The sequence below is a fragment of the Streptomyces triculaminicus genome (assembly GCF_017349075.1).
Taxonomy (GTDB): domain Bacteria; phylum Actinomycetota; class Actinomycetes; order Streptomycetales; family Streptomycetaceae; genus Streptomyces; species Streptomyces triculaminicus.
In genome coordinates, this window is sequence record NZ_JAFMOF010000004.1 from 1,146,424 (window position 1) to 1,187,411 (window position 40,988).

Annotated in this window: 36 protein-coding genes and 2 pseudogenes (1 of these 38 running past the window's edge); 12 read left to right on the forward strand and 26 right to left on the reverse strand. The window is 71.6% G+C overall.

The annotated features are described in order from the left end of the window. From J1792_RS28110 to pssA, 6 genes are all read left to right on the forward strand, one after another. Nucleotides 1-1,966: the 3' portion of an ethylmalonyl-CoA mutase gene (locus J1792_RS28110; RefSeq protein WP_086574312.1), read on the forward strand. 47 nt of this gene lie to the left of the window's left edge; 1,966 of the gene's 2,013 nt are visible here — the last part of the coding sequence; its start codon lies off the left edge, out of view; the stop codon is at nucleotides 1,964-1,966. Then, a complete protein-coding gene (locus J1792_RS28115; protein WP_242646634.1) occupies nucleotides 1,963-2,988 on the forward strand; it encodes an HpcH/HpaI aldolase/citrate lyase family protein in 1,026 nt (341 codons plus the stop codon). The genes J1792_RS28110 and J1792_RS28115 overlap by 4 nt, the downstream gene beginning before the upstream one ends. Before the next feature lie 5 nt (nucleotides 2,989-2,993). Continuing rightward, nucleotides 2,994-3,506, forward strand: a complete 513-nt coding sequence (locus tag J1792_RS28120) for a MaoC family dehydratase (RefSeq protein ID WP_086570642.1) — start codon at nucleotides 2,994-2,996, stop codon at nucleotides 3,504-3,506. 2 nt (nucleotides 3,507-3,508) lie between these two features. After that, entirely contained in the window at nucleotides 3,509-4,714 is a 1,206-nt protein-coding gene (locus tag J1792_RS28125) for an acyl-CoA dehydrogenase family protein (RefSeq protein WP_086570644.1), read from the forward strand. A 179-nt stretch (nucleotides 4,715-4,893) separates the two neighbouring features. Continuing rightward, nucleotides 4,894-5,550 carry a phosphatidylserine decarboxylase gene (locus J1792_RS28130; protein ID WP_086570646.1) on the forward strand — a complete coding sequence of 219 codons (657 nt, stop codon included), beginning with the start codon at nucleotides 4,894-4,896 and terminating at the stop codon, nucleotides 5,548-5,550. Next, nucleotides 5,537-6,388, forward strand: coding sequence for a CDP-diacylglycerol--serine O-phosphatidyltransferase (pssA, locus tag J1792_RS28135; protein WP_086570648.1), 852 nt, complete (start codon nucleotides 5,537-5,539; stop codon nucleotides 6,386-6,388). The genes J1792_RS28130 and pssA overlap by 14 nt, the downstream gene beginning before the upstream one ends. Nucleotides 6,389-6,432: 44 nt before the next feature. Here pssA and J1792_RS28140 read toward each other — a convergent pair whose 3' ends face one another. Next, on the reverse strand, nucleotides 6,433-7,638 hold the full coding sequence (locus tag J1792_RS28140) for a glycerate kinase (protein WP_207248440.1): 1,206 nt from the start codon (nucleotides 7,636-7,638) through the stop codon (nucleotides 6,433-6,435). A 60-nt stretch (nucleotides 7,639-7,698) separates the two neighbouring features. Between J1792_RS28140 and J1792_RS28145 the strand changes: the two are divergent. Then, a pseudogene (locus J1792_RS28145) lies at nucleotides 7,699-9,379 on the forward strand (BCCT family transporter). 21 nt (nucleotides 9,380-9,400) lie between these two features. Here the strand turns inward: J1792_RS28145 and J1792_RS28150 are convergent. The 3 genes from J1792_RS28150 to J1792_RS28160 form a co-directional block, all read right to left on the reverse strand. Further along, a complete protein-coding gene (locus tag J1792_RS28150; protein ID WP_086570654.1) occupies nucleotides 9,401-9,919 on the reverse strand; it encodes a methylated-DNA--[protein]-cysteine S-methyltransferase in 519 nt (172 codons plus the stop codon). 100 nt (nucleotides 9,920-10,019) lie between these two features. Further along, nucleotides 10,020-11,429, reverse strand: a complete 1,410-nt coding sequence (locus J1792_RS28155; protein WP_207248495.1) for a phytoene desaturase family protein — start codon at nucleotides 11,427-11,429, stop codon at nucleotides 10,020-10,022. A gap of 57 nt (nucleotides 11,430-11,486) precedes the next feature. Then, nucleotides 11,487-12,332: an inositol monophosphatase family protein gene (locus tag J1792_RS28160; RefSeq protein ID WP_372446189.1), complete on the reverse strand. Its 846-nt coding sequence runs from the start codon at nucleotides 12,330-12,332 to the stop codon at nucleotides 11,487-11,489. A 185-nt stretch (nucleotides 12,333-12,517) separates the two neighbouring features. On the opposite strand from J1792_RS28160, the gene lplAB reads away from it, so the two are divergent. Beyond that, a complete protein-coding gene (gene lplAB, locus J1792_RS28165; RefSeq protein ID WP_086570656.1) occupies nucleotides 12,518-13,573 on the forward strand; it encodes a lipoate-protein ligase LplAB in 1,056 nt (351 codons plus the stop codon). Between the two features lie 27 nt (nucleotides 13,574-13,600). Here the strand turns inward: lplAB and J1792_RS28170 are convergent, their stop codons facing one another. The 7 genes and pseudogenes from J1792_RS28170 to J1792_RS28200 all read right to left on the reverse strand — a co-directional run bounded on the left by J1792_RS28170 (nucleotide 13,601) and on the right by J1792_RS28200 (nucleotide 22,359). Further along, nucleotides 13,601-14,602: a TIGR03842 family LLM class F420-dependent oxidoreductase gene (locus J1792_RS28170; RefSeq protein WP_086570658.1), complete on the reverse strand. Its 1,002-nt coding sequence runs from the start codon at nucleotides 14,600-14,602 to the stop codon at nucleotides 13,601-13,603. A gap of 26 nt (nucleotides 14,603-14,628) precedes the next feature. Continuing rightward, nucleotides 14,629-16,029: a dihydropyrimidinase gene (gene hydA / locus J1792_RS28175; protein ID WP_086570660.1), complete on the reverse strand. Its 1,401-nt coding sequence runs from the start codon at nucleotides 16,027-16,029 to the stop codon at nucleotides 14,629-14,631. Next, complete coding sequence (locus J1792_RS28180; protein WP_086570662.1) at nucleotides 16,026-17,345, reverse strand: aspartate aminotransferase family protein; 1,320 nt, start codon at nucleotides 17,343-17,345, stop codon at nucleotides 16,026-16,028. Before J1792_RS28180 ends, hydA begins: the two co-directional genes overlap by 4 nt. Next, on the reverse strand, nucleotides 17,342-18,184 hold the full coding sequence (locus tag J1792_RS28185; protein ID WP_086570664.1) for a nitrilase-related carbon-nitrogen hydrolase: 843 nt from the start codon (nucleotides 18,182-18,184) through the stop codon (nucleotides 17,342-17,344). Before J1792_RS28185 ends, J1792_RS28180 begins: the two co-directional genes overlap by 4 nt. 193 nt (nucleotides 18,185-18,377) lie before the next feature. After that, nucleotides 18,378-19,367 (reverse strand): ligand-gated ion channel, encoded by a 990-nt coding sequence (locus J1792_RS28190; protein ID WP_086570666.1) that lies wholly within the window; start codon nucleotides 19,365-19,367, stop codon nucleotides 18,378-18,380. Between the two features lie 191 nt (nucleotides 19,368-19,558). After that, nucleotides 19,559-21,378 (reverse strand): annotated as a pseudogene (ggt, locus tag J1792_RS28195) (gamma-glutamyltransferase). Nucleotides 21,379-21,462: 84 nt separating this feature from the next. Beyond that, nucleotides 21,463-22,359 (reverse strand): SGNH/GDSL hydrolase family protein, encoded by an 897-nt coding sequence (locus tag J1792_RS28200; protein WP_179198884.1) that lies wholly within the window; start codon nucleotides 22,357-22,359, stop codon nucleotides 21,463-21,465. Nucleotides 22,360-22,550: 191 nt separating this feature from the next. On the opposite strand from J1792_RS28200, the gene J1792_RS28205 reads away from it, so the two are divergent. Continuing rightward, the gene (locus tag J1792_RS28205; protein WP_086569863.1) at nucleotides 22,551-23,000 is read left to right on the forward strand and encodes an RrF2 family transcriptional regulator; all 450 of its coding nucleotides are present in this window, start codon (nucleotides 22,551-22,553) and stop codon (nucleotides 22,998-23,000) included. An 88-nt stretch (nucleotides 23,001-23,088) separates the two neighbouring features. Further along, nucleotides 23,089-24,279: a globin domain-containing protein gene (locus J1792_RS28210; protein ID WP_086569861.1), complete on the forward strand. Its 1,191-nt coding sequence runs from the start codon at nucleotides 23,089-23,091 to the stop codon at nucleotides 24,277-24,279. A gap of 36 nt (nucleotides 24,280-24,315) precedes the next feature. On the opposite strand, the gene J1792_RS28215 is transcribed toward J1792_RS28210, so the two are convergent. From J1792_RS28215 to J1792_RS28230, 4 genes are read right to left on the reverse strand one after another with little or no spacing between them, the layout of a single operon-like run. Continuing rightward, nucleotides 24,316-25,182, reverse strand: coding sequence for an amino acid ABC transporter permease (locus tag J1792_RS28215; protein ID WP_086569859.1), 867 nt, complete (start codon nucleotides 25,180-25,182; stop codon nucleotides 24,316-24,318). Then, nucleotides 25,179-25,823, reverse strand: a complete 645-nt coding sequence (locus J1792_RS28220; RefSeq protein ID WP_086569857.1) for an amino acid ABC transporter permease — start codon at nucleotides 25,821-25,823, stop codon at nucleotides 25,179-25,181. Before J1792_RS28220 ends, J1792_RS28215 begins: the two co-directional genes overlap by 4 nt. Nucleotides 25,824-25,835: 12 nt before the next feature. Next, nucleotides 25,836-26,741 (reverse strand): glutamate ABC transporter substrate-binding protein, encoded by a 906-nt coding sequence (locus J1792_RS28225; protein ID WP_207248441.1) that lies wholly within the window; start codon nucleotides 26,739-26,741, stop codon nucleotides 25,836-25,838. A 17-nt stretch (nucleotides 26,742-26,758) separates the two neighbouring features. Then, nucleotides 26,759-27,502 carry an amino acid ABC transporter ATP-binding protein gene (locus J1792_RS28230; RefSeq protein ID WP_086569853.1) on the reverse strand — a complete coding sequence of 248 codons (744 nt, stop codon included), beginning with the start codon at nucleotides 27,500-27,502 and terminating at the stop codon, nucleotides 26,759-26,761. Nucleotides 27,503-27,708: 206 nt separating this feature from the next. On the opposite strand from J1792_RS28230, the gene J1792_RS28235 reads away from it, so the two are divergent. Beyond that, nucleotides 27,709-28,500: a GntR family transcriptional regulator gene (locus J1792_RS28235; RefSeq protein ID WP_207248442.1), complete on the forward strand. Its 792-nt coding sequence runs from the start codon at nucleotides 27,709-27,711 to the stop codon at nucleotides 28,498-28,500. Nucleotides 28,501-28,563: 63 nt separating this feature from the next. Here J1792_RS28235 and J1792_RS28240 read toward each other — a convergent pair whose 3' ends face one another. Next, nucleotides 28,564-29,004: a DUF6278 family protein gene (locus tag J1792_RS28240; protein ID WP_086569850.1), complete on the reverse strand. Its 441-nt coding sequence runs from the start codon at nucleotides 29,002-29,004 to the stop codon at nucleotides 28,564-28,566. 148 nt (nucleotides 29,005-29,152) lie between these two features. Here J1792_RS28240 and J1792_RS28245 point away from each other — a divergent pair, with 148 nt between their 5' ends. Continuing rightward, nucleotides 29,153-30,997, forward strand: a complete 1,845-nt coding sequence (locus J1792_RS28245; RefSeq protein ID WP_207248496.1) for an SGNH/GDSL hydrolase family protein — start codon at nucleotides 29,153-29,155, stop codon at nucleotides 30,995-30,997. Nucleotides 30,998-31,075: 78 nt separating this feature from the next. On the opposite strand, the gene J1792_RS28250 is transcribed toward J1792_RS28245, so the two are convergent. The 10 genes from J1792_RS28250 to J1792_RS28300 form a co-directional block, all read right to left on the reverse strand. After that, on the reverse strand, nucleotides 31,076-31,855 hold the full coding sequence (locus J1792_RS28250; RefSeq protein WP_086569846.1) for an exodeoxyribonuclease III: 780 nt from the start codon (nucleotides 31,853-31,855) through the stop codon (nucleotides 31,076-31,078). 37 nt (nucleotides 31,856-31,892) lie between these two features. After that, nucleotides 31,893-32,537 carry an MBL fold metallo-hydrolase gene (locus J1792_RS28255; RefSeq protein ID WP_086569845.1) on the reverse strand — a complete coding sequence of 215 codons (645 nt, stop codon included), beginning with the start codon at nucleotides 32,535-32,537 and terminating at the stop codon, nucleotides 31,893-31,895. 66 nt (nucleotides 32,538-32,603) lie between these two features. Further along, nucleotides 32,604-34,130 carry an alpha/beta fold hydrolase gene (locus J1792_RS34650; RefSeq protein ID WP_307843115.1) on the reverse strand — a complete coding sequence of 509 codons (1,527 nt, stop codon included), beginning with the start codon at nucleotides 34,128-34,130 and terminating at the stop codon, nucleotides 32,604-32,606. 212 nt (nucleotides 34,131-34,342) lie between these two features. Further along, nucleotides 34,343-34,699, reverse strand: coding sequence for a MerR family transcriptional regulator (locus tag J1792_RS28270; RefSeq protein WP_086569843.1), 357 nt, complete (start codon nucleotides 34,697-34,699; stop codon nucleotides 34,343-34,345). Between the two features lie 565 nt (nucleotides 34,700-35,264). Then, nucleotides 35,265-35,591, reverse strand: coding sequence for an SCO5918 family protein (locus J1792_RS28275; protein ID WP_086569841.1), 327 nt, complete (start codon nucleotides 35,589-35,591; stop codon nucleotides 35,265-35,267). An 86-nt stretch (nucleotides 35,592-35,677) separates the two neighbouring features. Next, nucleotides 35,678-37,174, reverse strand: coding sequence for a DEAD/DEAH box helicase (locus J1792_RS28280; RefSeq protein WP_207248443.1), 1,497 nt, complete (start codon nucleotides 37,172-37,174; stop codon nucleotides 35,678-35,680). A gap of 322 nt (nucleotides 37,175-37,496) precedes the next feature. Next, nucleotides 37,497-37,700: a cold-shock protein gene (locus tag J1792_RS28285; protein ID WP_207248444.1), complete on the reverse strand. Its 204-nt coding sequence runs from the start codon at nucleotides 37,698-37,700 to the stop codon at nucleotides 37,497-37,499. Nucleotides 37,701-38,141: 441 nt separating this feature from the next. Beyond that, entirely contained in the window at nucleotides 38,142-38,735 is a 594-nt protein-coding gene (locus J1792_RS28290) for a hypothetical protein (RefSeq protein ID WP_242646637.1), read from the reverse strand. 5 nt (nucleotides 38,736-38,740) lie between these two features. Beyond that, on the reverse strand, nucleotides 38,741-39,862 hold the full coding sequence (locus J1792_RS28295) for an ROK family glucokinase (RefSeq protein WP_207248445.1): 1,122 nt from the start codon (nucleotides 39,860-39,862) through the stop codon (nucleotides 38,741-38,743). Nucleotides 39,863-40,184: 322 nt separating this feature from the next. Next, nucleotides 40,185-40,946: a TetR/AcrR family transcriptional regulator gene (locus tag J1792_RS28300; protein WP_207248446.1), complete on the reverse strand. Its 762-nt coding sequence runs from the start codon at nucleotides 40,944-40,946 to the stop codon at nucleotides 40,185-40,187. Nucleotides 40,947-40,988 lie beyond the last annotated feature (42 nt).

The window sequence follows — 40,988 nt, forward strand, 5'->3', positions numbered from 1 at the left end:
CGGGCACTCCACGGCCGAGGCGTCCAACGAGCTCTACCGGCGCAACCTCGCCAAGGGGCAGACCGGCCTGTCGGTCGCGTTCGACCTCCCGACGCAGACCGGATACGACCCCGACCACGTCCTCGCCCGCGGCGAGGTCGGGCGGGTCGGGGTCCCGGTCTCCCATCTCGGTGACATGCGGCGGCTGTTCCAGGACATCCCGCTGGAGCAGATGAACACCTCCATGACCATCAACGCCACCGCCATGTGGCTGCTGGCCATGTACCAGGTGGTCGCGGAGGAGCAGGGCGCCGACGTCACCAAGCTGCAGGGGACGACGCAGAACGACATCGTCAAGGAGTACCTCTCGCGCGGGACGCACGTCTTCCCGCCGGGCCCCAGCCTGCGGCTGACCACGGACATGATCACCTACACGGTGAACCACATCCCCAAGTGGAACCCCATCAACATCTGCAGCTACCACCTGCAGGAGGCGGGGGCCACCCCGGTCCAGGAGATCTCCTACGCGATGTCCACCGCGATCGCCGTGCTCGACGCGGTGTTCGCCTCCGGACAGGTGCCCGAGGAGCGCCGCGGCGACGTCGTCGCCCGCATCTCGTTCTTCGTCAACGCCGGCGTCCGGTTCATCGAGGAGATGTGCAAGATGCGCGCCTTCGGCCGCATCTGGGAGCACATCACCCGGGAGCGCTACGGCATCGAGAACCCCAAGCAGCGCCGCTTCCGCTACGGCGTCCAGGTCAACTCCCTGGGCCTGACCGAGGCCCAGCCGGAGAACAACGTCCAGCGCATCGTCCTGGAGATGCTGGCCGTCACCCTCTCCAAGGACGCCCGCGCCCGCGCCGTGCAGCTGCCCGCCTGGAACGAGGCGCTGGGCCTGCCCCGCCCCTGGGACCAGCAGTGGTCGCTGCGCATCCAGCAGGTCCTCGCGCACGAGAGCGACCTCCTGGAGTACGAGGACATCTTCGAGGGCTCGCACGTGATCGAGGCCAAGGTCGCCGCCCTGGTCGAGGAGTGCCTGGCCGAGATCGCCCGGATCCAGGAGATGGGCGGGGCGATGGCGGCCGTGGAATCCGGCTACCTCAAGTCGCAGCTGGTCTCCTCGCACGCCGAGCGGCGGGCCCGGATCGAGGCCGGCGAGGAGCGGATCGTCGGCGTCAACTGCTACGAGTCCACCGAGCCCAACCCGCTCACCACCGATCTCGACACCGCCATCATGACCGTCGACCCGGCGGGCGAGGCCCGGGTCGTCGCCGCCCTGCACTCCTGGCGCGACGACCGCGACGAGGGCCGCGCCCAGGAGGCGCTGTCGGACCTGAAGAAGGCCGCGGCGGGCTCGGACAACCTGATGGCCGCCACCCTGGAGTGCGTACGCGCCGGCGTGACGACCGGCGAGTGGTCCTGGGCCCTGCGGGACGTCTTCGGCGAGTTCCGCGCCCCCACGGGCGTCAGCGGCGCCCCGCTGGCCGTGACCGCCGAGGCGGGCACGCCGCTGGCGGCCGTACGCGCCAAGGTCGCCCGCACCGCCGAGGAGCTGGGCACCGGAAGGCTGCGCCTGCTGGTGGGCAAGCCCGGCCTGGACGGGCACTCCAACGGCGCCGAGCAGATCGCCGTACGGGCCCGCGACGCCGGGTTCGAGGTGGTCTACCAGGGCATCCGGCTCACCCCCGAGCAGATCGTCTCGGCGGCCGTCGCCGAGGACGTGCACTGCGTGGGCCTGTCCATCCTCTCCGGCTCGCACGCCGAGCTCGTCCCCGATGTGCTGGCCCGGCTGCGTGCGGCGGGGGCGCGCGACATGCCCGTCATCGTCGGTGGCATCATCCCGTCGGCCGACGCGACCGCCCTGCGGGCGGCCGGAGTGGCCGCGGTCTTCACCCCTAAGGACTTCGGTATCACGGAGATCATCGGCCGTATCGTCGACGAGATCCGCACAGCGAACCAGCTCGACCCCCTGGAGGTCTCCGCATGAGCACGCCCTCTCCCGCCCACCCGTCGCCCGCCACCACCCCGGCCGGAAGTCGCTTCGCTCCTGCACCCGTCAATAGGCTGCGCCCGCGCCGCTCCTGCCTTGCCGTCCCCGGCAGCAACCCCCGCTTCCTGGAGAAGGCCCAGGGGCTCCCCGCCGACCAGGTCTTCCTGGACCTCGAGGACGCGTGTGCGCCGCTGGCCAAGGAGGGCGCCCGGCACACGATCGTCGACGCGCTCAACAACGGCGACTGGACGGGCAAGACCACGGTCGTCCGGGTCAACGACTGGACGACGCACTGGACCTACCGCGACGTGATCACGGTCGTCGAGGGCGCCGGCCCCAACCTCGACTGCATCATGCTGCCCAAGGTGCAGGACGCCCAGCAGGTGATCGCGCTGGACCTGCTGCTGACGCAGATCGAGAAGACCATGGGCTTCGAGGTCGGCCGCATCGGCATCGAGGCGCAGATCGAGAACGCCAAGGGCCTGGTGAACGTCGACGAGATCGCCGCCGCCTCGCCGCGCCTGGAGACGATCATCTTCGGCCCGGCCGACTTCATGGCCTCGATCAACATGAAGTCCCTGGTCGTCGGCGAGCAGCCGCCCGGCTACCCGGCGGACGCCTACCACTACATCCTGATGCGGATCCTGATGGCCGCCCGCGCCCACGACCTGCAGGCCATCGACGGCCCGTACCTGCAGATCAAGAACGTGGACGGCTACAAGGAGGTCGCGGGCCGGGCGGCGGCGCTGGGCTTCGACGGCAAGTGGGTGCTGCACCCGGGCCAGGTGGAGGCCGCCAACGAGGTCTTCTCGCCCTCCCAGGACGACTACGACCACGCCGAGCTGATCCTGGACGCGTACGACTGGTGCACCTCCGAGGCGGGCGGCAAGAAGGGTTCGGCCATGCTCGGCGACGAGATGATCGACGAGGCGAGCCGCAAGATGGCGCTGGTCATCGCCGGCAAGGGGCGGGCGGCCGGGATGACCCGTACGTCCAAGTTCGAGATCCCGGAGGCGTGAGCGCGATGCGATTCGGCCGCACCTTCGAAGAGTTCGCCGTGGGCGACGTCTACAAGCACTGGCCCGGCAAGACGGTCACGGAATACGACGACCACCTCTTCTGCCTGCTGACGATGAACCACCACCCGCTGCACATGGACAGCAATTACGCCGAGAAGACGACGGATTTCGGCCGGAACGTGGTGGTGGGCAACTACATCTACTCCCTGCTGCTGGGCATGTCCGTGCCCGACGTCTCGGGCAAGGCGATCGCCAATCTCGAGGTCGAGTCGCTGAAGCACATCGCGCCGACCTTCCACGGCGACACGATCTACGGCGAGACGAAGGTGCTCGACAAGACGCCCTCGCGGTCGAAGAGCGACCGCGGGATCGTCCACGTCGAGACCATCGGCTACAAGCAGGACGGCACCGTCGTCTGCGTCTTCCGGCGCAAGGTGATGGTCCCCACCGCCACATACGTCAAGGAGCGCGGCGGGGAACAGCCCGGCCGCCCCGAGCCGATCATCCGGGAGAAGTGAGCATGGGCCGCCTGGCGCAGACCGAAGGACTGACGGACGTCCAGCGGGAAATCCTCGCGACCGTCCGTGAATTCGTCGACAAAGAGATCATTCCGGTCGCCACCGAGCTGGAGCACCGCGACGAATACCCCACCCGGATAGTCGAGGGGCTGAAGGAACTCGGCCTGTTCGGCCTGATGATCCCCGAGGAGTACGGCGGGCTGGGTGAGTCTCTTCTCACATACGCGCTGTGCGTCGAGGAGATCGCCCGGGGCTGGATGAGTGTGTCGGGAATCATCAATACGCACTTCATCGTGGCCTACATGCTCAAGCAGCACGGCACCCGGGAACAGAAGGATCATTTCCTGCCGCGGATGGCGGCGGGCGAGGTCCGGGGCGCGTTCTCGATGTCGGAGCCGGGGCTGGGCTCGGATGTGTCGGCCATCACATCCAAGGGTGTGCGGGACGGCGACGACTTCCTGCTGACCGGCCAGAAGATGTGGCTGACCAACGGCGGCTCCTCGACCCTGGTGGCGGTGCTGTGCCGCACGGACGAGGGACACCCCGAGGGGACCGCGCCGCATAAGTCGATGACCACCTTCCTGATCGAGAAGGAGCCCGGATTCGGGCAGGTCAAGCCGGGTCTGACCATCCCCGGCAAGATCGAGAAGATGGGCTACAAGGGCGTCGACACCACCGAACTGATCATGGACGGCCTGCGCGTTCCGGCCGACCGGGTCCTCGGCGGGGCCACCGGCCGCGGCTTCTACCAGATGATGGACGGCGTCGAGGTGGGGCGGGTGAACGTCGCGGCGCGTGGCTGCGGCGTCGCACAGCGTGCCTTCGAACTGGGCGTTTCCTACGCCCAGCAGCGTCACACCTTCGGAAAGGCCATCGCCCAGCATCAGGCCATTCAGTTCAAATTGGCAGAAATGGCTACGAAGGTCGAAGCCGCCCATGCGATGATGGTGAACGCGGCGCGCAAGAAGGACTCGGGTCAGCGCAACGACCTCGAGGCCGGAATGGCCAAATACCTGGCCTCCGAGTACTGCAAGGAGGTCGTCGAGGACGCCTTCCGCATCCACGGCGGCTACGGCTTCTCGAAGGAGTACGAGATCGAGCGTCTCTACCGGGAGGCGCCGATGCTTCTGATCGGTGAAGGTACGGCCGAGATCCAGAAAATGATCATCGGGCGCCGACTGCTCGAGGACTACCGAATCCACGGGTAATTGTCTGATTTAGGGAGATTTGGCGGCTTTACAACAGAGAAGAAGATCACACACTGTCATCACTGTTCGGCCATCGACTGGCCCTGGCGCTTAGCCAGTTGCCACCCGCAACCGATAGCATCCCGGGAAAGCCGCCGTCCCCCGATCGTTCGCGGCACCCTCCGCTACGAAGGTCACCCATGCCCCACAGCTCTTCCTCTGCACCTCGCGTCAGCCTCCGCGGCGTACGCCTCGCGCGCGGAGCATCGCCGTGGCTCCTGCCGACCGTCGCCACCGCCGCGGTCAGCCTCTCCCAGGCCCGCCGTTCCGGCCGCTGGGCGGCGCTGGCCGTGCCCACCACCGCACTCGCGGCGGGCATGCTGTGGTTCTTCCGCGACCCCGATCGCGAGATCGCCCAGGGCCGGGTCATCAGCCCGGCCGACGGCGTGGTGCAGAGCATCATGCCCTGGAAGGACGGACGAACCCGCGTCGCGATCTTCATGAGCCCGCTCAACGTCCACGTCAACCGCGCGCCGATGTCCGGCACGGTGACGTCGGTCGAGCACATCCCCGGCGGGTTCGTTCCGGCTTTCAACAAGGAGAGCGAGAACAACGAGCGCGTCGTCTGGCACTTCGACACCGAGCTCGGTGACATCGAGATGGTCCAGATCGCCGGCGCCGTCGCCCGCCGCATCGTGCCGTACATCGACGCGGACACCAAGGTGGAGCAGGGCGACCGTATCGGCCTGATCCGGTTCGGCTCGCGCGTCGACATCTACCTCCCCGAGGGCGTCGAGGTCGCGGTCGAGGTCGGCCAGGCCACCACGGCAGGGGTGACCCGCATTGACCGCGATTGAGCCGGACACCCAGGCCGCCTGGGTTCCCGAGGCGGACGCCGACGACACGGACGACATGCCGCTGTCCACTCGGCTGTCGATAGCGGACACCCTCACCCTGGGCAACGCGATCTGCGGGTTCATGGCGGTGTACTTCACCACCACCGGCGTCCTCATCCCCCACCTCACGGGGAACGAGGACGGCGGCATGGCCCGCCACAGCGCGGCCACCGCCGTGATACTGATGCTGCTCGCGTCGGTCTTCGACCTCTTCGACGGGCTCGTGGCGCGCAAGCTGCGCAGCTCGGCGATGGGCGCGGAGCTGGACAACCTCTCGGACCTGATCAGCTTCGGCCTGGCCCCCGCGTACTTCGTGGTCGTCTGGGGCATGGTCGCCGACGACGCCCACCAGCGGGTGTCGGCGGTCGCCGCGATCGTGGTCCTGCTGGCCGTGGTGCTGCGGCTCGCCCGCTTCTCCTGCGTCCAGCTGCGGGACGGGATCTTCCAGGGCATGCCGAGCCCCTTCGGCGCGCTGACGGTCGTCTCGATCGTGCTGCTGGAGCTGCCCTTCGTGCCGACGCTGCTCGCGATCATGGGCGTGGCGTGGCTGATGGTCAGCCGGGTCGAGTACCCCAAGCCGCGCGGGCCGCTGGCCGTGGCCATGCTCAGCTGGATCGTGCTCAGCATGGGCCTGCTGGCCGCCTGGGCCTTCGACGCGCCGGGCGGTGAGCTCCTGCTCCAGACGGGCTGCGCCCTGCAGGTCGTCCTCGGTGCGGTGATCCCCCTGTTCGCCACGGCGCGCCGGGTGAACACCTTCCGCGACAACCGTCGCGAGGCACGGGCCGCGCAGCTTCCGTAGCGCTGCGCGCGGCTTCGAACGAACGGCGTGTGGGAGCTCTGAGCTCAGCCGAGGTAGTCGCGCGCGATGGCCTCGGCGGTCAGTTCCAGGAGCGGCCCGGCGTCGGCCATGCACCGCCGAGCGTCCGGCTCGAGATCCGTGAGCGCGTACGCGCGCTCGATGCCCGCACCCGCGAGGGCGGCGGGGCCGAGGGCCAGCCGGCCGCAGACGGCCACCACCGGTGTACCGGACGAGGCCCGGGCCACCCCCACCGGCGCCTTGCCGTGCAGCGTCTGCTCGTCCAGCGAGCCCTCCCCGGTGACGACGAGGTCCGCCTCCGCCAGCGCCTCGCGGAACCCCAGCACCTCGAGCATCACCTCGATGCCCGGCCGGAAGGCCGCTCCCAGCCCGGCCAGGGCGCCGTAGCCCAGGCCGCCCGCCGCCCCGGCTCCGGGCGCCCCGGCGAGCTCTCCGCCGTCCAGCACGCGCGCGTAGTGCGCGAGCGCGGCGTCCAGCACCGCCACGTCCTCGGGCGAGGCGCCCTTCTGCGGCCCGTAGACCGCCGCGGCCCCGCGCGGGCCCGTGAGCGGATTGTCGACGTCGCCGGCGAGCACGAGGGAGGTCCGGGCGAGCCGTGCCTCGAGCGCGGACAGGTCGGCGTGGTGCAGCGCCGCGAGGGCCGCACCGCCCGGCGCCAGGGTTCTCCCCCGCGCGTCGGTCAGCCGCGCCCCGAGCGCGGTGAGCATGCCCGCTCCGCCGTCGGTGGTGGCGCTGCCGCCGACCCCCAGCACGATGGTGCGCGCCCCGGCGTCCAGCGCGGCCAGCAGCAGTTCCCCGGTGCCCCGCGTGGTGGCCGTGAGCGGCGCGAAGGCGCCGTCCGGCAGGAGCCGCAGCCCCGAGGCCTCGGCCATCTCCACGACGGCGGTGCCGTCGGCGCCGCGCAGCGCGTACGCCGCGTCCACCGGTTCCCCCAGCGGGCCGGTCACCCGCGCCGCGCGCCGATCGAACCCGGCGGCCAGCGCGGCCGCGACCGTGCCGTCCCCGCCGTCCGCGACGGGCAGCGCGGTCACGGCCGTGCCCGGCGCGGCGCGCCGCAGTCCGGCGCCCATGTGCCGGGCGACCTCGAGTGCCGTCAAGGACCCCTTGAACTTGTCCGGGGCCACCAGTACGCGTCGCCGGCGTGTCGTATCCGCCACCGTGCCTCCCCTCACCTCTGCCACCTCTGCGTCGAGCCGCCGTGACCCTACCCGGGGGACTGTCGTCGCGCCCATGCCCCGGAGGCGGCGTGCCACCCCGGCCGAACCGGTCGTTCCCGGCCATAGTGGGGCGTCATGAGCACCGAGAGCACTGATGTGCGCACGCCGAAGGACGAGCCGCCGGACATGCCGCTGGTCGTCATCGGCGGGGCCGCGGTCCTGGCGGTGGTCGCATGGGCGGCGCTGGGCAAGCATTCGTTCGACCGTGTGTCGACGACGGCCCTGAGCTGGGTGCTGTCCAATTTCGCCTGGCTCTTCGTGATCGCGGCGGACGCCTTCCTGGTGCTGTGCGTGGTGATCGCCGTCAGCCGTTTCGGGCGGATCAGGCTCGGTGCGGACGACTCCGCTCCGGAGTTCGGCAATCTCGCGTGGATCGCGATGATGTTCAGCGCCGGCATGGGCATCGGCCTGATGTTCTACGGGGTCGGGGAGCCGCTGCAGCACTTCGTCGTCCCGCCCCCGGGCAGCGGCGTGCCCCGGCAGCCCCGCCGCCGCCCGTACGGCCCTGGAGTACTCCTTCTTCCACTGGACCCTGCACCCCTGGGCGATCTACGGCATGGCGGGCCTCGCGCTGGCCTACGCGGGCTTCCGCAAGGGCCGTGGCAACCGCCTCAGCTCCGTGTTCGTCCCGCTGCTCGGCGAGGAGCGGGCGGCCGGCTGGCCCGGCCGGGCCATCGACCTGCTGGCCGTCTTCGCCACGGTCTTCGGCACCGCGACCAGCCTGGGCCTGGGCGCCCTGCAGGTCTCCAAGGGCCTGAACATCACCACCGGCGTCCAGGACTCCACCGCCCTGGAGCTGATCATCATCGTCTCGCTGTCGGCGGCGTTCGTGCTCTCGGCCTTCTCGGGGCTGCACAAGGGCGTGAAATGGCTGAGCACCCTCAACATCGCGCTGGCCGCCTGCCTGATGCTCTTCGTCTTCCTCCTCGGCCCGACGGTCTTCGTCCTCAACACCATCCCGGCGGCCACCGGCGGCTACCTCCACGACCTCATGGTCATGGCCACCCGCACCGGGGCGTTCACCGACTCCGCGTGGCTGGGCGCGTGGACGGTCTTCTACTGGGCGTGGTGGCTGTCCTGGGCCCCGTTCGTCGGCACGTTCATCGCCCGTATCTCCCACGGCCGGACGATCCGCGAGTTCCTCATCGGCGTCCTGCTGGTGCCCAGCGGGGCGACGGTGGTGTGGTTCTGCGTGATGGGCGGCAGCGCGCTGCGGCTGGACATGACCGGGACCGCCGACATGGCGGGGACCGTCCGGGAGGGCGCGGAGGCGTCGCTGTTCGCGCTGCTGGACACCCTGCCGCTGGCCACGCTCACCTCGTGGATCGCGATGGCGCTGGTGATGACGTACTTCATCACCAGCGCCGACTCCGCGTCGCTGGTGATGGGATCCCTCTCCAGCCGGGGCGCGCTGCACCCGCGCACCTGGCTGGTGGTGGTGTGGGGCGTGCTGATGGCGGCGGTGGCGGCCGTGCTGCTGGTGGCGGGCGGCCTGAAGTCGCTGCAGTCGGCGACGATCCTGGTAGCCCTGCCGTTCGTGCTGGTGATGCTCGCCCTGTGCTGGTCGCTGCTGACGGAGCTGCGGACCGACCCGGGGGCGGGCCCGGCCCGGCACCACGCCCTGCACGGGCTGGGGGACGCGCTGCGCACGATGGTCGGCGACGCGCTGACCGAACACGGCCCCGTCCGCCACCCCCGGCTGCGCCGGGTCGCGGAGAGCGCGCGGGAGCGGGGCGAGGACACCGGCGAGGGCTAGGGCCCGTGCCGAACCATCGGACTAGAACAGGCGCCCGGCGTCGGCCGGCTCGCCGCCGCCCTCGAAGGCCAGCAGCTGCCGCTTGCGGTCCAGGCCGCCGCCGTAGCCGGTGAGGCTGCCGTTGGCGCCGATGACGCGGTGGCAGGGGACGATGATGCTGATGGGGTTCTTGCCGTTCGCCAGGCCGACCGCTCGGGAGGCGCTCGGGGAGCCGATGCGGGCGGCGAGCTCGCCGTAGCTGATCGTCTCGCCGTAGGGGATCCGTCGCAGCTCGTCCCAGACCCGCTGCTGGAACGGCGTGCCCTCCAGGCGGAGCGGGAGGTCGAAGTCGGTCGCCTCGCCCGCGAAGTAGGCGGTGAGCTGCCGGACCGCCTCCGGGAACGGCCCGCCGTCGTCCCGCGCCCCGAAGGTCTCCTCGGGCGGCTGGTGGCGATGGCCGAGCATGTACAGGCCGCACAGCACGCCGTCGGCGGCGACGAGGGTCAGCGGCCCGTAGGGGCTGTCGACGACGGTGTGGACACGGGTGGAGTCGGTGCGCATGGTTCCAGGATGATGCCTGGGGGCGGCATGCGGCTGGCGGATTTCGGACATCGTCCCTGCCGTCACTTCGCCGCCGTCCCGCCCCGGTACTTCACGACCGTCACGCCTCCCGCAGCCGTCGCCAGACCGCCTTCGCCGCGTGGTGCCCGGACATCCCGTGCACCCCCGGCCCGGGCGGCGTGGCGGACGAGCACAGGAACACGGCGGGATGCGCCGTGGCGTACGGCACGCGCGCCAGCTTGGGCCGGATCAGCAGCCGCAGCCCCGCGACGGAGCCGGTGGCGATGTCCCCGCCGATGTAGTTGGGGTTGCGCGCGGCGAGCTCCGGCGGCCCGGCCGTGGCCCGCGCCAGGACGCGGTCGCGGAAGCCCGGCGCGAAGCGCTCGATCTGCCGCTCGATGACCTCGGTGGCGTCGCCCTCCCAGGCGCTCGGCACATGTCCGTAGACCCAGAAGGTGTGCTTGCCCTCCGGGGCCCGGGTGGGGTCCACGACGCCGGGCTGGGAGGTGATGAGGAAGGGCACGGACGGGTCGTGGCCGGCGGTGGCGGCGTCCAGGGCGGCGCCGATCTCCTCGTAGGTGGGGCCGATGTGGATCGTGCCGGCCCGGCGCGCGGGTTCGGCGGTCCAGGGCACCGGGCCGTCCAGCGCGTAGTCGATCTTGAATACGCCGGGGCCGTAGCGGAAGTGCTCGTAGGCGTTGCCCAGGCCGGCGATGCGGGCGAGCGCGGTCGGCGAGGTGTCGAAGACGAAGGCGCGGGCGGGCGGCAGGTCGTCGAGGTGCTTGACCTCGAAGCCGGTGTGGATCGTGCCGCCGAGCTCGCGCAGGTACGAGGCGAGGGCGTCGGCGATGGCCTGCGAGCCGCCGCGCGGGACGGGCCAGCCGCACTCGTGGGCGGCGAGGGCGAACATCATCGCCATGCCGCCGAGCCCGAAGCCGCCGAGCGGCGCGATGCCGTGGGCGGCCAGCCCCGCGAACAGGGCCCGGGCCTTGGCGTCCCGGAAGCGCGTCCTCGTCAGCAGGGCGGCCGACTGGGCGGCCACCAGGCCGAAGCGCGCGTACGTGACGGGGTCGGCCGGCAGCCCGTCCCACTGGGTGCGCAGGAAGTCCGCGGCGAGGGTGTCCCACTTGCCGTGGAAGGGCGCCACGAGCCGGCGGTAGGCGCCCGCGTCGCGCGGGCCGAGCGAGGCGGCCGTCTCGCCGACGCGCCGCGAGAGAACCGCGGCCGTGCCGTCGGGGAAGGGGTGGGCCATCGGCAGGCCGGGGTGGAGCCACCGCAGGCCGTGCCGGTCCAGCGGCATGGCGGCGAACGCGGGCGAGCGCACGGCGAGGGGATGCACGGCGGAGCACGGGTCGTGGCGGAAGCCGGGGAGGGTCAGCTCCTCGGTGCGGGCGCCGCCGCCGATGGCGTCGGCGGCCTCGAACACCTCGACCGTCAGGCCGCGGCGGGCCAGTTCCACCGCGGCGGTCAGCCCGTTGGGCCCCGCTCCCACGACGACCGCGTCGAGCATGGTGGCCACCGGACGGCTCCCCTCGTCGCCTCACGACCCGCCGGACGCCCCGTCAGGTCAGCCGGCGGATGCCAGCAGGCCCAGGATATGCCGCAGCGTCGGCTCGTCCCGCGCCGCGCTGAACGGCAGGGTGTTGCCGCCCGCGATACGGAAGGGCTCGCCGGCGAGCGTCCCGCTCGCGCCGCCCGCCTCGGCGACCAGCAGCAGCCCGGCGGCGTGATCCCAAGGGTTCTCCCAGGAAAAAGCCAGCCCGTCCAGCCGACCCTGGGCCACGTGCAGGTATTCCAGGCCCGCCGAGCCGCAGGGGCGCGGAGCGATGCCCTCCGTCAGCAGCGCCGCCAGGACGCGCTTCTCCTCGTCGGTGGTGAAGTCGTAGTGCGATATGGCCACTTCCAGATCGCGGCCCGGCTCGGGCGAGCCGCAGCGCAGCGGCTCACCGTTGAGCGTCGCCCCGCCGCCGCGGCGGGCGATCGCCATCTGGTCCATGGCGGGGGCGTACGTCCAGGAGGCGAGCAGCTCGCCTCGGTGCGCGAGGCAGACCAGGGTGGCGAAGCCGGCGTCGCCGTTCACGAACTGCCGGGTGCCGTCGACCGGGTCGACGATCCACACCGGGTCCTCGCCGCGCAGCGCGCGCAGCACGCCCGGGTCCGCGTAGACGGCCTCCTCGCCGACGACGGCCGAGCCGGGCAGCAGGGCGGTGAGCGCGGCCGTCAAGTGCTCCTCGGCGCGCCGGTCGGCGACGGTCACCAGGTCGTAGGGGCCGTTCTTCTCGACGATCTCGTCCGTCGCGAGCTGCCGGAAGCGCGGCATGATCTCGGCGGCGGCCGCCTTGCGGACCGTCTCCTCGACCTCGTCCAGCCGCCCCGCGAGGAACGCGTCGACCGTGGGAACCATGTGAGCCATATGGACATCGAACCACGTCACACCGACATTCGGTGGTGCCCCGGTGGCCTCGCGACGACATCGCGGTGAACGCCTGTGCGCACCTCGCGCCGCCGCGGCCCCGTGATGATCGGGGACGGAGTTACGGTGGGTTTTCGCCGTCGGCCGGATGGGCCGGCGGGAGAAACGAAGCTGGAGGGTGCGCCGTGCACGGTGAATACAAGGTGCCGGGCGGCAAGCTCGTCGTCGTCGACGTGGAGGTCCGGGACGGGGCGCTGCGCGATGTGCGGGTCGCCGGGGACTTCTTCCTGGAGCCGGACGAGGCGCTGCTCGACATCGACCGGGCACTGGAGGGCGCCGACGCGGACCTGACCGCCCCCGAGCTGGCCGCGCGTATCGAGGCCGCCCTGCCGGAGGGCACGGTCATGTTCGGCTTCTCGTCGGAGGCCGTGGGCATCGCCGTGCGCCGCGCCCTGGCCCAGGCCACCGACTGGCACCACTACGACTGGCAGCTCATCCACGACGGCCCCCAGCCCCCCGCCCTGCACATGGCGCTGGACGAGGTGCTGACCGCCGAGGTCGCCTCCGGGCGGCGGCCGCCGACGCTGCGCGTGTGGGAATGGGAATCCCCGGCCGTGGTCATCGGCAGCTTCCAGTCCCTGCGCAACGAGGTGGACATGCCGTCCGCCGAGCGCCATGGCATGACGGTGGTGCGGCGCATCAGCGGTGGCGGCGCCATGTTCGTGGAGCCCCAAAGCACGATCACCTACTCGCTCTACGTACCGGACTCCCTCGTCCAAGGACTGTCGTTCGCGGACAGCTACGCCTATCTCGACGACTGGGTGCTGGCCGCCCTCGGGGACATGGGCGTCAAGGCCTGGTACCAGCCGCTGAACGACATCGCCACCGAGGCCGGGAAGATCGCCGGAGCCGCGCAGAAGCGGATGGTCGGCGAGAACGGTGCGGTGCTGCACCACGTGACCATGGCCTACGACATGGACGCCGACAAGATGCTCGAGGTGCTGCGCATCGGCAAGGAGAAACTGTCCGACAAGGGCACGAAGAGCGCCAAGAAGAGGGTGGATCCGCTGCGCCGCCAGACCGGGCTCCCGCGGCCGGCCGTCATCGAGAGGATGATCGAGTCGTTCCGCGGGCGGTACGGGCTGCGGGAGGGCTCCGTCACGGCGGAGGAGCGGGCGCGGGCCGAGGAGCTCGCCGCCGTGAAGTTCTCCTCGCCGGAGTGGACGGCGCGCGTTCCGTAGGGCCCCCGGCCGGCGCCGTCGTCCGGGTCAACCGGCCAGCGCCGGAATGATGTGCTCCCCGTAGGCCCGGATCGTCTCCTCCTTCGCGTCGTGCATGGCGTAGACGGCGAACTGGTCCACCCCCAGCTCCCGCAGCCGCTCCAGCCGTTCGCGGTGCGCCGCCACCGGTCCCAGCAGGCAGAAGCGGTCGATGATCTCGTCCGGCACGAAGTCCGTGGAGGGGTTGCCGGCGCGGCCGTGGTGGCTGTAGTCGTAGCCCTGGCGCCGCGTGACGTAGTCGGTAAGCGCCTCGGGGACCAGGCCGGAGTGCTCGCCGTAGCGGGTGACGAGGTCGGCGACGTGGTTGCCGACCATGCCGCCGAACCAGCGGCACTGGTCGCGGGCGTGGCCGAGGTCGTCGCCGACGTAGGCGGGCGCGGCCACGCAGATGGTGACGGAGGCGGGGTCGCGGCCGGCCTCGGCGGCCGCGTCGCGGACGGACTTGATCATCCATTCCGTCAGATGGGGGTCGGCGAGCTGGAGGATGAAGCCGTCGGCCTCCCGGCCGGCGAGGGCCAGGGCCTTGGGGCCGTAGGCCGCTATCCACACGGGCAGCCGGCCGTCCCGCACCCAGGGCAGTCGCAGCGCCGTACCGTCTATGACCGTCTCCCGGCCCTCCGCCAGGTCGCGGATGACCCGCATCGCCTCGCTGAGCCTGGCCAGGGTGTTGGGCTTGCGGCCCGCCACCCGCATCGCGGAGTCGCCCCGGCCGATGCCGCACACCGTGCGGTTGCCGTACATGTCGTTGAGGGTGGCGAAGGTGGAGGCGGTGACCTCCGGGCTGCGGGTGGAGGGGTTGGTGACCATGGGGCCGACGACGAGGCGTTCGGTGTGTTCCAGGATGCGGCTGTAGATGACGAAGGGCTCCTGCCACAGCACGGCGGAGTCGAAGGTCCAGCCGTAGCGGAAGCCGGACCGCTCGGCGGTGCGCATCAGCTCGACGACGGCGGAGGCGGGCGGGTCGGTCTGGAGGACGAGGCCGAAGTCCACGGTGCGGGGTTCTCCTTACGTACGGGCTAGGTGAGGTACTGGCAGGTGGCGCGCGGCACGTAGCGCCCGTGTCCCGCCCGGCCGGTGAAGCGTCCGCGGTCGATGACGACCTCGCCGCGCGAGAGGACGGTCTCGACCTGTCCGGTGACGCGCTTGCCCTCGTAGGCCGAGTAGTCGACGTTCATGTGGTGGGTCTCGGCGGACAGCGTCTGCGTGACGTGCGGGTCGTAGACGACGATGTCGGCGTCGCCGCCGGGGGTGATGCTGCCCTTGTGCGGGGCGAGGCCGAACATGCGGGCGGGCGCGGCGCAGGCGATCTCGATCCAGCGGCGGCGGGAGATGTGGCCGTCCACGACGGCCTGGTGGAGCAGGTCCATCCTGTTCTCCACGCCCGGCAGGCCGTTGGGGATCTTCGAGAAGTCGCCGCGGCCCAGCTCCTTCTGGCCGGAGAAGCAGAAGGGGCAGTGGTCGGTGGAGACCACCTGCAGGTCGTCGGTGCGCAGCCCGCGCCAGAGCGCGGCCTGGTGCTCGCGCGGGCGCAGCGGCGTGGAGCAGACGTACTTGGCGCCCTCGAAGTCCGGCTCGGCGAGGTTGTCGGTGGACAGGAAGAGGTACTGCGGGCAGGTCTCGCCGAAGACCGGCAGGCCCTTGTCGCGCGCCTGGACCAGCTCGGCGACGGCCTCCTCGGCGGAGACGTGGACGACGTAGAGCGGGCTGCCGGCGACGCGGGCGAGCTGGATCGCGCGGTGGGTGGCCTCGGCCTCCAGCAGGGCCTTGCGGACCTCGCCGTGGTAGCGGGGGTCGGTCCTGCCGGCGGCGAGGGCCTGCTCGACCAGGACGTCGATGGCGATGCCGTTCTCGGCGTGCATCATGATCAGCCCGCCGTTGCCGGCGGATCTCTGCATGGCCCGCAGGATCTGCCCGTCGTCGCTGTAGAACACCCCGGGGTAGGCCATGAACAGCTTGAACGACGTCACTCCCTCCTCGACCAGGAGGTCCAGCTCCTTCAGGGAGCCGTCGTTCACATCGGAGAGGATCATGTGGAAGGCGTAGTCGATGGCGCACTTGCCCTCGGCCTTGGCGTGCCAGGCGTCCAGGCCCTCGCGCAGCGCCCGCCCGCGCGACTGGACCGCGAAGTCGACGACGGTGGTCGTGCCGCCCCAGGCGGCGGCGCGCGTGCCCGTCTCGAAGGTGTCCGAGGAGGACGTGCCGCCGAAGGGGAGCTCGAAGTGGGTGTGGGCGTCGACGCCGCCGGGGATGACGTACTTCCCCGTGGCGTCGATGGTGCGGTCGGCGCTCCAGCCGCGGGCGCAGGCGCTGCCGGGCGAGGCCAGCGCGGCGACCTTGCCGTCCTCGACGAGGACGTCGGCGCGGGTCTCGTCGGCGGCGGTGATGACCAGGCCGCCGCTGATGATCGTTGTGGTCATGGTCGTTCCTCCTCGGCGATGGTGTGTCCCGTCCGGCGCAGCGCCTCCTCCAGTGCCGCGGCGCCCTCCTCCGCCTCGGCCACGGTCAGCGTCAGGGGCGGGGCGAGGCGCAGGACGTTGCCCTCGCGGCCGCCCTTGCCGATCAGCAGACCGGCCTCGCGGGCGTGTTCGAGGGCGAGGGAGGCGGCGCGCGGCGAGGGCGAGCCGTCGGGTCCGACGAGCTCGATGCCGATCATCAGCCCGCGGCCCCGGACCTCGCGGACGACCGGCAGCCCGGCGGCGATGGCGCGCAGCCGCTCGATGAGCAGGCCGCCGACGCGGCGGGCGTTGCCCTGCAGGTCGTGCTCGAGGAGGTAGGTGAGGTTGGCGAGCCCCGCGGCCATGGTGACGGGGCTGCCGCCGAAGGTGGAGATGGAGTTGGCCCCGAGGCAGTTCATGACCTCCGCGCGGGCGACGACCCCGCCGATCGACATGCCGTTGCCGATGCCCTTGGCGAAGGTCAGCAGGTCCGGCGGGCCGGCCGCGGCGTGTGCCTGCCAGCCCCAGAAGTGGTCGCCGGTGCGGCCCCAGCCGGTCTGCACCTCGTCACTGATCCACAGGATGCCGCGGGGGGCGAGGACCTCGCGGAAGGCGGCGTAGAGCCCGTCGGGCGGGGCGGTGAAGCCGCCGACGCCCTGCACCGGTTCGGCGATCAGCGCGGCGACGGTGCCGTGCGTCTGGCCGAGGACGTCCTCGAGGTCCGCGACGCAGGCCTCGATGAACTCGCCGTCGGACAGGTGGGCGTAGGGGCCGCGGGTGCGGACCGCGCCGTGGACGTAGAGGGTCTGCAGCGGCGAGAGGCTGGTGGGCGACCAGGCGGAGTTGCCGGTGACGGCGACGGCGGAGAAGGAGCGGCCGTGGTAGCTGTTGCGCATGGCCAGGACCTGGTTGGAGCGCCGGTGGGCGGTGGCCAGCAGCAGGGCCGTGTCGGTGGCCTCGGTGCCCGAGGCGGTGAAGTAGACCCGGGCGTCGGGGATGCCGGACAGGGCCGCGACGCGCTCGGCGAGCTCCACCATGTGCCGGTCGAGGTAGAGGGTGGAGGTGTGCAGGATGCGCACGGCCTGCTCGCTGACGGCCTTGGCGACCTCGGGCAGGGCGTGGGCGGTCATGGTGGTGAGGATGCCGCCGAAGAAGTCGAGGTAGCGCCGGCCGCCGGCGTCCCAGACGTACCGGCCCTCGCCGTGGGTGAGCTCGAGCGGCTCGCGGTAGTACAGGGCGAGCCACTCGGGCATGACGGCCCGGTGCCGGGCGTGCAGGGAGGGCTGCAGCGGGCTCATGGCCGCACCAGCCCGTCATAGGCGTCGGGCCTGCGGTCCCGGTAGAACGCCCACTGCCGGCGGACCTCCTCGATGAGGTCGAAGTCCAGGTCACGGACGAGGAGTTCCTCCTTGGTGTCGCTGGCGACGTCGCCCACGAACTGCCCGCGCGGGTCGACGAAGTAGGAGGTGCCGTAGAAGTCGTTGTCGCCGTACTGCTCCTGGCCGACGCGGTTGATCGCGGCGATGAAGTACTCGTTGGCGACGGCGGCCGCCGGCTGCTCGAGCCGCCACAGGTACCCGGACAGGCCGCGGGAGGTCGCGGAGGGGTTGTAGACGAGCTGGGCGCCCTCGAGGCCGAGCGAGCGCCAGCCCTCGGGGAAGTGGCGGTCGTAGCAGATGTAGACCCCGACCTTGCCGACGGCGGTGTCGAAGACGGGCCAGCCGAGGTTGCCGGGCTTGAAGTAGAACTTCTCCCAGAAGCCTCTGACCTGCGGGATGTGGTGCTTGCGGTACTTGCCCAGGTAGCTGCCGTCGGCGTCGATGACGGCGGCGGTGTTGTAGTAGAAGCCGGACGACTCGACCTCGAAGACCGGGACGACGATCACCATGCCGGTCTCCCGGGCGAGGTCGCGCATCCGGCGGACGGTCGGGCCGTCGGGGACGGGCTCGGCCCAGCGGAAGTGTTCGTCGTCCTGTACCTGGCAGAAGTAGGGGGCGTTGAACACCTCCTGAAAGCCGATCACCTTGGCGCCCTGCGCGGCGGCCGCGCGGGCGTGCTCCTCATGCTTGGCGATCATGGACTCGGTATCACCGGTCCAGGTCGCCTGGACCAGGGCGGCACGGACAACGTTGGCCATGAGCTGCTCCTCTGCCGGGGCGTGCTTCTACCAGGCTGACACGCGAAGATCCGCGTGTGCATGCGACCGTAGGTCTCGTCACTCCCCGTGGCAAGACCATCGCGGTTCCTGTGGAAAACCCGCCCGCGCGGCCATACGGGCGGCCGATGCCTCCCCCGTCATGACCATGACGGGGGAGGCATCGGCGCCTCCGTCACCCCACCGCGGCCGCGCACCCCACCATCGCCCCGGCGACCAGCGCGTACCCCACCAGCCCGAACAGGGCGCCGCGGTGGTGGAGCCGCTCCACCTTGGCGGGGTCCCCGCCGTGCACCGTCCAGCGCCAGGACAGCACCGTGGCGAGCACCGCCAGCAGCACGTAGACCAGCGTGAGCAGATGCAGCCCGTCGATGAGCGTGAGCCCCGCGCTGCTGGTGACGACCTCGTTGACCTGCTGCATGTTGAGCATCACCACGAAGAGCCCGCCGCCCAGCAGGGCCAGCCGGCTCTGCAGGGTGTCCAGCCGCTCGGCCATGGTCAGCTCGTCGCTGTGCGAGGGGAGCAGGAAGGTGGCGGTGCCGACGAGCAGCATCAGGTACAGCGGGCCGGTCAGCTTCCAGAAGACCGTCGGGTCGTCGCGCGCGAGGTCGATCCGGACGACGAGGCGGCTGTGGGTGCTGCCTGCGCCCCGGGGACGGGTGGCGTCGCCGAAGGTGGTGGGATAGCGCCGCTCGGCGGTCATCACCCGGAAGCCGGTCATCCGCCAACCGGGCGGCGCGATGTCGTCGTTGGCGGCGGAGTTGGCGCTGTCCGCGGCGAAGCGGAACTGGTCGGTACTGGGCACGGAGGTCACCAGGATCTCGATCCGGTGCCGGTCGAAGGGGAAGGCCCGCACGTCCCAGTCCTGCCGGAAGACGCTCTGCAGCGGCAGCACGTCCCTGAACCGGCCCTTCTCCGTCGTCAGGGCCGGCTCGCCCTTCTGCGGGTCGTTGGCGTTGGTGAAGGACGCCGTGGGCAGCGGGTCATCGTCCTTGCTGTCGCAGACGGACCACAGGGACAGCCGGGCCGAGAAGGTGTGCTTCGCCGGATCGAGGTCGTACAGGTCACTGAGGTAGGCGCCCACGTCGCACCGCGGGACGGCCTTCCCGTCGGCGGTCGCGATCACGGCGGGGCCGGTCAGCAGCCACGCCGCGATCAGACCCACGAGCACGAGCCGGCCCGGGCCCGGGATGCCCCGGAAGGGCCTGGGCCGGCGGGTGCGCCCGAGTCGACGGGTATGCCTGAGCCGGATGATGCGATTCCCCCACGTCGCAGCCACATGACTCAATCTGGCCGGGGTACGACCGGTCGAATCGGGTCACCGCGGGATACACCCATGTGGGGGACGACGGTGGGTCATCGCGCCGGTCGTACCACCATCGCCGAGCCGCCCCCGCGCCGCGTCTTCTCGGCGGCTGCCAGCCATCGCCCGTCGGGCAGCCGCTGGACGCCCGTCGCCGCGCCGATCTCGGGGTTCTGCTTGAAGACATGGCCCTTGGCCTCGAGCCGCTCGCGCACCGGGTCGTCCCACAGCCCCGGCTCCAGCTCCGTCGCCGCCGCGTTGCGCTGGCTGGCGCGCGGCGCGGCGATGGCCTCGACGAGCGGCATCTTCCGGTCGACGTGGTTGAGCAGGGTCTGCAGCACGGTGGTGATGATCGTCGCGCCGCCGGGCGAGCCGAGCGCGAAGGCGGGCCTGCCGTGGTCGAGGACGATCGTCGGCGACACCGAGGAACGCGGGCGCTTGCCCGGCCCGGGGAGGTTGGGGTCGTGGACGCCGGGGCTGACGGGCGTGAAGGAGAAGTCGGTCAGCTCGTTGTTGAGCAGGAATCCGCGGCCGGGCACGGTGATGCCGCTGCCGCCGGTCTGCTCGATGGTGAGCGTGTACGCGACGACGTTGCCCCACTTGTCGGCGACCGTCAGATGCGTGGTGTGCTCGCCCTCGTACGGCGTGGGGGCGGCCGCGCCCCGCATCGCGCAGGGCTCCTGCCCGGACGGGTCGCCGGGCGGCAGCGGGCTGGTGAGGACCGCGTCGTCCCTGATGAGGCAGGCGCGCGCGTCGGCGAAGCGCTGCGAGGTGAGCCCGGCGACGGGCACCTTCTCGAACGCCGGGTCGCCCACCCAGCGGTTGCGGTCCGCGAAGGCGATCCGGCTGGCCTCGATGTAGCGGTGCAGGTAGCTGGTGCGGTCCAGGCGGCTCAGCCGGGAGTTCTCCAGGATGTTCAGCGCCTCGCCCACGGTCGTCCCGCCGGACGAGGAGGGGGCGATGCCGTAGACGTCCAGGCCGCGGTAGGAGACGCGGGTGGGGGCCTGGGTGCGTACCGCGTAGGAGCGCAGGTCCTTCTCCGTCAGGTCGCCGGGGCGGGCGACGCGCCGGGAGGCGGGGTCGACGGGGGCTTGCGGACGGTGCGGACGATGTCGCGCCCGACCGCGCCGCGGTAGACGGCGTCCACGCCCTGACGGGCCAGCAGGTCGTAGGTGCGGGCGAGGTCGGGGTTCTTCAGCGTCGAGCCCACCGCGGGCGGCTTGCCGCCGGGCAGGAACAGCTTGGCGGTGGCGGGGAAGTCCTTGAAGCGCGCCTGGTTGTCGGCCGTCTGATGGCGGAAGGTCTCGTCGACGGTGAAGCCGTCGCGGGCGATCCGCTGCGCCGGCCGCAGGACCTCGCCCAGCGGGCGGCTGCCCCAGGTGCGCAGGGCGGTGTCCCAGGTGGCGGGGGTGCCGGGGGTGCCGACGCTGAGGCCGCTGGTGACGGCGTCGGCGAAGGGCAGGGGCCGGCCCTTCTCGACGAAGAGGTCCTTGGTGGCGCTGAGCGGGGCCTTCTCGCGGCCGTCGAGGGTGGAGACCTCGCCCGACTTCGCGTCGTAGTGGACGAAGTAGCCGCCTCCGCCGATGCCGGCCGAGTAGGGCTCGGTGACGCCGAGGGCGGCGGCGGTGGCCACCGCCGCGTCCACGGCGTTGCCGCCCTTGCGGAGCACCTCGATGCCGGCCGCCGAGGCGTCGGCGTCGACGCTGGCCACCGCCCCGCCGTAGCCGACCGCGACGGGTGACTTCCCGGGCGGGCGGGCCGCCGCGGGGCCGGGCCCCGCGGCGGCCGGCGACGACAGCGCCCCGGCGAGGAGCGCGGCCGTCGCCGCCAGAACGGGCAGGCTCCGGCGGGTGTTCGGTCTGGCGAGGGCCATGGATGCCTCCGTGTCGGACGAACGGGCCCCGGAGCCTACTCGCGGAGCCCGCCCGCCGACAGGGCACTCGCCCTAGCACTCGCCCTAGGAGCGCACGCGGGCGATGACCGCCCCCGCCATGGCCTGCTCACCCTTGGCGTTCGGGTGGAAGGGGGCGGCCGGGCTCTCGGGGCTCACGCCCTCGACCCAGCGGTCCGCGGCGGGCACGCACACGTCGTGGCCGGTGGTCGGGCCGTAGGTGTCGGCGAAGCGGACGTGCGCTCGCGCGGCCTGCTCCTGGAGCATCGCGTTCAGGCGCTTCTCGGTGTCCCGCAGGTAGGCGGCGTCGCCGGCGGCGATCGGCACGGCCGGGAAGCAGCTCGCGCCGCTGTCCGGCATGATCGTCGGGTAGCCGACGAGCACGACCTTGGCGTAGGGGGCGCGCTCGTGCACGGCCTTCAGCACCCGGGCGATCTTGGGGGCCGCCTCGTTGACGCGCGTGGTGAGCTGGTCGGTGCCGTCGGGCGCCGTGTACTGCTTCTTGCACGGGGCGCCGGCCGGGTCGGTGACCGAGAGCTGGGCGCAGGTGCCGATGATGGAGCCGAAGCCGATGTCGTTGCCGCCGATGCCGACGGTGACCAGCTTGGTGCGCTTGCCGAGGGCGTCCAGCTGCGGCTGGTTCTCGCCCTGCGCGCGCCACATGTCGTCGGTGGTGGCGCCGCTGCAGCTGACGTCCGTGAAGGACGTCTGCCCCAGGGCCTTCGCGGTCAGCGCGGGGTAGTTGACGCTGGACCGGGCGCAGTCGCCGCCGGTCTGCTCGGGGATGCCGGGACCGGAGGTGTACGAGTCGCCCAGGGCGACGTAGCGGGCGCCGCCGGTCTGTCCGGCCGCCGGGGTGGCCGCCCCGGCGGCGCCCGTCGCTCCCGCCGTCAGGACCGAGGCCGCGCCGAGCGCCGCCAGCGCCTTTCCGTATCGCGTACCGCGTTCGCGCAGTCGTGCCACAAGTGCTCCAAAAAGTCCGGAAACAGTCTTCACAAAGCCGGTTGTTACTGATGGGTCAACCAGCGAGGGCCCAGACTTCCGGTGCGATCATGTCCTGTCAATCCGGTGCCGCACCCCGGTGCAGTGCCGGACCGCGCCGGACCGCGCCCCGTTAATTGGTATCCGAGAATCCAATTAGCTACGGTGGGATCGTGCGACTGACCAAGAGCACCGACATCGCCCTGCGCATCGCCATGCGCCTCGCGGTGACGGACGGGACCGAGAATGCCGCGCCGACCACCCGCGAGGTGGCCGACGCCGTCGGCGTGCCCTACACCCACGCCGCCAAGGTCGTCAGCCGGCTGCAGCACCTGGGGGTCGTCGAGGCCCGCCGGGGCCGGGGCGGCGGACTGACCCTCACCCCCGCCGGACGCACGGGCTCGGTCGGCCGGCTCGTGCGCGAACTCGAGGGCGCGGGCGACGTCGTGGGCTGCGAGGACGAACCGCCGTGCCCGCTGCGCGGCGCCTGCCGGCTGCGCGGGGCGCTGCGCGCCGCGCAGGAGGCGTTCTTCGCCGCGCTCGACCCGATCACGGTCGAGGAGCTGACCGGACCGCCGACGGGCCCGGTGCTGCTGAGCCTCGGGGCGCGCCCCGGAAGCTGACGATCCCCCGCCACCAGGCCTTTCGTGCATCCAAAAATACGCATCTCAGATACCAATTAACAGTCACACGCACATGCGAGGAGCGCCGATGCTGTCCCCCAGGTCGACCGAGATCGTCCGCGCCACCCTGCCCGCCGTCGGCGGAGCCATCGGCGAGATCACCCCGCTGTTCTACGACAAGCTCTTCGCCGCCCACCCCGAGCTGCTGCGCGACCTGTTCAACCGCGGCAACCAGGCCGACGGCAGCCAGCAGCAGGCCCTCGCCGGCGCCGTCGCCGCCTTCGCCACCGCGCTGGTCGAGCACCCGGACGTCCGCCCCGACGCGATGCTCTCGCGCATCGCCCACAAGCACGCCTCCCTGGGCGTCAGCCGCGAGCAGTACGCCGTCGTCCGGCGGCACCTCTTCGCCGCCATCGCCGAGGTGCTGGGCGACGCGGTCACCCCCGAGGTCGCGGCCGCCTGGGACGAGGTCTACTGGCTCATGGCCCACGCGCTCATCGCCATCGAGGCCCGGCTCTACGAGCAGGCCGGCGTCCTGCTCGGCGCCACCTGGCGGCCCTACCGCGTCGTCGCCCGCCACCAGGAGACGTCCGAGGTCACCACCTTCCTCGTCCGCCCGCAGGACGGCCGCCCGCTGCCCGCCGCCCGCCCCGGCCAGTACGTCTCCGTCCAGGTCGCCCTCCCCGACGGCGCCCGCCAGATCCGCCAGTACAGCCTTTCCGGCCACCCCGAGGACGCCCTGCAGTTCTCCGTCAAGCGCGTGGCCGGCACCCCGGCCGGCGAGGTCTCGAACCACCTCCACGACCACGTCGCCGTCGGCGACCCGGTGACTTTGAGCCACCCCTTCGGCGACGTCACCCTCGACGACGGCGACGCGCCGCTCCTGCTGGCCTCCGCCGGCATCGGCTGCACCCCGATGATCGGCATGCTCTCCCACCTCGCCGCCACCGGCGCCACCCGCCGCGTCATCGCCGTGCACGCCGACCGCGGCGAGAGCACCCACGCCTTCCGCACCGACCTCGAGCAGCTCACCGCCAAGCTCCCCGACGCCACCGCCCACGTCTGGTACGAGCACCCCGAGGCCCCCCGCCCGGCCGACCGCACGGGCCTGGCCGACCTGTCCCTCCTCGACATCCCGGCCGGCACCACCGCCTACCTCTGCGGCCCCCTCCCGTTCCTGAAGGCCGCCCGCGCCCAGCTCCTGGCGGCGGGCGTGGCGCCCGCGCGCATCCACTACGAGGTCTTCGGCCCGGACCTGTGGCAGGGCGGCGACGCCTGAAGACCGGACGGCTGAAGATCATCGGACGGCTGAGGATCAGGGGTGCGTTCCCGCCCCCGGCATCAGCGTGCCGGGTTCCGGCGGGGCCACCTCCACGGCCTCGGTCTTCGGGCTGCGGCGCTGCCGCTTGGCGACCCAGTTGGCGAACCAGGACAGCAGCATGCACATCCCGATGTAGACCGGGGAGATGATCATGACGACGGGGATGAAGGGCAGGTCGTAGTCGAGGTTGCCGGCGATCAGCTTGCCCGCGTGGAGGAACTCCTCGTAGGTGATCAGGAAGCCGAGCGAGGTGTCCTTCAGGGCGACGACCAGCTGGCTGATGATGGTGGGCAGCATCGCCCGCAGCGCCTGCGGGACCAGGACGTAGGTCATCACCTGGGTCTTGTGCATGCCCAGCGAGTACGCCGCCTCGCGCTGGCCGCGCTCCACGGAGTTCACGCCGGTGCGGAAGACCTCGGCCAGCACCGAGCCGTTGTAGAGGGTCAGGCCGGTGACCAGGGCGGGCAGCGGCTGGACCTTGAGGGCGACGAAGACGAAGAAGATCATCACCAGCACCGGCATGGCGCGGAAGAACTCCACCACGACCGTGGCGGCCCAGCGCAACGGCCGGTGGACCGACAGCCGTCCGCAGGCCAGGACCCCGCCGAGGGCGAGGGAGAGCACGGCGGCGTAGGCGAAGGCCTTGAGGGTGTTGCCCAGCCCCCGCAGCAGCATCTCCTGGATGCCCTCGTACGCGAACGGACTCCACTTGGCGGCCGTGAACTGCCCGGTGTCGAAGAGGAGGTAGAGCGCCCAGGCGACGATGCCGAGGATCACCACCGTGGCGAGGACGCCGTAGAGGCGGTGGCGGCGCCGGGCGAGCGGGCCGGGGATGTCGTAGAGGGCGGTGCCGGTGGTCATCGGGCCACTCCCCAGCGCTTCTCCAGCAGATTGAAGATCGCGCTGATGGTCAGCGTCACGATCAGGTAGCCGACGGCGATCCACACGAAGGACCAGATGATGCTGTAGCCCAGCTCGTTGAGCGTCTTGTACGTGCCCAGCAGCTCGGTGACGCTGAACGCCCCGGCGATCGCCGAGTTCTTGGCGAGCGCGATCAGGGTCGAGCCGACCGGCGGGATGACCGAGCGGAAGGCCTGCGGCAGGACGACGCCGCCGAGGGTCTGGACGAAGGTCATGCCCAGGCTGCGGGCGGCCTCGCCCTGGCCGGTGGGCACGGTGTTGATGCCCGCGCGCAGCGCCTCGCAGATGAACGCGGAGGTGTAGCAGCCGAGGGCGAGGACCGCGAAGAGCTCGAAGGGCAGCACGATCCCGAAGCGCGGCAGCCCCAGCATCACCGCGAAGAACAGCAGGGTGAGCGGGGTGTTGCGGAGCACCGTCACCCACACGGTGCCGAAGACGCGCAACGAGCCGACGGGCGCCACCCGGAAGGAGGCCATGACGAAGCCGAGGACGAGCGCGAGCAGCGAGCCGTAGACGGTGAGCTCGATGGTACCGAGCAGGCCCTCGGCGTAGAGGGAGAGGTTGTCCAGGAGAACGTTCATCCGGGTCCTTGGTCAGCTCGCCGGGTAGCGGTCGACGGGGGGCGGCTGCGGGGCGGGCACGCCGGACAGGCCGAGGGTGGCGTCGTAGGCCTTCTTCCAGTCGCCGTTCTTCTCATGGGCCGTGAGGGCGTCGTCGAGGGCGAGGCGCAGGGCCGTGTCCCCGCGCGGCACGCCGATGCCGTACGGCTCCTTGGAGAAGGGCCGGCCCACCACCTTCAGCTCGTCGGGAGCCTTGGCGGCGTACCCCATGAGGATGGTGTCGTCGGTGGTGACGGCGTCCACCTGGAGGCTGATGAGGTTGTCCACGCAGATGGAGTACGTGTCGTAGGCCACCGGGATCGCCTTGGGGTAGTCGCGCTGGATGCGCTGCAGCGGGGTGGAACCGGCGGCCGAGCAGACACGTTTTCCGGCCAGGTCCTCGGGGCCGTCGATGTCCTTCTCGTCGGCCCGTACGAGCAGCGACTGCCCGGCGATGTAGTACGGGCCGGCGAAGCCGACCTGCTTCTTGCGCAGGTCGTTGATGGTGTAGGTGCCGACGTAGTAGTCGATCTGGCCGTTCTGCAGGGCGGTCTCGCGGTTGGCCGAGGCGATGGTGCGGAATTCGATGGTCTTGGGGTCGAAGCCGAGGGAGGCCGACATCATCTTGGCGATCTCGATGTCGAAGCCGGAGTAGGTGCCGGTGGCCGGGTCCTTCTCGCCCAGGTAGGGCTGGTCCTCCTTGACGCCGACGACGAGGTGGCCGCGGCGCCTGGCGGCGCTCCAGGTGGGCGAGTCCGGCAGCTGGAAGCCGGTGGCGACCTGGTAGGCGGGCAGTTGCTCGGGCTTGGGGCCCTTGACCGGGGGGCTGCCCTCCTTCCCGCAGGCGGCGGCGAGCAGGGCGACGGCGATGAGGGCGAGGGCGGCGGCGAGACGTCTCATGGTGCGGTCAGCCCCGCTCAGTGCTTGAGGATCTTGGAGAGGAAGTCCCTGGCCCGCTCGCTCTCGGGCGCGGTGAAGAACCCCTCGGGCGTGCGGTCCTCGACGATGCGGCCGTCCGCCATGAAGACCACACGGTTCGCGGCGGAACGGGCGAAGCCCATCTCGTGGGTGACGACGACCATCGTCATGCCGTCCCGGGCGAGCTGCTGCATGACCTCCAGCACCTCGTTGATCATCTCCGGGTCCAGCGCCGAGGTCGGCTCGTCGAAGAGCATCACCTTCGGGTCCATCGCCAGCGCCCGGGCGATCGCCACCCGCTGCTGCTGACCACCGGACAACTGCGCCGGGTACTTCTCTGCGTGGGCGAGCAGCCCGACGCGCTCGAGCAGTTCCCGCGAGCGCCGGTCGGCCTCCTCCTTGCCGCGCTTGCGGACCTTGACCTGGGCGAGGGCGACGTTGGCGAGCACGGTCTTGTGCGCGAAGAGGTTGAACGACTGGAAGACCATGCCGACCTCGGCGCGCAGCCGGGCCAGCTCGCGGCCCTCGTCGGGCAGCGGCTGTCCGTCGAGCAGGATGGTGCCGGACTCCACCGGCTCGAGGCGGTTGATGGCCCGGCACAGCGTGGACTTGCCGGAGCCGGACGGTCCGATGACCACCACCACCTCCCCGCGGCCGACGGTGAGGTTGATGTCCTGCAGCACGTGCAGCTGTCCGTAGTGCTTGTTGACATCACGCAGCTCGATCAAGGGATCGACGGCCATACCAGCCCCTGCCACTCTCGGCCTCTCGCGGTCGCCGCAAACTATCCGCATCCATAGGGGACTTCTCCGCTGACACGCGTACAAACAGTGATTGAGCCGGATCGAGGACCACAAGAGCCGCCATTTGCCCTAGGTACACAGACCGAGCCTGGGTACCTAGCCTGTGGTGGCCGGTTGGGGGAAGCAGTGGGGGAAGGGAGCCCGGCGTGGGCGACAGCAGGCCCGTATACCTGCGCATCGCGGACGACCTGCGGCAGCGGATCGACGAGGGCGGGCTGGCGGTCGGCGACCGCATCCCCTCCCGCTCCGAGCTCAAACGCGCGTACGAGGCCAGCGATCAGACCGTGGACCGCGCGGTCCGCGTGCTGAAGGCCGCCGGCTACGCCCAGGGCCAGTTCGGCCGGGGCGTGTTCGTCACCGACCGGGCGCCGCTGGGCACCCTGCTGCGGTCGACCGGAGCCGTCGACTCCCCCTTCGCGGCGAAGATCGGGGAGTACGCCGGGCGGCCGGAGGCCGAGAGCGGAGCCGGCCGGGACGGCCGGGACACCGCGCTCACCTGGGAGGCCTCCTCCAGCGAGACCGCCGCCCCGGCGCCCATCGCCGAACGCCTGGGCATCGGCGTGGGCGAGCCGGTGCTGTGCACCCAGTACGAATACCTGGCCAACCGCCACCCCGTGCAGCTCGCCACCAGCTGGGAGCCGCTGACCATCACCGAGGGCACGGACGTCGCCCTGCCCGAACGCGGGCCCTACGCGCGGCGCGGCGTACGCGGCCGGCTGGCCGCCATCGGCATCCGGGTCGTACGGGCCCGGGAGCTGGTCGGCTCCCGGCCGGCCACCACCCCCGAGGCGGAGGCCCTGGGCTGCGCGGCCGGACAGTGCGTCACCGTCGTCGAGCGCACCCACTTCGACGGCGACGACCGGGCCGTGGAGACCTCCGACATCGTGGTCCGCGCGGACCGCTGGCGGCTGGAGTACACCATCCCCTTCACCAGCTGACCCGGGCGCGGGCCCGGCGCGCGCCGGCGGCGCGGTCCGCCAGGCGCACGCCGGCGGTGCGGGTCAGCGCTCCGCGATCTCCGCGTAGAGCCGGGACAGCTCCGGCGCGCCGTCCGCCGCCCACGCCTGCCCCGCCTCGACCACGTCGATCTGACGGCCGTTGCGCAGCCGCACGACCGGCTGGCCGTCCGGCCGGATCCACCACCCCGCGTCCGCGACGGTCCGCACGATCACCGTGCCCAAGTACAGGCCCGCGTCGTTACCGAGCCAGGGCACCAGTTCCGGGTCCTCCCGCCAGCGCGGCTGCAGCTGGTCCAGTGCCTCCAGGGACGACGGCGAGTCGTCGAGCACGGCACCGGCCGACTGCGCGTGCGCACGCAGCAGTTCGCACTCCGACAACAGCTCGGCCAGACCCTCCGGATCCCGTTCGGACGCGCCGGGCAGCGCCCCACCGCCGGTCGGGCCGAGCCGCTTGCGCCAGCTGTCCAAGAAGGGAATGTTCATACTGGCCAGGATCTCACTCGCACGGATGGCCCCACCACAGGCGCGCTGCGCCCGACGTGGCCGATTGGCCTCCTTGACGTTCCCCACACGTCTCCTTAGCTTCATCCCGCCACTTTCACAGCGGGCAACCCTGGGAGGCATGACACGCATGCTCCGGACACCGAGACTCGGAACGGTCGGCGCACGACGGCACAGACGAACGACGGCCCTGGCCGGGGCCGTGGCGGTGGGTGCGGTGTGCGCCGTCGCCCTCGCGAACACCCCCGCCCTGGCCGCGAACCCCGCCGCCGCCAAAGAGCCGCTCCCCTTGGAGCGGCTCTTCGACAATCGGGCGGTCAGCGACGACGCCCGCCCGGCGGCCGCCGACTTCGACGGCTCCGGCGGCTCCTTCTCCGCGCAGGACCTCGCCGCCGCCGGCTGGACGCCGGGCCGCGCCCTGGACATCGACGCGTCCCGTCTGACCTGGCCCCGCCCGGCGCCCGGCCGCGCCGACAACGTACGGGCCGCCGGTCAGTCGGTACGGCTGACCGGGCGCGGCGAGGCCCTGACGTTCCTGGTCGCGGGCAGCACGAAGGGCGCGGCCGGGAACACGGTCGGCGGAAAGGGCACCGTCCGCTACCGCGACGGCTCGTCCGGCACGTACACCCTCACCGCGCCCGACTGGCGGCGCGGCCCCCTCACCACCAAGGCCGTCGGCCTCGCCCACCGCAACACCCGTGACGGGCAGCGCACCGAGACCACCCGCCTCTACACCGTGACCGTCCCCGTCGCGCGGGGCCGGGAGATCAGCTCCGTGGTCCTGCCGAAGGACCCCGGCGCGACGACCGACCTGCATGTGTTCTCCATGGCCCTGCGCGCTCCCACGAAGGAGTGGACGGGCAGTTGGGCGGCGTCCACGTCCGGGTACGCCGCCGTGGGCCCGTGGACGGACCGGACGCTGCGCCTCGTCGTGCACAGCAGCGCGGGCGGACCCGTCACCCGCGTCCGGCTGGAGAACACCTTCGCCCAGCGCCCGGTGCGCATCGGGCACGCCACGGTGGCGCTGCAGGACAAGGGCGCCGGGGCGGCCGGCCGTCCCGTGCCGCTCACCTTCGGGGGGCGGGACGGCGCCGAAATCCCGGCGGGCGCCCAGCGGTTCAGCGACCCGGTGCGCTTCACCGTGCCACCGGACGCCAACCTGCTGGTGAGCATCCATCTGCCCGGCACCGTACGGGCGGTGCCCGTGCACAGCTACACCAGCCAGGTCTCCTACCTCAGCGCCGACGGCCTCGGCGACCGCACCGGAGAACGCGGCCAGGGGGCGTTCACCGAGAAGCTCGACAGCTGGCCGCTGCTGACCGGCGTCGACGTCGGCGGCGGGCCGGGCTCGCTCGTGACCCTCGGCGACTCCATCACCGACGGCGAGGCGGCAACCCCCGGGGCGAACGGCCGCTGGCCCGACCTGCTGGCCCGGCGGCTGCGCGCCCAGCACACCGTCCCGGCGCTGGGCGTCCTCAACCACGGCATCTCCGGCAACCGCGTGGTCAGCGACCGGTACCCCGGCGACGGCACCAGCACCGTCAAGAGCGGGGTGAGCGCGGGCAACCGGCTCGAGCGCGACGTCCTCGCGCAGACCTCGGCCCGTACGGTCATCGTCTTCGAGGGCGTCAACGACATCCGCGCCGGCACCAAGGCCGACGCCGTCATCGCCGCGCTCCGGTCGATCAGCGCCCGCGCCCACGAGCGCGGACTACGCGTCGCGGTGGCCACCATCGCACCCTGCGGGGGCTTCTACGACTGCACCCCGGAGGCCGACGCGCAGCGCACGGCCATCAACCGGCACATCCGTACCGCCGGGATCTACGACGCCGTGTTCGACTTCGACGCGGCGATCCGTGACCCCCAGCACCCGGAACGCATGCTGCCGGGCTTCGACGCCGGCGATCACCTCCACCCCAACGACGCGGGCATGAAGGCCTTCAGCGACTCCGTCGACCTGCGCAAGCTCGTCTGACGGACGGATCGGCCTGGAGGGCGCCCCCGGAGAGGGGCGCCCCCAGGCCGGATCTCCGGGTCAGATGTCCGGGTCGGCTCAGATCTCCAGGTCCACGACGACCGGGGCGTGGTCCGAGGCGCCCTTGCCCTTGCGCTCCTCGCGGTCCACGAACGCGTCCTTGCGAGCCTTGTCGAAGGGGGCGTTGCCGTAGACCAGGTCGATGCGCATGCCCCGGTTCTTGGGGAAGCACAGCTGGCGGTAGTCCCAGTAGGTGTACGGCCGGTCGTACTTCAGGGGACGCGGGACGACGTCCGCGAGACCCGCGTCGCGCAGGGCGGCGAGAGCCGCGCGCTCGGCCGGGGTGACGTGCGTGGCACCCTCGAAGACGGCCGGGTCGAAGACGTCCTCGTCGGTCGGGGCGATGTTGAAGTCGCCCAGGACGGCGAACGGCCGCTCCCCCGTCGCGTCGGCCGAGACCGCGTCGCGCAGCGCCTCCAGCCAGTGCAGCTTGTACGTGTAGTGATCGTGACCGACCTCGCGGCCGTTGGGGACGTACACCGACCACAGGCGCACGCCCCCGCACGTCGCGGAGATCGCGCGGGGCTCCTGCACACCGTCGTAGTCGGGGCCGCCCGGCAGACCCATGACCACGTCCTCCAGACCGACGCGGGAGAGCAGCGCCACGCCGTTCCACCGGCCGTTGGCGTTCACCGCGGACTCGTAGCCGAGCTCGCGCAGCTGGTCGGCCGGGAACTGCTCGGCGGTGCACTTGGTCTCCTGGATGCACAGCACGTCCGTGCCGCTGCTCTCCAGCCAGGCCAGCAGCCTCGGGAGACGGGCGGTGATCGAGTTCACGTTCCAGGTGGCGATGCGCATGAAGCCACCCTAACGGCCACCTCTGACAGTGCCGGCGTCACAGGTCGATGCTCTGGCCCGCCGCCAGGCGGGAGTGGTCGGTGCCGCCCACGCCCGGACCGTCCGGGCCCAGCATCCGGTCGTAGACGGGCCGGGCCAGATCGGTCAGCAGCGCGTCGTGGATGTCGATGGCCCGGCGGGGCTTGATCTCCCTGATGTAGTCGATGACCTCCGCGACCTTGTTCCACGGGGCCATCACCGGCACCATCAGCGTCTCCACCGGCTGCCCCGGCAGCGTCAGCGCGTCGCCGGGGTGGAAGACCGAACCGTCCACCAGGTAGCCGACATTGGTGATCCGGGGGATGTCCGGGTGGATCACGGCGTGCAGCTGGCCGTGCACCTGCACGTCGAAGCCGGCCGCGGTGAAGGCGTCGCCCTCCCCGACCGTGTGCACCCGGCCGGGGAAGGCCGCCGAGACCCGCTCCGCGACGCTGCGCAGCGTCCACAGCTCGGCGGCCGGGTTGGCCTCCAGGGCGGCCCGCAGCCGGTCCTCGTCGAAGTGATCGGGGTGCTCGTGCGTGATGAGCACCGCGTCCGCCCCGACGGCCGCGTCCGCCTCGCTGAACCCTCCCGGGTCGATGACGAGGGTGCGGCCGTCCTTCTCCAGCCGGACACAGGCATGACTCTGCTTGATCAGTTTCATGAGCCCATACTGCTACGGCCGTACGCGCCGGGGGCGCGTCCCGCCCCGCTCGGGGTCGAGAACGCGTCACGCCCCGGTTGCCGTCACCTCCGTCACGGCACGGCGCGCCACCGCGAGCGCCGCCCTGGCGGCGGGCAGGCCGCAGTAGGGCGCGGTCTGCACGAGCGCCTCCTCGATCTCCTCAGGAGTGACGCCGTTGCGCAGGGCGGCGCGGGCGTGCCGGGCGAGCTCGTCCAGGTGACCGCCGGCCGTGAGGACCGCCAGGGTGACCAGGCACCGGGTGCGCCGGTCGAGTCCGGGGCGCGCCCAGGTCTCGCCCCACTCGACGCGGGTCGCGAAGGCCTCGAAACCGGTGGCGGGGGCGGCGGGCTCGGCGTCGTCGCCGAGCACCTCGGTGCGGATGCGCTGCGCTTCGGCTTCGGCGTCGACTGTTGCTGGGGCTGGGGTGGCTTCGGCGGTCGTGGGTGCTACCGGTGCCGGGAGCTCGGCCGCGTACGGGTTGCCGTCCGTCACAACGGCCGGGGCCGGCCCGAAGCCGATGTGGGAGACGGCGGCGGGGGCGGCCCCAGATGCCGTCTCGCCGGGCGGCACGGCCGGGCCGAAGGCCCCGGCGAAGCCGGGCAGCGCGGCCCCCGGAACGACGGCGGCTTCCCCGGCGGGCGCCTCCTCCAGGTCCGCGGGCGGGCCGAAGCCGGGTATGGGCGTCGCGGCCTGATCCGCCGGTATCGCGGCTGGGGCCGGGGTCTGCTGCTCACCCGTCGCGGGGTGGTCGGTGGCCGGCTCGTCCGCCGTGGGCGTGGGGCGGGGCGGCTTCGCCTGCCAGGCCGTGGTGAAGTGGCGGACGAGGAGGTCCGTGAGCGCCGCCGGCTGCTCCACCGGGGCGAGGTGGCGGGCCGCCGGGACGACGGCGAGCCTGGCGTCGGGGATCCCCGCCACCAGCACGCGGGCCTCCGCCGGCGGCGTGAGCGGGTCCTCGGCGCCGACGACGACCAGCGTCGGCACGCCGATCCGGCCCAGCTCGGCCCGTACGTCGAAGGCGGCGAGCGCGTCGCAGGCGGCGGCGTAGGAGGAGATGTCGGTCGTACGGACCATCTGGACGGCCCAGTCGGCGATCGCGGGCTGCGTGCCGGCGAACGCGGGGGTGAACCAGCGCTCGGGCGCCGAGCGCGCGACCGGCTCGAGGCCGTTCGCGCGGATCTCCGCGCCCCCGCCGAAGTTCTCCGCGCCGTCGAACCGCGCGGCCGAACCGACCACGGCGAACGAGGCGAGCCGGTCGGGGTGGCGCAGGGCGAGATCGGTGCCCATCGCTCCCGAGACGCAGCAGCCCGCGTAGCCGAAGCGTTCGACGCCCAGCGCGTCCAGCGTGGCCAGCAGCCGGTCGGTGAGTTCGGCCACCGCTGTCGCGGGCTGGGCGGGAGCACCGCCGTGGCCCGGAAGGTCGAAGCGCACCACGCGCCAGTGGCGGGTGAACTCCGGGATCTGGCGGTCCCACATGTGCCATGTGGTACCGAGGGCCGGTCCCAGGACCAGGACCGGGGCGTCTTCCGGCCCGTCAGAGCGGTATTGCAGGGTGTTCGACGTACTCTCACTCACCCGCTCACGCTCCCATATCTCATAGCCGCCCCTACGCTGGGGGGGCTGCTGAGGTGCTGTGGGTGCGGGCCTGAGCAGGTTGTGGACCTCTCGGGCAAGGATTCGGTGCGGCTGCGGCGAGGGTCCGGCAGCGTTCGTGGACGAGCGGGACCGGGCCCGGCAGGAGGGCCCGGTGATCCCATCGTGCGTACCGGCCGGTCCGGCCGACGTGCTCAGGCCGAATCGGACCCGGAACCGGAACCGTCTGATGCCTGCTTCGCCGTGCGGCGGTACTCGGCGTTGATGCGCTGTGCTTCCTCGAGCTGGTCCTCGAGGATGACGATGCGGCAGGCTGCCTCGACCGGTGTCCCTCTGTCGACCAGCTCGCGGGCGCGAGCGGCGATCCGGAGCTGGTAGCGGGAGTAGCGCCGGTGTCCGCCCTCGGAGCGGAGCGGAGTGATGAGCCGGGCCTCGCCGATGGCCCGGAGGAAACCCGGGGTGGTGCCGAGCATCTCGGCGGCCCTGCCCATCGTGTAAGCGGGGTAGTCGTCGTCGTCCAGACGACCGCTCAGGGGATTGTCTGCTGTCATGTCACCTCGTTATGCAACGCGTCGAGGGGCCCTGGTGCCGTACGGCACCAGGGCCCCGAAGGAAATTCAACACCATCTGCCGGCGTTACTGCCGCGCCGGCCTTCTGTTTCCGTCGCCCGGCCCGGGAAAGGGCGGGACGTACGGGGATCGCGGTTGCGTGACCGGGGACCACCTTCCGTTCCGGGGCCTTGCGGTACCCGGTCCGAACCTCTCGGGCCGGGCGATCCTGATGGCGCCTGCTCCCTCCGTCCTTCCTCTCGTGGATCCATGTGTCAAACCGGCACTGCGGTACTACCTGTGCCATCCCGCCAGTTCATGTCTGCCGGGTCTCTCCGACTGTGTCTACGAGAGAGACTCTAACCACACCACGGGCTAATGTCTACTCTGGCAAACACAGATTTTGAGTGAGTCACACCTTAAGTATTCTGACGTCACCTCTACAGGCGGGATGGCGGGAGCGGCCGCCGACAGCGATGAAGGGCCCTGCCGACGCGCGTCGGCAGGGCCCTTCATCGCTGTCCCGTCCCGGACGCCGTCCGGTGGATCAGCTTCCGGCGGTCGTCGTCACCGTCCCAGAGCGCTGGGGCTGCCCAGCAGCGCCGACGCGGTTTCGAGCGGCGTGGGGACGTGCGAGGCGTGCGGGACGGGCACAGCCTCATCGCCGCTTCGGCAGGTGAAGCCGAGCCGCGCCATGGCCCGGCTGACCTCTCCGCCGGTGAAGTCGCGGCGGTCCTGCCGGGTGATGACTTCGCCCACCTGCTTGACGGGGTAGTGGCGGCGGCCGATGAGCACGGACTCCCCCGTGATGGGCTCGGGCTTCACGCCCTTCATGGAGGTCAGCACCCCGCTCTTGGTGAGGTCGAAGGGGAACCGGGCGATGATGCAGCGCATGATGCCTCACAGGGGAAGGAAGAAGAAGGGGACCGGGCCGACCGGGGCGGGACGGGCCGGGCGCGACGGTGTCGGACGCGACGGATCTAGGCGGCCGCGCCGACGGCGGACGGGCGCCGCGCCGCGCGGCGAGCCGTGTCGCCGGTGGACCGGCCCCGGCCGGCGCGGCCACGCCGGCCGCGGGACGAGGAGGAGGCGGCGCGCGGGGGGCGTTCCGTGGGCGGCGCGGTGATGGCGACCGGGACGCCCGAGGGGGCCTGGGCACCGGTGATGCGGCTCAGTTCGGCTTCGCCCGAGCGCACCTGGGTGGTCTGCGGGGTGATGCCGGCGGCGGCCATCAGCCGGCTCATGTCACGGCGCTGATCGGGGGTCACCAGCGTGACAACGCTGCCGGACTCACCGGCGCGGGCCGTGCGCCCGCCTCGGTGCAGGTAGTCCTTGTGGTCGCTGGGCGGGTCGACGTTCACGACCAGATCGAGGTTGTCGACATGGATACCGCGCGCCGCGACATTGGTCGCCACCAGCACCGTCACATGCCCGGACTTGAAGCGGGACAGGGTCCGCGTGCGCTGCGGCTGGGACTTGCCGCCGTGCAGGGAGGCGGCGCGGACACCGTTGTTCAGCAGGTGCTCGGTCAGTCGGTCCACCGCGTGCTTGGTGTCCAGGAACATGATCACCCGGCCGTCCCGGGCCGCGATCTCGGTGGTCGTCCGGCGCTTGTCCGCGCCGTGCACGTGGAGTACGTGGTGCTCCATGGTCGTCACCGCGCCCGCGGACGGGTCGACGGAGTGGACCACCGGGTCGGTCAGATAGCGGCGGACCAGCAGATCGACGTTGCGGTCCAGCGTGGCCGAGAACAGCATCCGCTGACCCCCGGGGCGCACTTGGTCGAGCAGCTCGGTGACCTGGGGCATGAAGCCCATGTCGGTCATCTGGTCGGCCTCGTCGAGCACGGTGACGGCGACCTGGTCCAGGCGGCAGTCGCCACGGTCGATGAGGTCCTTGAGCCGGCCCGGCGTGGCGACGACGACCTCCGCCCCGTTACGCAGCGCACCGGCCTGCCTGCCGATCGACATGCCGCCGACCACGGTGGTCAGCCGCAGCATCACGGAGCGGGCGTACGGAGTGAGGGCGTCGGTGACCTGCTGGGCCAGCTCCCGGGTGGGTACGAGGACGAGGGCCAGCGGCTGCCGCGGCTCGGCGCGTCGGCCTGCCGTACGGGCCAGCAGGGCGAGGCCGAAGGCAAGGGTCTTGCCCGAACCGGTGCGACCACGACCGAGTACGTCGCGGCCCGCGAGGGAGTTCGGCAGGGTCGCCGCCTGGATCGGGAACGGCACGGTCACGCCCTCATGGCCCAGCGCGCCCAGCAACTGCGCCGGCATGTCGAGATCGGCGAACGCCTCGACGGCGGGCAGCGCCGAGGTGACCGTCTTCGGCAGTGCGAACTCGCCCTGGGGTGAAGTCTGCCGGCCTACGCGGCCTTCGGCACGGCGCGGGGAGCCGGAGCGGTTTCCGCCCCTCGCGGAGCCCGGGTTTCCGGAGCGAGTGCGGGCGGAGCGATCATTTATGCGCGTGCGATTCATGTGGAACCTTCCTTGACGTGGCACGTATCAAGGAATTCCCGCAGAAAACCAACAGCGCAGAGAATCGCAAGAACGAGCCGAAGAAAACGGAGTCCGAATCGGATGAACAATCGGATCGACGGAGGGTTACCCGCGGAGACTCCACCGGAGCGCATGATGCGATTCCCGTGATGGGTGCCGGTCGTTCCATGGGGAGGCCCCGACGGATTTCCGTCCGAAACTCGGGCAGGACCCGGACAGCGGGTCGCGAATGCCCTGAAACGCGGCGAGCCGGGACCCGCACCCCAAGGTGCGGGCCCCGGCTGCGAGGTGCGTGCCGACGTCAGGCAGGAACGATGTTCTCGGCCGTCGGGCCCTTCTGGCCCTGCGCGATGTCGAACGTGACCTTCTGGCCCTCCGACAGCTCGCGGAAGCCCTGGGTGGCGATGTTCGAGTAGTGGGCGAAGACGTCAGCGCCGCCACCGTCCTGCTCGATGAAGCCGAAGCCCTTTTCTGCGTTGAACCACTTCACGGATCCGGAAGCCATGTTATTTCTCCTTCGGGGCGGTGCTCGGGGTTCACACTGTGTGTACTCCGCGTCGCCGTGATGATCACCCTGCCGAAAATAACCGGATCCAGAAAGGATCGCCACCGGAATGAACCGGCGGGACACCCGCAAGATTTCGGGAACCACAACTGCAACTGAGATCGAGACTAGCACGGGGCGATCGGCCGTGTGCGGTGAATAACTCCACCCCGCCTGCCGCGTACGTAATATTCATCGCGCTCCGCGCTTAATTCTCACTTTGTGAGCACAGATATTGGCGTGCCCGGGTCCCATGGTTTCTGTCGAGTATGTGGGCGCCGGCAGCTCGTCGGGCTCCCCTCGCGGACCCGCGGTTCCGGCCGGCCCGACGACCTCCACGCACACGAAGCCGGCCCCCGAGAGCAGGTCTCAGGGGCCGTTCGAGGGGTGGCGCGGGTGGGCTCAGGGCGTGGTCGTCGAGACGACGTAGACCTGGGGGAAGTCGGGGTTGTCCAGGTTCGCCGTGATCTCGAGGGTCGGCTTGGGCCGCTCCTGCTCATGGACCGTGCCCGCCCAGTGGTGACCGTCCGCGAACTTCCAGCCCACCAGGGCCGCCTCGTCCTCGTCGATCGTGACCTCGCCGTCCTTCAGCTCGGCGTCGGAGCCGGCGTAGTCGTCGAGCCACTGGTCGAACTTCTCACGCGTGGTCGTGAACTGCAGGAACAGCGAGCTCGCCTTCCACGCGTTGGTCTCGTAGGAGGCCACGTGCTCCGCGTAGGGCGGCACCGACACCTCGTACAGGCGTCGCTGCAGGCGCGTGGGCCAGCCCTCCTCGAGGCCGGTGGCGGCTGCCTGCTCCTTCTTGCTCTCGCCGCCGCCACGGCTCTGCATCGCGGAGATGTAGAGGTATCCGGCGGGGATGGCGATGAGCAGGAAGACGATCAGCGGCTTGAGCCAGCGGCGGCGGGCCGGGGTGTTCGCGGCTCCGCCGTCGGTCTCGGGGTGCTCGGGCGGCTCGTGCGCCGCGTTCGCCGACGGGCGTCCGGGCTGGTCCATGACGATCATCCTCGGCCGGCCCGGGTGTAGCGCTCGTAGCGCTCCACCCGGCGGCGGTTGGCCCTGCGGAAGCGACGCGCGACCAGGCGGGCCAGGTCGGCGGCGCCGACCATGCCCGCCTCGGGGCCCAGCTGCGCCTTGACGATACGGGCCTCGGGACGGTAGCCACGGCCGGTGAGGTGGCGGCGGAACGCCTCCCGGGCCGGGCCGATCAGCAGGTCGTCGGCCGCGCTGACGCCGCCGCCGATGACGAAGCAGGAGGGGTCGAGGGCCGCGGCCAGGTTGGCGATGCCGACGCCCAGCCACTGGCCGATGTCCTGGAGCAGCTCGACGCACATGGCGTCCCCGGACCGGGCCAGCTCCGTGATCAGGGGGCCGGTGATCTCGGAGATGTTGCCACCGACGCGGTCGATGATCCCGTACGCGACCGGCGACTCGGCCGCCGCCAGCTCACGGGCCTCGCGGACGAGCGCGTTGCCGGAGCTGTACTGCTCCCAGCAGCCGCGGTTGCCGCACGGGCAGCGGTGGCCGCCGGGCACGACCTGCATGTGACCGAACTCGCCCGCGACGCCGAACTTGCCGCGCTTGACCTGACCGTCCTCGAGGATCGCGCCGCCGATGCCGGTACCGAGAGTGATCATGACGAGGTGGTCCTCGCCACGGCCGGCGCCGAAGCGCCACTCCGCCCAGGCGGCGGTGTTGGCGTCGTTGTCCACCATCACGGGGACGGCGAGGCGGCCGGCGAGACGGTCGCGCAGCGGCTCGTTGCGCCAGGACAGGTGGGGGGCGAAGAGGACGCGGTTGCGGTCGGCATCGACCCAGCCGGCCGCGCCGATGCCCACGGCGTGGACGTCGTGGCGGTCGGAGAGGTCGAGGACCAGCTCGACGATGGTGTCCTCGACGACCTTGGGGCTCTTGGACTTGTCCGGCGTCTCCGTGCGGAGCTTCTCCAGGATGTTGCCGTCGGCGTCGACGACGCCCGCCATGACCTTGGTGCCGCCGATGTCGATGCCGACGGTGGGGACGCGGGGGGCGGTGAGGTGCGAGCGGCGCTCGCGCGTGCCGACCGTGCGGAGCACGGTGGCTTTGGCGGTGCCTCGGTGTACCCGCTCGCGGTACATGCTCATCGCGGTTGTTGCCCCTGCGGTCGTGGTGCGGATGTGGATGGACTCGGCCGATTGTGCCTCACCGGTGGGGCGTGGTGCACAGTCGCGCTCGGGGGCGAGGCCGGGGCGGGAGGGGCCGGGCCCTTACGGGACTGGATTATTTACGGCCCGGAGCCCTCTACGGGCTTGGTCACCCCGCACTTGGGCCGCAAATAACCCTTACGTCCCTCTCAGGGCCCGGCCCATCCCACCCCGGCCCCTCCGGTCGGATCCCGTCCGCGGGTGGTCCCTCAACAGCGCAGCCCCACGCGCCTTCGGCGCGTGGGGCTGCGGCTGGGGGCCTTCAGCGGGCCTGCATGGCCTCCATGCCGGCGATCATCATGTCCAGGGCGTAGGTGAAGTCCTGGTTCCGGATCGTGGCGATGGACTCGGTGCCGCGCGCCTCCACCAGCTCGGCCGCTTCCTTGTACTGCTTCGAGAACTCGGGCCGCTCGGCGATCACGCCCATGACCTGCTTGAGGTAGTCGTCCTCGCTCACCCCGGCCTCGCGGCAACGCTCCCGGTAGAGCACTTCGATCGTCGCGAAGCCGTAGACGAACTGGAAGACGGCGTTGAGCGCACCCGTCACCCCGCGATCGTCCAGCCCCATGCGCCGTATCACCGCCAGCGCGGCTTCGGAGAAGGCCATCGAGTGAGGGCCGATGTTGAGGTACCTGCCCACCAGCTGGGCCACCCAGGGGTGGGCGACGAGCATCTTGCGGTACTCGGTCGCCAGCTCACGCACCTGATCGCGCCAGTCGGCACTCTCGTCGGACACGTCGGGGACGCTCATGCCGGCGGACGCCTGGTCCATCGCCAGCTCGAGGAGGTCGTCCTTGTTGTCGACGTACCAGTACACCGACATGGCCGTCACCCCGAGCTCCGCCGCCAGCCGGCGCATCGAGAACTTCGCCAGCCCGTCGGTGTCGAGCATCCGGACCGTAGTGGCGACGATCCGATCCCGGTCGAGCCCCCCGACCTCCGCCCCCGCCCCCTTGCGCTTCGAGGCCTTGCCCTCTCCCTCACCGGCCAGCCACACGCTGGTGGTCCGCAGGCTGCTTGCCATGGATTTCTCACTTTCCGACGCCTGTGGATGTGGTGGATGTAG

Coding starts and splice junctions, on each gene's coding strand:
- J1792_RS28240 (WP_086569850.1), bottom strand. CDS start 29,004: ATGAACATTCCCTTCTTGGACAGCTGGCGCAAGCGGCTCGGCCCGACC.
- J1792_RS28275 (WP_086569841.1), bottom strand. CDS start 35,591: ATGCGCTGCATCATCGCCCGGTTCCCCTTCGACCTCACCAAGAGCGGG.
- J1792_RS28225 (WP_207248441.1), bottom strand. CDS start 26,741: ATGAGACGTCTCGCCGCCGCCCTCGCCCTCATCGCCGTCGCCCTGCTC.
- J1792_RS28285 (WP_207248444.1), bottom strand. CDS start 37,700: ATGGCTTCCGGATCCGTGAAGTGGTTCAACGCAGAAAAGGGCTTCGGC.
- J1792_RS28270 (WP_086569843.1), bottom strand. CDS start 34,699: ATGACAGCAGACAATCCCCTGAGCGGTCGTCTGGACGACGACGACTAC.
- J1792_RS28125 (WP_086570644.1), top strand. CDS start 3,509: ATGGGCCGCCTGGCGCAGACCGAAGGACTGACGGACGTCCAGCGGGAA.
- J1792_RS28115 (WP_242646634.1), top strand. CDS start 1,963: ATGAGCACGCCCTCTCCCGCCCACCCGTCGCCCGCCACCACCCCGGCC.
- J1792_RS28220 (WP_086569857.1), bottom strand. CDS start 25,823: ATGAACGTTCTCCTGGACAACCTCTCCCTCTACGCCGAGGGCCTGCTC.
- J1792_RS28140 (WP_207248440.1), bottom strand. CDS start 7,638: ATGGGCGCGACGACAGTCCCCCGGGTAGGGTCACGGCGGCTCGACGCA.
- J1792_RS28210 (WP_086569861.1), top strand. CDS start 23,089: ATGCTGTCCCCCAGGTCGACCGAGATCGTCCGCGCCACCCTGCCCGCC.
- J1792_RS28155 (WP_207248495.1), bottom strand. CDS start 11,429: ATGCTCGACGCGGTCGTCGTGGGAGCGGGGCCCAACGGGCTGACCGCC.
- J1792_RS28280 (WP_207248443.1), bottom strand. CDS start 37,174: ATGAATCGCACGCGCATAAATGATCGCTCCGCCCGCACTCGCTCCGGA.
- J1792_RS28230 (WP_086569853.1), bottom strand. CDS start 27,502: ATGGCCGTCGATCCCTTGATCGAGCTGCGTGATGTCAACAAGCACTAC.
- J1792_RS28250 (WP_086569846.1), bottom strand. CDS start 31,855: ATGCGCATCGCCACCTGGAACGTGAACTCGATCACCGCCCGTCTCCCG.
- J1792_RS28300 (WP_207248446.1), bottom strand. CDS start 40,946: ATGGCAAGCAGCCTGCGGACCACCAGCGTGTGGCTGGCCGGTGAGGGA.
- J1792_RS28120 (WP_086570642.1), top strand. CDS start 2,994: ATGCGATTCGGCCGCACCTTCGAAGAGTTCGCCGTGGGCGACGTCTAC.
- J1792_RS28185 (WP_086570664.1), bottom strand. CDS start 18,184: ATGGCCAACGTTGTCCGTGCCGCCCTGGTCCAGGCGACCTGGACCGGT.
- J1792_RS28150 (WP_086570654.1), bottom strand. CDS start 9,919: ATGCGCACCGACTCCACCCGTGTCCACACCGTCGTCGACAGCCCCTAC.
- J1792_RS28255 (WP_086569845.1), bottom strand. CDS start 32,537: ATGAAACTGATCAAGCAGAGTCATGCCTGTGTCCGGCTGGAGAAGGAC.
- hydA (WP_086570660.1), bottom strand. CDS start 16,029: ATGACCACAACGATCATCAGCGGCGGCCTGGTCATCACCGCCGCCGAC.
- J1792_RS28245 (WP_207248496.1), top strand. CDS start 29,153: ATGCTCCGGACACCGAGACTCGGAACGGTCGGCGCACGACGGCACAGA.
- J1792_RS28290 (WP_242646637.1), bottom strand. CDS start 38,735: ATGGACCAGCCCGGACGCCCGTCGGCGAACGCGGCGCACGAGCCGCCC.
- J1792_RS28130 (WP_086570646.1), top strand. CDS start 4,894: ATGCCCCACAGCTCTTCCTCTGCACCTCGCGTCAGCCTCCGCGGCGTA.
- J1792_RS28295 (WP_207248445.1), bottom strand. CDS start 39,862: ATGAGCATGTACCGCGAGCGGGTACACCGAGGCACCGCCAAAGCCACC.
- J1792_RS28180 (WP_086570662.1), bottom strand. CDS start 17,345: ATGAGCCCGCTGCAGCCCTCCCTGCACGCCCGGCACCGGGCCGTCATG.
- J1792_RS28160 (WP_372446189.1), bottom strand. CDS start 12,332: ATGGCTCACATGGTTCCCACGGTCGACGCGTTCCTCGCGGGGCGGCTG.
- J1792_RS28215 (WP_086569859.1), bottom strand. CDS start 25,182: ATGACCACCGGCACCGCCCTCTACGACATCCCCGGCCCGCTCGCCCGG.